Source organism: Aquidulcibacter sp. (genome assembly GCF_020253525.1).
Lineage (GTDB): Bacteria > Pseudomonadota > Alphaproteobacteria > Caulobacterales > Aquidulcibacteraceae > Aquidulcibacter.
The window spans coordinates 1-57,671 of record NZ_JADCBK010000038.1; the positions used below are offsets into that span (position 1 = coordinate 1).

General features: G+C 56.0%; 45 protein-coding genes and 1 tRNA gene (1 of these 46 running past the window's edge). 16 read left to right on the plus strand and 30 right to left on the minus strand.

Features of this window, described 5'->3' with window-relative positions; genetic code table 11:
- Positions 1 to 628: 628 nt before the first annotated feature.
- The 4 genes from IOB61_RS05225 to IOB61_RS05240 form a co-directional block, all read right to left on the minus strand.
- Entirely contained in the window at positions 629 to 4,261 is a 3,633-nt protein-coding gene (locus IOB61_RS05225) for a M1 family aminopeptidase (RefSeq protein WP_290813202.1), read from the minus strand.
- A 16-nt stretch (positions 4,262 to 4,277) separates the two neighbouring features.
- Positions 4,278 to 5,156, minus strand: a complete 879-nt coding sequence (locus IOB61_RS05230; protein ID WP_290813206.1) for an ABC transporter ATP-binding protein — start codon at positions 5,154 to 5,156, stop codon at positions 4,278 to 4,280.
- A gap of 215 nt (positions 5,157 to 5,371) precedes the next feature.
- On the minus strand, positions 5,372 to 6,196 hold the full coding sequence (locus IOB61_RS05235; protein ID WP_085340862.1) for a flagellin: 825 nt from the start codon (positions 6,194 to 6,196) through the stop codon (positions 5,372 to 5,374).
- A 446-nt stretch (positions 6,197 to 6,642) separates the two neighbouring features.
- A complete protein-coding gene (locus tag IOB61_RS05240) occupies positions 6,643 to 6,951 on the minus strand; it encodes an alkylphosphonate utilization protein (protein WP_367272805.1) in 309 nt (102 codons plus the stop codon).
- Positions 6,952 to 7,056: 105 nt separating this feature from the next.
- Here IOB61_RS05240 and IOB61_RS05245 point away from each other — a divergent pair, with 105 nt between their 5' ends.
- Together IOB61_RS05245 and IOB61_RS05250 are read left to right on the plus strand one after the other, a co-directional pair.
- Positions 7,057 to 7,305, plus strand: coding sequence for a helix-turn-helix domain-containing protein (locus IOB61_RS05245; protein ID WP_290813210.1), 249 nt, complete (start codon positions 7,057 to 7,059; stop codon positions 7,303 to 7,305).
- Positions 7,298 to 8,602 (plus strand): SulP family inorganic anion transporter, encoded by a 1,305-nt coding sequence (locus tag IOB61_RS05250; RefSeq protein ID WP_290813213.1) that lies wholly within the window; start codon positions 7,298 to 7,300, stop codon positions 8,600 to 8,602. Before IOB61_RS05245 ends, IOB61_RS05250 begins: the two co-directional genes overlap by 8 nt.
- Before the next feature lie 436 nt (positions 8,603 to 9,038).
- Here the strand turns inward: IOB61_RS05250 and IOB61_RS05255 are convergent, their stop codons facing one another.
- Entirely contained in the window at positions 9,039 to 9,515 is a 477-nt protein-coding gene (locus IOB61_RS05255; protein WP_290813216.1) for a helix-turn-helix domain-containing protein, read from the minus strand.
- A gap of 134 nt (positions 9,516 to 9,649) precedes the next feature.
- Here IOB61_RS05255 and IOB61_RS05260 point away from each other — a divergent pair, with 134 nt between their 5' ends.
- Positions 9,650 to 10,339, plus strand: a complete 690-nt coding sequence (locus IOB61_RS05260) for a hypothetical protein (protein WP_290813219.1) — start codon at positions 9,650 to 9,652, stop codon at positions 10,337 to 10,339.
- Positions 10,340 to 10,556: 217 nt separating this feature from the next.
- On the opposite strand, the gene IOB61_RS05265 is transcribed toward IOB61_RS05260, so the two are convergent.
- Positions 10,557 to 11,012, minus strand: coding sequence for a hypothetical protein (locus tag IOB61_RS05265; protein WP_290813222.1), 456 nt, complete (start codon positions 11,010 to 11,012; stop codon positions 10,557 to 10,559).
- A gap of 264 nt (positions 11,013 to 11,276) precedes the next feature.
- On the opposite strand from IOB61_RS05265, the gene IOB61_RS05270 reads away from it, so the two are divergent.
- From IOB61_RS05270 to IOB61_RS05280, 3 genes are all read left to right on the plus strand, one after another.
- Positions 11,277 to 12,293: a LacI family DNA-binding transcriptional regulator gene (locus IOB61_RS05270; RefSeq protein WP_367272806.1), complete on the plus strand. Its 1,017-nt coding sequence runs from the start codon at positions 11,277 to 11,279 to the stop codon at positions 12,291 to 12,293.
- Positions 12,294 to 12,444: 151 nt separating this feature from the next.
- Positions 12,445 to 13,761: an MFS transporter gene (locus tag IOB61_RS05275; protein ID WP_085340846.1), complete on the plus strand. Its 1,317-nt coding sequence runs from the start codon at positions 12,445 to 12,447 to the stop codon at positions 13,759 to 13,761.
- An 8-nt stretch (positions 13,762 to 13,769) separates the two neighbouring features.
- Complete coding sequence (locus IOB61_RS05280; protein WP_290813226.1) at positions 13,770 to 15,143, plus strand: putative 2OG-Fe(II) oxygenase; 1,374 nt, start codon at positions 13,770 to 13,772, stop codon at positions 15,141 to 15,143.
- On the opposite strand, the gene IOB61_RS05285 is transcribed toward IOB61_RS05280, so the two are convergent.
- The 8 genes from IOB61_RS05285 to IOB61_RS05320 form a co-directional block, all read right to left on the minus strand.
- The gene (locus IOB61_RS05285) at positions 15,140 to 16,330 is read right to left on the minus strand and encodes a glycoside hydrolase family 68 protein (RefSeq protein ID WP_290813229.1); all 1,191 of its coding nucleotides are present in this window, start codon (positions 16,328 to 16,330) and stop codon (positions 15,140 to 15,142) included. The two genes, IOB61_RS05280 and IOB61_RS05285, sit on opposite strands and share 4 nt — an antisense overlap.
- Before the next feature lie 62 nt (positions 16,331 to 16,392).
- Positions 16,393 to 17,913, minus strand: coding sequence for a tryptophan halogenase family protein (locus IOB61_RS05290; RefSeq protein ID WP_290813232.1), 1,521 nt, complete (start codon positions 17,911 to 17,913; stop codon positions 16,393 to 16,395).
- 182 nt (positions 17,914 to 18,095) lie between these two features.
- Positions 18,096 to 20,588 (minus strand): TonB-dependent receptor, encoded by a 2,493-nt coding sequence (locus tag IOB61_RS05295; protein ID WP_290813235.1) that lies wholly within the window; start codon positions 20,586 to 20,588, stop codon positions 18,096 to 18,098.
- A gap of 211 nt (positions 20,589 to 20,799) precedes the next feature.
- The gene (locus IOB61_RS05300; protein WP_290813244.1) at positions 20,800 to 21,687 is read right to left on the minus strand and encodes an ROK family protein; all 888 of its coding nucleotides are present in this window, start codon (positions 21,685 to 21,687) and stop codon (positions 20,800 to 20,802) included.
- Between the two features lie 96 nt (positions 21,688 to 21,783).
- Complete coding sequence (locus IOB61_RS05305) at positions 21,784 to 23,037, minus strand: MFS transporter (RefSeq protein WP_290813254.1); 1,254 nt, start codon at positions 23,035 to 23,037, stop codon at positions 21,784 to 21,786.
- A gap of 8 nt (positions 23,038 to 23,045) precedes the next feature.
- Positions 23,046 to 24,308 carry a trehalase family glycosidase gene (locus IOB61_RS05310; protein WP_290813266.1) on the minus strand — a complete coding sequence of 421 codons (1,263 nt, stop codon included), beginning with the start codon at positions 24,306 to 24,308 and terminating at the stop codon, positions 23,046 to 23,048.
- Complete coding sequence (locus IOB61_RS05315) at positions 24,305 to 25,543, minus strand: DUF4147 domain-containing protein (RefSeq protein ID WP_290813278.1); 1,239 nt, start codon at positions 25,541 to 25,543, stop codon at positions 24,305 to 24,307. Before IOB61_RS05315 ends, IOB61_RS05310 begins: the two co-directional genes overlap by 4 nt.
- Positions 25,544 to 25,657: 114 nt before the next feature.
- On the minus strand, positions 25,658 to 28,117 hold the full coding sequence (locus tag IOB61_RS05320; RefSeq protein WP_290813291.1) for a TonB-dependent receptor: 2,460 nt from the start codon (positions 28,115 to 28,117) through the stop codon (positions 25,658 to 25,660).
- A gap of 144 nt (positions 28,118 to 28,261) precedes the next feature.
- On the opposite strand from IOB61_RS05320, the gene IOB61_RS05325 reads away from it, so the two are divergent.
- The gene (locus IOB61_RS05325) at positions 28,262 to 29,404 is read left to right on the plus strand and encodes an ROK family transcriptional regulator (RefSeq protein WP_290813303.1); all 1,143 of its coding nucleotides are present in this window, start codon (positions 28,262 to 28,264) and stop codon (positions 29,402 to 29,404) included.
- Positions 29,405 to 29,415: 11 nt separating this feature from the next.
- Here the strand turns inward: IOB61_RS05325 and IOB61_RS05330 are convergent, their stop codons facing one another.
- Positions 29,416 to 29,895, minus strand: a complete 480-nt coding sequence (locus tag IOB61_RS05330; RefSeq protein WP_290813306.1) for a DUF3617 family protein — start codon at positions 29,893 to 29,895, stop codon at positions 29,416 to 29,418.
- Positions 29,896 to 30,069: 174 nt separating this feature from the next.
- On the opposite strand from IOB61_RS05330, the gene IOB61_RS05335 reads away from it, so the two are divergent.
- The 5 genes from IOB61_RS05335 to IOB61_RS05355 all read left to right on the plus strand — a co-directional run bounded on the left by IOB61_RS05335 (position 30,070) and on the right by IOB61_RS05355 (position 36,050).
- Positions 30,070 to 30,804, plus strand: a complete 735-nt coding sequence (locus tag IOB61_RS05335) for a response regulator (RefSeq protein ID WP_290813309.1) — start codon at positions 30,070 to 30,072, stop codon at positions 30,802 to 30,804.
- Positions 30,786 to 32,117 carry a HAMP domain-containing sensor histidine kinase gene (locus tag IOB61_RS05340; RefSeq protein WP_290813312.1) on the plus strand — a complete coding sequence of 444 codons (1,332 nt, stop codon included), beginning with the start codon at positions 30,786 to 30,788 and terminating at the stop codon, positions 32,115 to 32,117. The genes IOB61_RS05335 and IOB61_RS05340 overlap by 19 nt, the downstream gene beginning before the upstream one ends.
- Positions 32,118 to 32,235: 118 nt before the next feature.
- Complete coding sequence (locus IOB61_RS05345; RefSeq protein WP_290813315.1) at positions 32,236 to 34,614, plus strand: TonB-dependent receptor; 2,379 nt, start codon at positions 32,236 to 32,238, stop codon at positions 34,612 to 34,614.
- A 129-nt stretch (positions 34,615 to 34,743) separates the two neighbouring features.
- The gene (locus tag IOB61_RS05350) at positions 34,744 to 35,640 is read left to right on the plus strand and encodes a haloalkane dehalogenase (RefSeq protein ID WP_290813318.1); all 897 of its coding nucleotides are present in this window, start codon (positions 34,744 to 34,746) and stop codon (positions 35,638 to 35,640) included.
- Positions 35,637 to 36,050: a DUF1330 domain-containing protein gene (locus IOB61_RS05355; protein ID WP_290813320.1), complete on the plus strand. Its 414-nt coding sequence runs from the start codon at positions 35,637 to 35,639 to the stop codon at positions 36,048 to 36,050. The genes IOB61_RS05350 and IOB61_RS05355 overlap by 4 nt, the downstream gene beginning before the upstream one ends.
- A 66-nt stretch (positions 36,051 to 36,116) precedes the next feature.
- On the opposite strand, the gene IOB61_RS05360 is transcribed toward IOB61_RS05355, so the two are convergent.
- Positions 36,117 to 38,894, minus strand: a complete 2,778-nt coding sequence (locus IOB61_RS05360) for a TonB-dependent receptor (protein WP_290813322.1) — start codon at positions 38,892 to 38,894, stop codon at positions 36,117 to 36,119.
- Between the two features lie 226 nt (positions 38,895 to 39,120).
- On the opposite strand from IOB61_RS05360, the gene IOB61_RS05365 reads away from it, so the two are divergent.
- Positions 39,121 to 39,705: an AAA family ATPase gene (locus IOB61_RS05365; RefSeq protein ID WP_290813324.1), complete on the plus strand. Its 585-nt coding sequence runs from the start codon at positions 39,121 to 39,123 to the stop codon at positions 39,703 to 39,705.
- Here the strand turns inward: IOB61_RS05365 and IOB61_RS05370 are convergent.
- The 4 genes from IOB61_RS05370 to IOB61_RS05385 all read right to left on the minus strand — a co-directional run bounded on the left by IOB61_RS05370 (position 39,663) and on the right by IOB61_RS05385 (position 46,286).
- A complete protein-coding gene (locus tag IOB61_RS05370) occupies positions 39,663 to 40,880 on the minus strand; it encodes a serine hydrolase (RefSeq protein ID WP_290813327.1) in 1,218 nt (405 codons plus the stop codon). The two genes, IOB61_RS05365 and IOB61_RS05370, sit on opposite strands and share 43 nt — an antisense overlap.
- Before the next feature lie 124 nt (positions 40,881 to 41,004).
- A complete protein-coding gene (locus IOB61_RS05375; protein ID WP_290813329.1) occupies positions 41,005 to 43,929 on the minus strand; it encodes a TonB-dependent receptor in 2,925 nt (974 codons plus the stop codon).
- A gap of 300 nt (positions 43,930 to 44,229) precedes the next feature.
- Positions 44,230 to 44,856, minus strand: coding sequence for an N-acetyltransferase (locus IOB61_RS05380; protein WP_290813332.1), 627 nt, complete (start codon positions 44,854 to 44,856; stop codon positions 44,230 to 44,232).
- Positions 44,857 to 44,909: 53 nt separating this feature from the next.
- A complete protein-coding gene (locus tag IOB61_RS05385; RefSeq protein ID WP_290813335.1) occupies positions 44,910 to 46,286 on the minus strand; it encodes an L-serine ammonia-lyase in 1,377 nt (458 codons plus the stop codon).
- 185 nt (positions 46,287 to 46,471) lie between these two features.
- Between IOB61_RS05385 and IOB61_RS05390 the strand changes: the two genes are divergently transcribed.
- Positions 46,472 to 46,546: transfer RNA gene (locus IOB61_RS05390), tRNA-Val, on the plus strand.
- Positions 46,547 to 47,244: 698 nt separating this feature from the next.
- Here IOB61_RS05390 and IOB61_RS16800 read toward each other — a convergent pair.
- A complete protein-coding gene (locus tag IOB61_RS16800; protein WP_367272808.1) occupies positions 47,245 to 47,754 on the minus strand; it encodes a thermonuclease family protein in 510 nt (169 codons plus the stop codon).
- Positions 47,755 to 47,892: 138 nt separating this feature from the next.
- Between IOB61_RS16800 and IOB61_RS16805 the strand changes: the two genes are divergently transcribed.
- Positions 47,893 to 48,111 carry an excalibur calcium-binding domain-containing protein gene (locus tag IOB61_RS16805; RefSeq protein WP_367272810.1) on the plus strand — a complete coding sequence of 73 codons (219 nt, stop codon included), beginning with the start codon at positions 47,893 to 47,895 and terminating at the stop codon, positions 48,109 to 48,111.
- Between the two features lie 52 nt (positions 48,112 to 48,163).
- On the opposite strand, the gene IOB61_RS05395 is transcribed toward IOB61_RS16805, so the two are convergent.
- The 3 genes from IOB61_RS05395 to IOB61_RS05405 all read right to left on the minus strand — a co-directional run bounded on the left by IOB61_RS05395 (position 48,164) and on the right by IOB61_RS05405 (position 50,298).
- The gene (locus IOB61_RS05395; RefSeq protein ID WP_290813338.1) at positions 48,164 to 48,529 is read right to left on the minus strand and encodes a helix-turn-helix domain-containing protein; all 366 of its coding nucleotides are present in this window, start codon (positions 48,527 to 48,529) and stop codon (positions 48,164 to 48,166) included.
- A 213-nt stretch (positions 48,530 to 48,742) separates the two neighbouring features.
- Positions 48,743 to 49,195 (minus strand): HIRAN domain-containing protein, encoded by a 453-nt coding sequence (locus IOB61_RS05400; RefSeq protein ID WP_290813341.1) that lies wholly within the window; start codon positions 49,193 to 49,195, stop codon positions 48,743 to 48,745.
- A 482-nt stretch (positions 49,196 to 49,677) separates the two neighbouring features.
- Positions 49,678 to 50,298, minus strand: coding sequence for a hypothetical protein (locus IOB61_RS05405; protein ID WP_290813344.1), 621 nt, complete (start codon positions 50,296 to 50,298; stop codon positions 49,678 to 49,680).
- A 115-nt stretch (positions 50,299 to 50,413) separates the two neighbouring features.
- Between IOB61_RS05405 and IOB61_RS05410 the strand changes: the two genes are divergently transcribed.
- The gene (locus tag IOB61_RS05410) at positions 50,414 to 51,112 is read left to right on the plus strand and encodes a hypothetical protein (RefSeq protein WP_290813347.1); all 699 of its coding nucleotides are present in this window, start codon (positions 50,414 to 50,416) and stop codon (positions 51,110 to 51,112) included.
- A 5-nt stretch (positions 51,113 to 51,117) separates the two neighbouring features.
- Here IOB61_RS05410 and IOB61_RS05415 read toward each other — a convergent pair whose 3' ends face one another.
- From IOB61_RS05415 to IOB61_RS05440, 6 genes are all read right to left on the minus strand, one after another.
- On the minus strand, positions 51,118 to 51,417 hold the full coding sequence (locus tag IOB61_RS05415) for a hypothetical protein (RefSeq protein ID WP_290813350.1): 300 nt from the start codon (positions 51,415 to 51,417) through the stop codon (positions 51,118 to 51,120).
- Between the two features lie 223 nt (positions 51,418 to 51,640).
- A complete protein-coding gene (locus IOB61_RS05420; RefSeq protein ID WP_367272809.1) occupies positions 51,641 to 52,642 on the minus strand; it encodes an AAA family ATPase in 1,002 nt (333 codons plus the stop codon).
- A gap of 453 nt (positions 52,643 to 53,095) precedes the next feature.
- Positions 53,096 to 53,332 (minus strand): hypothetical protein, encoded by a 237-nt coding sequence (locus IOB61_RS05425; protein WP_290813352.1) that lies wholly within the window; start codon positions 53,330 to 53,332, stop codon positions 53,096 to 53,098.
- 113 nt (positions 53,333 to 53,445) lie between these two features.
- On the minus strand, positions 53,446 to 54,486 hold the full coding sequence (locus IOB61_RS05430; RefSeq protein WP_290813355.1) for a hypothetical protein: 1,041 nt from the start codon (positions 54,484 to 54,486) through the stop codon (positions 53,446 to 53,448).
- Positions 54,476 to 55,771 carry a site-specific integrase gene (locus IOB61_RS05435; RefSeq protein WP_290813358.1) on the minus strand — a complete coding sequence of 432 codons (1,296 nt, stop codon included), beginning with the start codon at positions 55,769 to 55,771 and terminating at the stop codon, positions 54,476 to 54,478. The genes IOB61_RS05430 and IOB61_RS05435 overlap by 11 nt, the downstream gene beginning before the upstream one ends.
- A gap of 422 nt (positions 55,772 to 56,193) precedes the next feature.
- Positions 56,194 to 57,671: the 3' portion of a TonB-dependent siderophore receptor gene (locus IOB61_RS05440; protein WP_290813361.1), read on the minus strand. The gene runs 1,153 nt beyond the window's last position; the window shows 1,478 of its 2,631 coding nt (coding positions 1,154–2,631); the start codon falls outside the window, past its right edge; the stop codon is at positions 56,194 to 56,196.

The following is a 57,671-nucleotide window of genomic DNA, read 5'->3' on the forward strand; positions in this document are numbered from 1 at the left end:
GAAACACAAGGTCGCCACTTCAACCCTGCTTAGTCCCGCTTACCAATCCCCAACCGGTGTTGCCGCTGCAGCAACAACGCCCTCTCATTGGAGATGGGGGTAGGATATCTGAGGTTTGGGGAGTGGGGGATAAGTTTTTATCTATGCGCTCCCCTCTCCCACAGGGAGAGGGGAAAGGGGTGAGGGCTTGTGGGGGGCAAAAGCTAATTGTGTTCTGAGGTTTAGAGCTGGCCATCATCGTTTCATTTTTGTGAGCGCAAGCCCTCACCCCCGACCCCTCTCCCAGCGGGAGAGGGGAGTTCCATCTAGACCCATTTTGGTGGAAACCTTGTTTCACCAAAATGGATCATGAAGCATGGCCGCGACATCCGGGTCGTCAAGTGCGCAGCTTCGCTGCGTCGCAAGCGATCCGTTTTCGAAGAAAACGGACACTTGACTACTCAGAGGTCGCAGAAACAATTTCGGTAGCGATTGGGTGACCAGAATGGGCACCAAAGCGCTTCCAGACAAAAAGAAATCCCAAAACCGTCATCCCCGCCGAAGCGCTGGGATCTTGTGGCACTTTGCGGCACAAGATCCCAGCTCGACGTTGCCGTCCAAGATGACAGCGTTCAGGCCTGAGGCCCCGCTACTTCCCGGCCGTGGCCGCCTCAACCGCGATGAGATTATCGTCGCTATTGCGGTCGATCCGTTTCACATAAGGGTCGATGCCGATAAAGCTGGGCTCAGAGGTCGCGGGCAAAGTGAAGACCACTTGTTGGCGGCCGCTGCGGATCGGGCGGCGTTCAAAGGCCAAGACATTGGCTTTGGTAAAGGCCTTATCTTCCGGCTTTAGGTTAAAGAGGCCTATTTCCCAAGCTTCAGACATGGGGGCCTCGGTCTCTTTGCCCTCGCCATCGGCATAGAGCTTTTTGGCCTCTATTGTTGCCGTCACCTGCCACCGTCCATCGGGGAGTAGGACCTTTGTCGCACTGGATACTTTGGCATCATAAAGCGTGATCTTTTCGAACAAATCGGTGATCAGCTGTTGTTTAACCGGGTCTGGCCCCACCTCTTCGCGCAGGAATGCGATGAATTGGGCGCTGGTCGGATAGGGCGCGGGCTTAAAGGCGAATTGGGCGATCATCTTGCGGATGGCGGCATTGACCGGAGCCTCGCCCACCTCATTGCGCAAGAAATACATCACCAAGGCCCCTTTATTATAATGGATATAACCTTGGTTCTCGACCCGATTGAGCGGCAATTCTTCGACCACTTCGCTGCCGCGGGCACCCAAATAGGAATCAAGTTCGTTCTTCAGGAATTGGCGGACATGTTCGGGACCCAACATGTCTTCCATCACCAATAGCGCGCCATATTGCGAGAAGCTCTCTGACAACATGGTCGAGCCTTGCTTGTCGCCGCCAACAAATTGGTGGGCAAACCATTGGTGCGCGATTTCATGCGCCGTCACAAAGGTGACGAGGTCGATTTTCTTAGGATCGCGATTGGCCTGCAGCCAGCCGATGTCCTCGCTGAAGGGCACCGTATTGGCAAAGGATTGGGCAAAGGTTTCATAGGCCGGAAATTCCAAGATGCGGAATTGACGGAATTGATAGGGCGAGAAACGCTCTGAGAAGAGAACGAGCGAGCGATGGGCCGCTTTCTCCATTCGGTCCAAATTCGCGGTATGTTTCGGGTGATGATAGAGCTCGACCGAGACAGGCTTGCCCGCCACTAAGACTTGCGACCGCTTCACGCCATAGCGCGCCGATTGGATCGAGAAGAAGTGATGAATGGGTGCCTCGGTCACAAAGCGACGGGTGATCCTTCCATCCTTCTTGGTCTCTGAAACCTGATAGCCCGGCGCGATGGGGATTTGATCATCGTCTGTGCTGACGGTGATATCGGCATTCACCCAATGGCTATCGGGCCGCAAATAATGATGCGCGTCGCCCTTGGGGTCTTCAAGCTTATACGGGCGGCGGTCAGGATCGAGGCCGTATTTTCGCCGCTTAGACCGATCGGTCAACCAATTGCCGCGCGAGACGCCCAAAATGGGCGTTAGCTCGAAATTATTGAGAAAAGTACCATTGGCGATCAGGCGGCTTTGACCTCTGTTATTGGTAAAGCCCTTGCGGCCATAGACGGTTTCAAAGGTCACCACACGCTTTTCGCCCGGTGCCATCGGCGTCTCAAATCGATAGAGGGTGGTGCCATAGTCTGGCCACGCCTTTTCAACCACGACGCCGGGGATTGTTAGGCTTGCCCGCTCCACCGTCGACTTTTCAGGTAGGACGGCGATCATGCGGGTCAGCGGGGCACCGGTTTGGTTTTCGATGACATAGCTGCCGGTGACATCGGCTTGGCGATCCTTTGGGCGCAGATTGACGGTGAGCTTTACGTCCGTAATCTTTGGGTCTGGCATCTCTTCATATTGGGCGAGCGCCTTTTCCGCATTAGCGAGGCTTTCTTCGCCAGCGACGCTGGATTGATAGATGTTGAGCACATTGGTGTTGTAGAAAATCCAGCCGCCCAGACCTGCGAAGGCTGCAATAGCCGAGGCAAGCACCAAGCCGGTCGCGCCCATCATGCGGCGGGGGAAACGGCGGATACGTGGCATCAGACGGGTTTCTGCGCCGCGTCGCCAGAGGCCATAGGCCAAGACCACCAAGACCACGCAGAAGGCACCCCAATAGAGGTCGAACCAGGTTTTGCCGATCCAGAAGTGTGCCATGCCGTTAAAGGCACTCAAAGGCGTGCCGGGGCTGCTGCCGAAATTATAGAGATTGTGCTGGAAGCCCATGCTGGCCAAGGTGATGGAGGCCACAAGATAGACAACCAGACACCCCCAGCCGACATATTTATTTGGTGAAAGGGCTTGGAAGAAGACAGCGAGAATGGCGAGTTGCAATGCGGAAATCGTGCCGGGCACAATCCACCACAAGAGATAGCCCATGGGCTCAAGGCCTGCATAACCTTTGAACAGCTGAACACCCATCCCCGCAAGCATGCCGACAATATTGGTCGCCAAAAGGACCAAGAAAATCGCCAAGACTTTTGGGAGCACAAAGGCCCAATCGCTGACCGGCGTGGAATCGACAATCTCTGCCATGCGCCGCTCGCGGTCACGCCACACCAGATCGCCCGCGTAAAAGCCTGCGATAATGATGGGGATGATCGAGAAGGAGCTTTGGAGAGCGACGACCATCAACCGTGTGACAGGCTCAATCGCGGTTCCGCGCACTTCATCCGCAAAGAGAAGCGCGCCCATGGCGTTAAAGAGGCCCAAAGCCAAGAGCACAAAAAAGGCTGGGCTGAAGAGGACAGCCCTCACATCAAATAGGGTGCGCGCCCAAAGTTGCGCGGTGCGGACTTGACCTGTCAGGACAGGGGCGATGACCGGGGCTGTGGCCACAATTGGCGCAGCAACCGCTTTACCTGCTTTGGCGGCTTTATCCGCTTTTGCGCCTTTGCCGCCCGGGCGATAGAGGAGGAAAGCCAAGCCCAAAAAGGCCAAGGCGACCGAAAGCCAGATCGCGCGATTCTGCAGGAAGGTGCCGACCAATTCTGGCAATCGCGTGTTGCGGTCGGCCGCGGTCCAATATTCGGTTTGCCGGAACAAGGCGCGGACACCTGTTGGGTCCGCCAGGCCCGCAACATCCTTCAACTCAGGCTTGTCGAACAAGACACCCGTGGTGACCCAGGCAATCAAGATACCGATAAGCGCCAGATAGGCCCCCATCATCGACCGTGTCGCGGTCGCAAAGGCAAACAACATGGCGCCAAACACAAACAGCATCGGCAAAGCGATGATGAAATAGGCAAAGGCATAATGGCTGAGGACCAAGGGGCCGACCTTTTCCTGATCCAGCCACGGCATGAAAGAGCCGATCAGGATTGCTAAAGGTACCGACAAATAGCCCACAGCCGCCGCCATCCAAGACCCGGCAAAGCGGCCGTACAGATAGGCCCCCTTGCCCAAGCGCGTCGCGCGCAGGATCGGGCCATAGCCGGTCTCATCATCGCGGGTGACGGCGTTGGCCACAAAGGCTGTAACGGCAAACAAGGCGAAAATGCCCATCACCATGACGGTTTGGTTGATGGCAAATGGCGAATTAATATTGGTATTGCCCGTGCCACCAATCTGGATTTCATCCACGGTGACAGCCCCGAAAGTCAGCAAGAAAAAGAGCGTAAAGCTGACCCAAAGGACCGGGTTACGGAGTTGATAGCCGAACTCAAAGCCGGCCACGGACAGGAATTGGCGCAAGGATTTCATGATGAAGGTCCCGATCTCAAGCGGCAGCGCGCATGGCAGCTAGGGTTGAGAAATAGACATCTTCCAATCCGCCTTCGACCGAGACAAAGCCAGCCTCGGGTTCTTGATCGGCCAAGACGTGAATGACGGTTTGCCCCCCAAAGAGGCGCGAGGAAATCACGTGCATCCGCGCTTGATAATCGGCTAAGGCCGCCCGCGCGATGGTCTTGCGCCAGACCCTGCCCGACAGGGCCTGGGTTAAGTCCTTTGGCGCCCCCTCAGCCACAATCCGACCCCCAGCCAAAATGGCCATAGCCGGACAAAGGTCGGCGACATCTTCCACAATGTGCGTGGACAGGATCACCACCACTTCATCGCCGATTGCGGCGAGCAGGTTCAAGAAGCGATTGCGCTCCTCTGGGTCGAGGCCCGCGGTCGGCTCATCCACGATGATGAGTTTTGGAGCCCCAATCAGGGCCTGAGCGATGCCAAAACGTTGACGCATCCCACCCGAAAACCCTGCGATGGCCTTGTTGCGAACCTGCCAGAGATTGACCTGATTTAAGAGCCCTTCAACGACTTCCTTGCGCTCCTTCGCGCCAGCAAAGCCCTTTAGAATGGCCATATGGTTCAGCATGTCCTTGGCGGTCACGCGCGGATAGACGCCAAAATCTTGCGGCAAATAGCCCAAAGTCTCGCGCAAAAGTTCTGGCTGCTGCAGCACGTCAATCTTGCCAAACTCAATCGCGCCCGATGTGGGGGTCTGCAAGGTCGCAATGGTGCGCATCAAGGTGGATTTGCCCGCACCATTAGGCCCCAAAAGGCCGTACATGCCCGGAGAAATGGTCAAATTGACATCATCAAGCGCTTTCACGCCATTGCTATACACATGCGTCAGGCCGGAAATCTTAAGCATAATAGTCCCCCGTTTTAACGAAGGGTAACGCGCCTATTTTCGGGCGGCAATGGCCCCAAACCATTAAATTATCGTCACAAACTTTTCGGAAGAAACCGAACTTTAGACAACGCCTCGTGAAGCGGCAGTCTCACCAAAGCCCTAAGCGGGCATCAAAAAGGGCCCAAGCCTTCCAGCTTGAGCCCAGTTTGAAGGAGATGTGTGTTATTGTTCGTTTAGCGGAACAGCGACAGGGCCGCCTGCGACGAGCTATTGGCAATCGACAGCGCCTGAATGCCCAGCTGAGACTTGGTTTGCAGAGCCTGCAGCTTGGCGCTTTCCTTGGCGAGGTCAGCGTCAGCAATCGCGCCAATCCCGTTGTTCAAAGCATCTTGCAGTTTGCCGATGAAGGTGCGGTGCACTTCCAAACGCTTTGCACCAGCACCCCAGGTTGCCAATTGGGTACCCAAGTTGGTGATCGAGGCGTTGACCAAGCCCAAAGCGGTGGCCGAGGTTGTGTTGTCCGTCAGAACGCTACCGGCTGCAACCGTCACGACCGTGCCGCCCAAAGCCAAGCTGGCGCCGTTGACGGTGATGGTGTTACCACCTGCGGCGTCACCCAAGGCGACGGCGTTGTTCGGGGTACCTGCAATCATGTTCGCCCCATCGAAGACGGCGTTTGCAATGACGCTGGTGATTTGGTCACGAAGCTGAGCAAAGTCTGCGGCCAACGCGGCTTGAGCCGAGGCCGAGTTACCGGCTTGGGTGCCGGCCAAAGCCTTGCCCTTCATCTCGTTGAGAAGTTCCATGATGCTCTCACCAGCAGCAATGCCGGTGTCGAGGATGGAGGCTGCACGGTCAGTCGATTCACGGACGCGGTCATAGGCACCAACGTCAGAGCGCATCTTGTTGGCAATCGCCCAGATTGCACCATTATCTTTTGCGGAAGCGACCTTCAAACCCGTCGAAATTGCGTTTTGGGTTCTGTCGAGGTCTGAATTGGTCTTATTCAAAGTTTGAAGCGCGACCATAGCGCCTTGATTCGTGTTTACGCTGAGCATTTCTAGCCCCTCATCCATACTGGTTTTCCCCCGCTACGAGCGAGGTGTATTCGTTTTGAATACCTGACCAGCCTAAGATCGAGTTCTGAATCCGACGTTGAGAAACGTGGTAAACAAAATGCTACCAATAGAGAAAATACCGTATTGTTAAGTAATGAACATGGTTGAGAAGTTGCTTGCTCCTTTGATTTAGCAGCATAGCAATGAGGATAATCCCATGACTCTCTTTGAGTATTTATAGTTTATTTGACTGCCCTCGAGGCTGGGCCAAGCCAAAAATAGGGCTTTGAAAAAAGACACGAAAAAAATTTCAGGTGCGGCTGCGATTTTGGCAGGTGACCCTGCATTTTCTTTCCTGCGGCGGCAAATCGGCTCTAAACGCCCGCTTGAAACGCGCCTGCGCCTTAACCTGTCAGATGGTTTGGCGAAAGGCTTTGGGATTGCCTTTAATGTTTGCGGACGAATTCTGCCCGCAGGACCAGACCGCGAATACCGTCGTGCTTGCAGTCAATCTCCTGCGCATCGCCCGTTAACCGAATGGAGCGGATGATCGTGCCGCGACGCAAGGTTTGGCCCGCGCCCTTTACGTCCAGATCCTTGACCAAAACCACGGCGTCGCCATCCTGCAGCACATTGCCAACCGCATCGCGCACCACCACAGCGCTTTCAGCTTGCGTGCGTGCCGCCAGTTCCGATGCCGGCATCCATTCGCCGCTGGCTTCATCATAAACATAGTCATCGTCGCTGGCGCTCATGGTGGGGTTCCTAGCTTATCGTCAGGGCCTGATTGACATAGTGCCATTCAGAAGACAAGCTTGAGCAGTAGGAACTGATGTTTCAAACATCAAAAAGGGAATACTATGCTGACTTCTGCCCAACTGAAAGCGGCCCGTGCCCTTTTAGGCCTCGACCAAGCGGATCTGGCACTCGCAGCTGGGGTATCCTTGCCCACCATCCAGCGGATGGAGGCCAGTGACGGCATTGTGCGGGCACAAGTCGATAGCTTGATGAAAGTATTAGACGCACTCGATCGTTTGGGGGTTGAGGTCATAGGTCCGGGGCAGGCAAGCAGCGCGGGTGGCCGGGGGGTGCGGCTGAAAGATGCCTGAGACCGCGCCAGACCCCGCCCGCAGCTTTAAGCCAAAGCTGATCAGTGTCCTGAAGGAAGGCTATGGCTTGCGGGCTTTCGGCAAGGATGCATTGGCGGGGGCAACTGTGGCGGTGGTTGCTTTACCCCTATCCATGGCGATTGCCATTGCGTGCGGCTTGCCGCCGGAGAAGGGGTTGATTACGGCCATTGTGGGCGGCCTGATTGTATCGGCAACTGGCGGCAGCCGCTATCAAATCGGTGGACCAGCGGGGGCCTTTATTGTGCCCGTGGCTGGAACCTTCCTGGCGTATGGAATTGCGGGCATGATCACAGCGACGTTTCTGGCGGGCATTTTCTTGATCCTTGCTGGCGTGCTCCGCTTGGGCCGATTTGTTCGCCTGATACCGAAATCAGTTGTGTTGGGCTTTTCCGCCGGGATCGCCATCATCATCGCCGCAAGCCAGTTACATGATTTCCTGGGGCTCACGATTGTCCATGAGCCGGCAGACCTCACCGGAAAAATCGGCACACTTTATGCTGCCCGGGGCAGTTTCAACCCAGCCGCCTGCGCGCTTGCGCTCCTAACCATGGCGATCATTTTATGGGCACGCCGCTGGCAACCCGCCTTCCCCGGCATGTTACTGGCCATTGTCCTTACAAGTTTTATGACCGCGCAGTTTCCCATACCGGTTGAGACCTTAGGCGATCGATTTGGGGCTTTGGCAGGCATTTGGCCGCCCCCCAGCCTGCCCCAGCTTGATCCCGCTTTCATCCTTAAACTCTTGCCTTCGGCGGCATCCTTTGCCTTGTTAGGGGCTATTGAATCGCTGCTTTCTGCCACGGTGGCCGATTCCATGGGCGGGCGGCAACATCGACCAGACGCCGAACTAATTGCCCAAGGCTTGGCCAATATGGGGGCCGCCCTATTTGGCGGCTTCTGCGTCACAGGCACCATCGCCCGCACGGCGACCAACATCCGCGCCGGGGCCCATGGCCCGATTGCAGGCATACTTCATGCTGGCTTTGTGCTGATTGCCTTCTTAGCCCTGATGCCGCTGGCAGCCCATATTCCCTTCGCCACCTTAGCCGGGGTCCTTATGGTGGTAGCTTGGGGGATGATTGAACGCCATGAGATTGCAAACGTCGCCAGATCCTCCTTCCACCATGCCGCAGCCATGCTTATCACTTTGCTTGTGGTCGCTTGGTTTGATTTAACCGCCGGCATTGCCGCGGGCTGCGCCCTGATCGCGGTTGGCACGTGGGTGAAACTAAGGGTCATCAAGACAGACCCAGATAGACGGCATCCACCTTCGTGACGGGGCGTAAGCCCAGCCCCAGACTTTGCGCCGGAAAGCGCGCTCTCCGCTTTGCTTTGGCGGGGATGGCTCTGTTTTGGATTTTTCTGGAAGCGGTTTGGTGCCCATTCTGGTCACCCAACCGCTTGTTCAATTGTTTCTGCGACCTCTGGGTAGTCAAGTGTCCGTTTTCTTCGAAAACGGCTCGCTTGCGACGCAGCAAAGCTGCGCACTTGACGGCCCAGATGTCGCGGCCATGCTTCATGATCCATTTTGGTGAAACAAGGTTTCCACCAAAATGGGTCCAGATGGAGAAATCTTAAAGCGTTGTCATCCCGGACGGCGCAGCCGATCCGGGACCTCCTAACGCAAACTCGCGGAGGTCCCCGCTCTCCACTTCGTTCCGGCGAGGATAGGAGCGGCGTAAACCAATCTCTTGGGCTTGGCGCTCAAGCGCTCACACGATTTGAAAATCGACCTGCTCGGCTGGAACCGCCTGACCATCGGGGGTCACCAAGGCAATTTGAAGTGTCTGGCCAGTCCGGCGATCGGTGAGTCGGACTGGGGACGGACCGGTTTGCAGGTGACGCTCGCCCCATTGCATCAGAGCGATCAGGGTTAAGGCGAGATCCTGGCCCATCGGGCTTAATTGATATGCATAGCGAACCCGGTCGCGCCCCTGTCGATAAGGCGCTTTCACCAGAAGGCCCGCACCGACTAGGGCCTTCAAGCGGGTACTTAAGATGCCACGCGGAATGGTGAGATCCGCGCGTAAATCATCAAAGCGCGACACCCCGTAAAAGGCCTCACGCAGGATCAAAAGGGTCCAGCGATCTCCCAAAAGCTCGGTCGCCAAAGCCATGCCACAGGCATCGCGCGCCACCGGAGCAGATCGGATCGGAGTTTCAGAGGGGTAAGTTTCCGGCGTTGACATCAGCGACTGAGTAGGACATTTTGATCTAAGTTCAAAATAAAGACTCAGTAGCCTTGAACGTGCGTGACCTTCCCTCGCTTCCCGATCCACATCGATTTGGCGGTCCTGGATGGCTAGAACGCTCAGGCGGGGTCATGAATTTGCCCGAATGCGCGCGCGGCCTTGCCATTGCCAGCCAGCAGCAGGTGGCCAACATTTGGCAACGCCTAACTCCCCGCTTGGCACGGGTGGGAGATGTGAGTGACTTGCCTCCCGTGCCTGATAGCCGACTGGTGCGACTGGCCGAGGAAGCCGCCCTCTCCCAGAGCCCAGAACTCTTGCACCATGGCTATCGCTCTGCCCTTTTCGGGCGCGCATTAGCCCATATCGACAAGGTGAAGGTTGATCCAGAATTGCTGCATCTGTGCGGGATATTGCACGATGTTGGGCTGATGGAGGACGTCGCGGGCGAGGATTTTACGCTGCGCAGCGCCCAAACGGCCCGCGCCTGTGCGCATGAGGCTGGCGAACCAGCAGCCACGGGCGACCATCTCCACGATGCGCTGATTGTCCATACCAGCGTCGGCATCAAGCCAGATCGCGATGGTGCTTTGGGGCGTTACACCCAATATGGCGCGATGGTTGACTTAACCGGATTGCGTTTGGCCCATTTGCCGCGCCCCTTCGTCAATGAGGTGCTGGCGCGGCATCCGCGCGGTGCGTTTAAGCGGGAAATCTTGCGACGTCTCGAACTGGAAGCGAAAGCTGTGAAGGGTGGCCGCTTTGATTTTGCGATCCAAGTTGGCTTCCCTTTGGCCGTCAGGGCCGCCCCTTTTTCCGGCTAAATGCAACACTATCGGCGCCGCGCGCTTTGCACGCCCCCATGAGGTTATCTTGCCGGACGGCGTCAGCCAATCGGGGACCTTGCGCCGTAAAGTCCCACAAGGTCCGCGCTCTCCGCTTTGCTTTGGCGGGGTTACATCGTGGGGGTGTGGGGTGCGCACCGACGGCTGTGAAGGCAACCGCACACCTAAATCAACAGGCCATCCATCCATCGACTTCTTAAGCACTTGGCGGCCACCAAAAATGCCAACACAAACGCCCACTCGTTGTCGTGGTATAGAGCACGAAGTCCCCTTCTCCACGTGCAAGTCTTTCAAGACAGGCAATCAAATCTGCACAGCTTGTTGCCCCAATCGTCAGTTGCAGATGATTGCCCTGCGCAACCAATTCAAGACCGGATACGTCAGGTGAATAGGCCACGCGAAGCTTATCAAACTGCTGATCACAGGCTTGATTGTATCCAACCCCATAAAGGAGAGGCTCTGAAACCACTTCCAGGGGCAAAGTACGGTAAGCGGCATCATCGCTGCGCAAGAAGTTGATCCATGTGATAAAGGCTTCAGCGCCGGCTCGATCAGCCGAGACATGCCAGCCCCGCCAGCCTTCCTTCGGCTGGCGATATTGCCAAATCCACAGCTTTCCCAAAAATGGCGGGGGCGATTTCCAAGTCTGCACTCAAACCTCCTATGTCTTTGGATGCCGTGGCAGCGTGCTTACCCTTTCCTGAACGCGGGCTACGGCTAGGTAAGGACATTTCTTTCCCGGTCAAGCATGGGGAAGCCCAGTCCCAGACCTTGTGCCGTAAAGCCCCACCTCTTTCCCAAAAAGTATATCCTTCATGTGGAAATCGGTTGCATAAATCTGTGTTCGCTTTCAAATCTGATTTCAGAAAGCGGTGACAAGCTGCGTAAGCCTTGCACACGCAAAAGGAGATGATTTGTGGCAGAAGATGGCCCCTTGAAGATGGCCGATGTGGCCCGCTTGGCAAAGGTGTCTATGTCGACGGTGTCGCGGGCGCTGGCAGATAATCCCTTGATCCCAGAAGACCGGCGGCGGGAAATTCAGCGTATCGCCGCCGAGGCTGGCTATGTCATCAATCAATCGGCTCGTTCGCTGCGGATGCGGAAAACCCAGACCATTGGCGTTGTTTTCCCCTTGGGCCATGACGTGGGGCAATTAATCTCTGACCCCTTCTTCATTGAGATGTTTGGCCGCTTGGCCGATGAAATCACGACCCGCGGCTATCAAGTCTTGCTATGCCGGGTGACCGATACGTCAGACGGGTGGCTCAACCGGATCATCCAATCGCATCGCCAAGATGGTTTGGTGATTGTCGGCCAATCGGACCAACATGAGGCCCTCAATCATGCAGCAGAATCCTATCACCCGCTGGTGGTATGGGGCGGGCATTTGAGTGGGCAAGTCTATTGTTCGGTGGGGACCGACAATATTGGCGGGGCGCGCCGGGCCGTGGATCATTTGTTGGGGCTGGGCCGCAAACGCATCGCCTTTTTGGGCATGTTGGAACTGCCCGAAATTAGTTTGCGCTATGAAGGCTATGTGCGGGCCTTGCGCGCGGCGGGGATTGAGCACGACCCTGCCCTGGTGATCCCCGCCCATTTCTCGTTTGAGACCGCCTATGAAGCGGCCCGCGAATTGATTGAAAGCGGCACGCCCTTTGACGCGATTTTCGCCACGTCTGACATTATCGCGCTGGCCGCCATCCAAGCCCTTGCCGCAGCGGGGATTGATGTGCCGGGGCAAGTCAGTGTCGTGGGCTTTGACGATATCGCCATCGCGGCCCAATCAACCCCACCCTTAACCAGTGTGCAACAAGACCTCGCCAAAGGGGCTAGAACCATCGTCGACCTCTTGTTTAAGCGCATGGCCGGCGAAGACGCACCATCGGCAACCCTTCTACCCAAACTGGTCGTGCGCAAGTCCTGCGGCGGCTAGAAAGACTGGGCTTTACGGCCGCCGATTTGCCGCTAACGCCTCGGTCTACAAATTGGGCTCGCTTTTCCACTTGCTTTTGCAATCGATTGCGTTAGCGTAAATCCCAGAGGACAGAGCGCATAAGCGCCGGTGCACTTTTGGGAGGAAGAACATGACTCAACCGGCGTTGAAGCCGCATTTGCCCTTGTGGCGCATTGCGGAAATGAATCTGGGCTTTCTCGGCTTGCAGTTCAGCTTTGGTCTGCAACAGGGCAATATGGGCCCGATTTATAGCTATTTGGGTGCTGATGAGGCCTCGCTCCCCCTGTTGCAACTAGCAGGGCCGCTGACTGGTCTATTGGTGCAACCCATCATTGGCGCGATGAGTGACCGGACGGCCAGCAAATGGGGCCGTCGTACCCCCTATTTTATCGTCGGGGCCATTATGTGTTCGCTTGGGCTGTTCTTCATGCCCTTAAGCTCGTCCATTCTGATGGCGGTCTCGCTTCTGTGGATTTTGGACGCGGGCAATAACATCACGATGGAACCCTACCGCGCCTATGTCAGCGACCGGCTGAACCCGAACCAACGTCAATTCGGCTTCCTATCGCAGAGCGCTTTTACGGGCCTTGCCCAGATGTTGGCCTTCCTGTCGCCTTCCATCATGATCAATCTTTTGGGCTTTGATGTGAATGCGGTTGATGCCCACAATATTCCCGAAACCACCAAAGTTGCCTTTACCATTGGCGCAGTCCTGTCGATCAGTACGATCCTGTGGTCGGTTTTCCGCGTACGCGAATTGCCACTGACTGAGGCCGAAATCGCCTATATCAAAAGCAAGCCTTTGACGGTGAAAGGCACGCTGCTTGAGATTTGGGACGCTATCCTCACCATGCCAAAGGCCATGCGCAAATTGGCACTCATGAGCTTGTTTCAATGGTATGGCATGGCCGCTTATTGGGGCTATATCATCTATTCCATCAGCCGGTCGGTTTATGGCACGTCGGAGGCGGTCTCTGAAGGCTTCCGAATGGCCGTGGTTACCAATGGCGAGATTGGTGGCTTTTATAATGGGATTGCCTTTATCGCCGCGTTCGCGATGGTGCCCTTTACGCGGCGCTTTGGGCCGGAAGTTGTTCATGCCTGCTGTCTGACTTTGGGCGGGATCGGCATGTTGTTTATGCCCCATATTGGCGAGAAGGCCCTCTTGTTCATCCCCGCCATCGGCATAGGCTTGGCGTGGGCCAGTATCATGGGCAATCCCTTTGTGATCCTGTCAGGGGCTGTGCCGCCAGAGCGGACCGGGGTCTATATGGGGATTTTCAACATGATGATCGTCATCCCGATGTTGTTGATCGCCGCAACTTTGCCCTTCTATTACGAGCCTTTGATGGGGGGTGATGCGCGCCATGTGATTACGATGGCTGGCATCATGTTGATGATTGCGGCAGTCTGCGTTCTGTGGGTGCGGGAGAAGCGCCCCGCTTAGGCAGGATTATGGCAGTCAATTGGCTTCAAACTGGCCTCGCCAAGCGCGACCTTCAGGATATGGAGGGCGCGCTTGACGCATTAGAGCGCGCGGTCGCTTTAAGCCCTACGAACCCGACCGCCGCTTTCGCCTATGCGCAGGTGCGGTTTGAAACCGGGCGCGATGCGGTTACAGCCTTTGAACGCGCCCTCGCGCTTGATCCCGCTAATCCGCATGTGATCCGCACCTATGCAGCGGCCTATGCCGCCGAAGGTGATGCGGCGCGCGCCCAAACCATCCTGCTCGATACCTTAACCCAACATCCCCAATGGCTCGACGGACATAAGAGCCTTGCGACCCTGCGGGTGGCCATTGGCCAGCGGCAAAGCTTTGACGAAAGCTATCGCCGCGCGATAGCCGCTTTGCCCGGTAGCCTCAGCCTGCGGCTGGCCCATCTACATTTGCTGCAAACCGCACAGGCATGGGAGGAAGCCCGCACCCATCTTGCCCAAGCCCACCAAGCTTTGGGCCCCAGTCGCGGGCTAGAAGTTGCCCGTGTCTCGATTGAGAGTGAAAGCGGCGGACCTTTAAGCCGCGATCCCCATTTGTTTGATGCCTTGAAAGATTGGGCCGATCCCGGCCTTGATCTGTGCCGGGTGCGCCATGCTTTGCGCCTTGGCCAGCCAGAAGCCGCCCTTGCCCGCGCGAAACCCTATGTGTCGACACCCCATGCCCGCTTGTTCTGGCCCTATGTGTCCTTATGCTGGCGGCTTCTGGGCGACCCAGCGGCTGATTGGCTGGACGGGGTAGCGTCAGAACATGTCCGTGCGATTGATCTTGGCCTAAATGGGGTTGAGCTGAGCGCGCTGGCAGATGACTTGCGTGCCTTACACACCGCCCAAGCCCCCTATCTGGAACAATCGGTGAAGGGTGGGACACAAACCGACCGGCAACTTTTCTTCCGCCCGATCCCAAGCATCCAACATGTCCGCGCCAAAATCCAAAGCGCGGTTGCCAATTATCTGGCAGGCCTTCCGCCTCCACGTGAGGGTCATCCCTTACTGGGCCCGCCAAGGGACAAGCCAATCCTGTTTGAGGGCAGCTGGTCAGTCCTGTTACAGGCGGGCGGCTTTCATCGCGTCCATACCCATCCGATGGGCTGGATCAGCTCAGCCTTACACATAGAGCTGCCGGATACGGCAGCGGCAGGGCCAGCGCCCGCCGGCTTCCTTAGTTTTGGGGAAGGCCCGCCCGAGCTGGAGCTTGGGCTTGGCCCGACCCATCACATTGCCCCTAAAGCTGGAACGCTCGTTCTCTTCCCATCCACCCATTGGCACCGGACCGTGCCGATTGCGGCAGGTGAACGCTTAAGCCTCGCCTTTGATATTCGCCAGCCGATCTAGCCGATGATCGTGCTGGTCTTCCCGTCCAGTTTCAAATAGCTCGACGGTGCGATAGAGCCTGCAAATTGGGCTTGCTTAAGCGCTGAATCTTTTAGGATATCCCCGCCCTTTAGCCCCCAGAAATCGACAAAGCTGACCACTTCGAGCGAGGGTAGGACCTGCCAGGCATAGGCTTGGCGTGGCTCTTCCGGCGGATTGGCGAGCACGAGGCCCGAGCCGTTCAAGGGCTCAAACGGTCCAAACAAAGAGGGGCCGACCATGCCATAAAGCCCGGTCGGGCCTTGGGCAAAACGGGTGTCGAAGATATGCGCTTGGGTCGACCAGAATAGATAATAAAGGCCATCGCGCACAAACATGTGCGGTCGTTCCATCTCACTGGCGAGGCCAAAGGCATCCAGAATGGGTGGCAAAAGCTCAAAGGCCTCTTGGCCGTCTGGGTCGTTCGCCTTGGCAAGGCCAATCACCCCGTCATAGGGACTGGCCGGCAAATGCGAGGCGCGCGAAGCGGTAAACAAGATATAGCCCACGCCATCAGCAGGGTCGCGGAACCAGTAAGGGTCGCGGAAGCCCTTGATTTGACCAGGCACGCCTTGGGTCATGGACAGGTCGGCATAAAGCTCACCGGTATTGACCACTGTTTGGGTGAGGCCACGCCAACTTGTCACGCGGGGCAATGTGCCCGTTAGGTCCAAAGTGCCGACCGCATGGAACAAACGTTGCTCAAAGTCTGGCTTGGCTTCGCCGCGGCGACCGGCAGCGGTAAACCATAAGGTGACTTCGCCAGTTTCAGGGTTCAGGCGGGTAGAACCCGACCACTCACGGCTGCCCGGCGAAAAGCCATCGGGCAGAAGATTGCCGCAATCGCGCCAACCCGCTTCAGACTTCAAGAGCAAGCGCATCCGCGCCATGTTGTGGCGTACATCTGGGTCTGGCAGGCGCGGCGCAGACAACATCACCCATAAGCTGCCCGCCTCAAGCGTAACCAGATCGCCATTGTCCAATTGAACGGGCCAAATGTCCCACAGGGTTAAAGTTGGATCGAGATGTTGAACATCGGCTGCGCCAAAGAGGCGTGGGCTCGGCAGGCGAGCGGCATCAAGCTGGGCCAAATGCGACGCACGCCAGAAATTGGGTCGCCACTGCGGGCTGACATCAGGAACAAGTTTTGGAGACGGGGTTAGAGGCACGCTGAATTTGTCCTGATTGGTCATCACACAGGTGATGGTAAATGGCGGCAGAGAAAGGTCACTTAAGCAACCGCCCCTTCTGCCGCGCAATGTTGATTGACGAAGGCTTGGTGGGTCGGCACGTTTTCAGCACTTGCCACCATGGCGGCCTTGAGCTTGCCCAAATAATCGCGGCCATCTGTCCCCCGGAAGTCAAACAAGGGGTCGACGTCTTGGGGGATATTGCCTTGACCAATATGGACCGCAAGCCAGCTTGGCTGACCAAACAAATCCATATCGCGGGCAATATGGCGCCCATAGCGCCGGAAGTGTTCAATTTTCAGCTTCAACGTGTCGGGGATGTCCATGCTGGCGCAATAGCGCCAAAGCGGGCTGTCATCCCGGGTCGTGAGCTTATAGTGCAGGACCAAGAAGTCGCGGATACGCTCAAACTCGGTAGCTGCAATATGGTTATATTCGTCCACGATGAGCGGATCAAAGTCGCGCTGCGGGAAGAGGGCAAGCAGCTTTGAAATGCCGGCTTGGATCAAATGGATCGAGGTGGATTCAAGGGGTTCCAAAAAGCCGCTGGACAGGCCAATGGCCACCACATTCTTTTCCCAAAACTTGTCACGCCGCCCGGTGGTAAAGCGCAACTTATTAGGCCCAGCCAAAGCTTCGCCGTCGAGATTGGCGCGCAGCGAGGCTTCGGCATCTTCGTCGGAGATAAATTTGCTACAATAGACATAGCCATTGCCCGTCCGGTGCTGCAGCGGAATGCGCCATTGCCAACCTGCTTCGCAGGCGGTGGAGCGTGTATAGGGCAGCATGTCGCCGACCTTGGCGCACGGCATGGCCACGGCGCGATCACACGGCAGCCAATGGGTCCAATCTTGATAGCCCACTTTGAGGGCCTCGCCGATCAAGAGGCCACGAAAGCCAGAGCAATCGATGAAGAGATCGCCTGTTAGTTCCAGTCCGCTCTCTAGCGTCACGCCTTCAACAAAGCCGGTCTCGCTATGTTGGCGAACGCTGACAACTTTGCCCTCATGACGGGTGACGCCCCGGGTCTCGGCATAATTGCGCAGCAAGCGCGCATATAGGCCTGCATCAAAATGATAGGCATAGTCAAAGGTCGACATGACTTGTCGGGGGTCGGGGCTTGGGCGGGTAAAGCGACCACGTTGGGCCAAGGCCCACGCCATGGAGAAGTCGTCAAACGAGGTTGTGTCCCCCGCTTCGCGGGCCTTCAGCCAGAAATGGTGCAGACCGACAATGTCAAAGGCCCTGCCATGTGGTCCAAAGGGGTGGAAATAGCGATTGCCCTGACTGCCCCAATTCACAAACTCAATGCCGAGCTTGAAAGAGCCCTTGGTCTTGGCAACAAATTCGCGCTCATCAATCCCCAACATGTCATTGAAGGTACGGATCGGTGGAATGGTGGCCTCGCCCACACCGACTGTCCCGATCAGTTCGGATTCAACAAGCTTGATGTCGCAATCCTGTTTCAGCGTATTGGCCAAAGCTGCGGCGGTCATCCAGCCAGCAGACCCACCGCCAACAATGACGATGGAGCGGATGCGTCGATCAGATGATGGGGTCATAACGCCTCCTTGATCCAGCGTTTCAGCTTAGTCGAACAAATGGGGCTGAAAGCAATTGCGTCCAGCCCCATCTATCAAACTCCCTGCCCTGAAGGGAGCCTCATCTTGTTCTTAGCATTGGCTTGAAACCAAGTCTGGTTTCAAGCCTCTGCCTCGGCAGCTTTCACCTTGAGAGCCAGGCTCTAGAAGGTGTAGCGGATCGCTGCCGTCAGGGTACGACCCAAAGCTGGGTTGCCACTGATGACGACGGGGTTCACAGCGGCGTTTGCCACGCCACCATTGCCGCGCAAGTCAAACTTGTCGAACAAATTGTAAGCCGAGAGGCTGAGTTCGATGTTTTCCTTGATGGCATATTTCGCCGTTGCGTTCACGATTGCACCACCTGGATATTCACGGCCAGCATCGTCGATCGACGAGGTTTGGCCCGTGGTGCTGACACCCAAGGTGACTTTGTCGCTGAAGTCATAATTGGCCGCGACCGTGAAGCTCAAATCAGGAATGCCAGGCGCGCGGGTAAATGGTCCCGAGACACCGCTGCTATTGGGACGCGAGATTTTCGCGTTCGAATAGGTGGCATTGCCGATCACCGAGAATGGGCCATTGCGATAGGTGGCATAGGCTTCAGCACCGCTCGACTCATATTTGGCGTCGATCACGCAGCCGCCCGAACCGCCGGGGCAACGGGTTGCCGACAATTCAAACGTGCTCTGCTTGAAATCGCCTTGCAGCAAGGTGAATTCCAGCGTGTAGCGGCCGCCAGCCAATTCGCCACGGTTCTTCACGCCCAATTCGTCTTGATTGACGAAGTCAACCGAAGCGGTACGCCCAGCTTGGGTGAGCGAACCATCGGCATTGATCTTGCCACTGACGGTTTGGCGGTCACCATTGAAGCGGCCACCCTTCGAGCGACGAACAAAGACGCTGGTGTCTTCATTGACTTTGTAGAGGGCACCAACCGACCAAGAGGTATAGTCGCGGGTATAGTTCAGCCGCTCACGTGCGCCATTGGCACGAATGGTGGTGATTTGAACGCCGCCAGAATTGACGAGGAATTCAGGACCGCCAGCAACCGTGGTGCCGCGTGCTTCAACCGATTCAAAGCGGACCGAGCCATCGAGTGCGAACTTATCTGCATCCAATTCCAACGCGATATAGGGCGCGGTGTTGGTGTAAGACAGGTCGTAATCGCGGGCGCAGCAATCGCCCCAATTGTTGTTATAGCCCGAAATACCTTCTTGGGTCAGTTTGTTGCCAGCCGCATCAAAGAGATCCAATTGCGAAGGATTATTGCCGCTCAACTCACGAAGCGATTTGTTGACATGCCAGTCCATGGCGATGTCTTGCTTCATGTAGAAATAGCCAACCCGTGCCGTAACCGCCCCAAAGCCGGTGTCATATTTGCCGGTCAGTTTGAAATCGTTAGCGGTGCTGCCAATGTCGCGAATATTGGTGCGGACATTCACGTTATTGTCGACATAGGTGTCGGTGAATACCTGACCGGCGCGGGGACCCGCGGCGTAACGGATGCTAGCAACCGTTGCATTTGGCAGACCTGGGCGGCTGATGACCGAACCAATGACGCTGGCGCGGGTGGCGACGTTCAAGAAGGGCGAGGCAAACCCACCGCTCATATCGGTCCAACGGAAGTTGTTATCAACGCTCCAATTGTCATTCACATTGTAGCGCAACTGACCGCCCAAGGAGGTCGCCTTGGTGGTGATCCCGTCCATTTTGACGCGCTCGAGCACGCCATCGCGGTTAAAGATCAAAAAGTCTTTGTTATAGACCGAATAGTTGGAGTCCTTGCGGCCATCAAAGCCGGGGAATGGCTTGATGTTGGAAACTTCCAAACCATTGATCGTGGCCAGAGCTGGCGAGCCGGTATAGTTTGGCTCTTGCGTATCGGCGATCTTCACCAAAACCCGCACAAAGCCTTTGTCGTCGGCAAAATCGTGGGTCAGATTGGCCTTGATTTGGTAGGAATTGCTGACGTCATAGCCAGCGTCCAAGGGGCCGCTGCCCTTTTTGTAGAAGCCACCAACATGGAAGCGGGTCGAGTCATTAATCGGGCCGCCATAGCGGAAGTCCAACTTGTTCTCATCAAAGCCGAGGCCGGTGTTCCACTGCACATAGCCGCCCTTTTGCAGACCCGTGTTGGAGATGTAGTTGATGACCGCACCGGGAGCTTGCGAGGCATAGGTGGAAGCCGAACCGCCGCGAACACCTTCGACATTGGCGACGGTGGCGTCAAAGCGGGTCCAGTAATCGTTGTTACCAAACTGGATGTCGCCGAACAGAACGGTTGGCAGGCCATCTTCTTGGATCTGCACGAAGGGCGAACCCCCGGTGGCAACAGGAAGACCGCGGACGGCGATGTTGGAGTTACCGCCTGGGCCAGCGGTACCCGCGACCTGAATACCTGGGATCATCCGAAGCAATTCGGATTCAGAACTTGGCTTGAAGTCTGCAATGACTTGCGCATTGACCGTGGTCACCGAGACCGAGCTGTTGATTTGGGTGCGATTACCGCCCGAAGCGGTCACGATAACGACTTCCAAGCCTTCAGGCTCTGCAGGCGCTGCTGCGGCCTGTTGGGCCATGGCAGGCGCACCGGCTGCGAGCGCGGTAACCAGCGCAATCGCCGAAACGCAATTAGAGAATTGGGCAACCTTCATGTCTTAACTCCCAGTGTCTGTTTATAGCTAAGGCTCTGATGGCCTGCCTGACCTTTTTGATACCACCTATGCAATGGATTGCAAGAACGATAATGCAATCCATTGCATAAAAAGCGTCACAAACTTTCTTAGTCTCTGACAGTGTTAGGTTTTTTGTATAGCTACCGGGCCAGTTTCGCCGAGTAAGGCCGCAAAAAGGGCGATTCTTGGACTAGGATTGTGCCTGTTCGGCCAACCAAAGAGCGCCCAGAAGACCTGAGTCTAGCCCCAATCCGGCACCCACAACATCAAAACCGCCTTCGCCGGGAGCAGCCGTCCCATAGGGGCCGATGAGGGCTTTTGCCTTGGTGGCGACCCGCTCTACCAGCCCGCCACGGGCCATCACGCCACCCCCAAAAATGACGCGCTTGACCGCGGTGGTCAGGACCAGATTGGCTGCCAAATGCGCCAAATAATGGGCTTCAATATCCCAAGCAGGATGATCATCTGGCAATTCAGACGCATCCATCCCCCAGCGCGCCAGCAAGGCCGGGGCAGAAGCTAGGCCTTCAATACAATCGCCATGGAAGGGGCAAACGCCCTTAAACTGCAGGTCGTCGGGATGTCGCGGGGCGCGCATATGCCCAGCCTCAGGGTGCATCGTGCCCCAGACCGCTTTGCCGCCCAAAATGATGCCCGCGCCAATGCCTGTGCCGACCGTGACATAGGCAAGATCATCAAGACCCTGACCCGCACCCCATGCCCGTTCGGCAAAGGCCGCTGCCGTCACATCGGTCTCCAAGGCGATCTGACACCCCGTCCCGGCTGCCATATGTCCTGCAACATCCGCACCCGACCAATGCGGCTTGGTGGTAGCTAAAATATGGCCCCAACGTGGGCTGGCAGGATTGACGGCCAAGGGGCCAAAGCAGGCCATGCCAATATGGCTGACGGCCAAGCCCTGGTCCTTATGGCCGTTAAAAAAGGCTATTGCGCGCGCCAACGTCTCGTCTGGCGTTGTGGTTGGAAAGGCCGTCCGCGACAGGATTTTGTCCTTGCCGTCGAAAATGGCACAGCGCCATGAGGTCCCTCCCGCATCAATACCGCCGAACTTGCTCACGAATCTGCCTTTCTTGGGATGGGGCGCTTGCGGCTTCCCCCTCTAGCGGGAAATGAGCCGCTGACAAGGGTCGCCTGCGAAACCGATTGCAGGGACTTATGCATGGACCGACCCATTGGCTTGCGCTGCAACCGCTTGCCGCAGCAGAGGACGGGCAAAGATGAGCGCAACAACGGCGATCGCATAAAGACCTGCCATCATCGCAAAGCCCGCGGCAAGGCCGGTATAGACCGCCATGGCCGGCAAAGCGAAACTGGTGATCCCTGCCCCAATAAAGCCCAGCATGGTCATCAGGCCAGCTGCCGTCGCACGGGCTTCCGGTGGCATCACATCATGCATGGCCGCATAGATACAGCCGTCAAACAGGCCCTTGCCAAAGCTGGTTGCGAACAACAAAAGCCCCACCGCCGTCGCGTTTGAAACCCAAGGGAATGGCACGAGAAAGAGGGCTGCAAATACCAACCCAATCGCCAAAACGGTGAAGCGGCCAATGGGGCTGCGCGCCGCAAATTTATCGGCCATAAAGCCACCAACCAGAACCGAGAAGAAGCCAGCTGTTGTAATCATCACTGGGCCTACCAAGGCACTATCGGCTAAGTTCAGGCCCAATTCGTCGTGCGCATAGGTGTTACACCAGTTCAAAACGCCCGATGAAGCCGAGGTGGCCAGAAAGAAGACAAAGCATAGTAAGAGAGCGGCAGGATTTTTAAAGATGATCCCAATCGGCTCTGCCTTCTTCTCGTCCTTAACGACGGGCTCGCCGGGTGCATCATCGCGCAAATATTTGAACAAAATCGCCATGACGACAAAGCCAAGCGCGGCAAATACGATGAAGGGTGCGGGCCAGCCGTGGTGGTCGGCAAGCTTACCAGCCACCCAACCCCCAATGCCACCACCAGCGAAAACGGCGGTTTGATGGATCGACAGCGCGCGGCTGCGCACACTGGGCTTATGCCACGAGCTGATGAGTGCGGTCGCGGTTGGATAATAGGTCGACTCCCCAATTGCGACCAAAGTCCGCATGCCGAGCAACATGGCAAAGCCCGTTGCCAATGGCATGATCCCGGTTGCCATGCTCCAGAAGACGAGGCCGAAAATAATCATATGGCGACGTCGGACGCTGTCGCCCATCCGGCCAAACACAAAGGCACAGACGGCATAGGTCCAGAAAAAGGTCGTATCGATAATTCCCAATTGCACATCTGTCAGGCCGAATGCGTCGCGCAATAAGGGTTTGACGGAATTGAGGATGGAGCGGTCGGCCGCATTGAGGAAGGACACCATCCAGAGGAGGGCGATCAGGATCCACGGATAATTGTCGGGCGCTGGCTTGAGTTGCTTTTCGGTCATTTTCTGCCTCACTTTCCACACCAAGCCAGCCACATGGCTGCTGTCCAAGAAAAGTCTGGTCCACCAGACCCCGCACCCGTCTCTGGGCTGAAGCTTTCATAAAAGCCTGAGAGCTCGATCAGCTTACGAGAATCGGTGCGAATGCGTTCGGCCCAATCGTCATGGCCTGCTTCGGCAAGACCTTGGGCGACCATATAGCTAACCACCAGCCAGATCGGCCCACGCCAATAACGCTTGTGATCATAGGCGCGGCTTCCAGCTTCCAAGCTGGGTACCAGATAGGTCGCGCTTTTGGTCATGCGCTCTAACGCGGCGATCAGGCGTTGCCTTTGTGCCTGCGTTCCCACCCCGGCATAAAAGGCGAGGAAACTGGCATTGGTCACAAGGCCAGAACTTTCACCCGTGACCACATCGCGCGAGCAATAGGCCCCAACGCCCTCATACCAAAGCCAGTCCATTCCCGCTTCTGATAGAGCGATACGGGCCTCCAGCTCTGCCACCACTTCGGTATCGTGTAGTGCGCGCGCCAAGACCAAAAGGTCGCGATTGGCGCGCAATAATTCCATCGACATACCCACATCCAGCATGCGGAAGGGGCCATGGTCGGCGATTTCGCGGTGGTTCCAGCCAGACGTGCGGCCAAACTGCAGGATGGCGACATAGCGGTCATACTCCACAGCGGTAGGCCGCATAGCCGCATCCACATGGCCCGTATCGCGGCGCTGATAGGTGCCGACGCCGGACGTATCGACACGTGCGAGCGCGTCATCCCATTCACTGCTATTGTCTCTGCCCGTCTCCCAATTATGGGTCACCATCACAAGGCCATTGCCCAAAGGATCGCGATAGGTGTGGAACCAGCGATGGCTTTTGACGCAGGCCTGATAGAGCGCGATCATGCGCGGATTGGTGGGGTCTGCGCCCTCATCTTCCCAGAGTTTGCGCACGATGGTCGCCAAAACAGGGGGTTGGGTAATGCCCGAGGTGGGCGGGGTTTTCCCGGTCGCCCACACAGAAGGCCCTGGAAAATAGCCCGGATCATCCTTGTGAAAGATGATATGGGGGATCATGCCATCTTCCCATTGGCCCGAGACCAAAGTCTCAATTTCTTGCCACGCGCGATCGCGATCAAACTCAGCAAAGCCTAAAGCCACGAATGCCGAGTCCCAATTCCATTGATAGGGATAAAGCCCATGGGTTGGCACGGTATAGCCGCCGCGATCATTGCGGCGCAGAATCTCTTGGGCGGTTTGAGACAGGTCTTGCGTCACGTGGAAGCTCCTTCAATGGCAATCAGGCGAATATCATTCACATTGGTTCGGGTCGGCCCAGTCATAATCAGCCCACCAAATCGCTCGACGAGGGGGTAGGTCCGGTTTGAGTCTAGGGCGTGGAGGGCTTCATCTTGGGGCACCCAAGAGGCGTGCAAATAGCCCCCGGCATTATCCTGCGTCCCATCAATGCCATCGGTGTCGCCAGCCAAAGCTTCAATCTTGGCCGTGCGCGGCAAGGCCGACATGAGGCCCACTAAATATTCAAGATTTGGCCCACCCTGCCCATCCTTGCGGGCTTTGGTGACCGTCAATTCCCCGCCTGAAATCATCAGGTGCCGACCGGGCGAGCGGGCAACTAATTGGGCGCGCAACGCATGGGCTTTGCCACAGCTTGCGGCATCACCCGTCAAGGCTTTGCCCGCGTCAATAATGTTCCAGCCATCGGCTCTGGCGCGGGCCTCAACGGCGGCCAAGGCGTCGCCATTGGTGGCGATGACTTTGACGGGATGGGTGGGAACTGGGCTCGGCTCATTGGCGAGGATGGCTGCACGAACAGCCTCTGGAACATCGACACTGGCTGCTCGCAAAACCGACAAAGCGCCGTCAGGATAAAACGTTGAGGCGATGCTGGGGCCAGATGCAACCAAGGCAGGATCATCGCCCGCCACATCGGAAATCACATAGGTGTAAAGCTCTGCCCCGCGGGCACCGGCAAGTGCGGCCAGGCGCCCACCCTTAACCCGGGACAAGTGACGGCGCACCAGATTAATGTCCTGAATGGGTGCACCCGAGCGCACCAAGGCATCGGTCATGGCCTGCTTTTCTGCCAAACTAATGCCGTCAGCGGGCGCACATAAAAGCGCCGAACCACCGCCCGAGGCCAGAAAGATCACGCGGTCATCAGGGCCAGCGGTCGCAGCCAAGTCCAGCATCTTGGTGCCAGCTTGCAGGCTGTAATCATCGGGAACAGGATGGCGGGCCTCGATCAGCTCAATGCCCGTCTGGCTGAGATCCACACCATGGCCATGCCGCGTGACAGCAAGCCCCGTGATCGGCCCGTCTAGGGTTTCGGCCGCAACCAAAGCCATCTCAGCGGCAGCTTTTCCATAGGCCAAAACATAGGTTTTGCCCTTGACCAACCCCTTAGGCAGGGCCGGCGGCAAGGCAAGACGAGGACTTGCGGCAGCAATCGCGGCAGCAAAATAGTCGGTCAGGACGGTGCGATAGGTCATGATGCGTGCTCCTCCCCAGCCAAAAGCCATAAGGCTTCCATCAAGGAAGCGGTTGGAAGGAAAACGTGCAAGGCCTGACTTGCGCCCTGCCCTGCACGTCTTGGATTGGCAGCTTTAGAAGCTGTAGGTTACGCGTGCCATGATGCGGCGCGGCAGAACCGGACGGCCGACGAAGAAAGCACCATTCGCCGCTTGGTTATTGTCCTGCCGGGGCGAGCCTTCAGTCACAGCATCCTCATCCAAGAGGTTATAGACATTGAGGCTGAAGCGCGCGCTTTGGTTGCCGATTGGCAGGGTATAGCCCATATCCAAATTCACGATGTTCCACTCATCCAACAAAATTGTGTTGCTGGAGGCGGTATAGTTGGACCCGGTGAAATTGGTGAAGAGTGAGGCGTCCCACTTGCCGTCATCATAATAGAGGCCAGCATTATACAAGAAGCCTGGCTGACGCTCGACATCCTTGCCAATCAGAGCCGTATTGGAATCAAACGCGCTATATTGGTTCGATTGCAAAGTCATGTTGCCGCTGAAGCGCAAGTTCGAGGTGATCTTGTAATCAATCGTGCCTTCGACAGCATAGGATTCAGTCCCGACCAGATTGACCCGCTCGATGAAACCACCCGCACCATCATTGACGAACAAGACTTGGCGGCGATTGTCCAAGCTGGTCGCAAGACCTGCGAGTGTCAAAGACACGCGCTTCATATTCATCTTCAGACCGATTTCGCCCTGATTGATGATTTCGGCTTTGAAAGACGAAGGCTGGAACAGAGAGTTGAACGACACCGAACGCAATTCTGGGAAGAAATAGCCGCGCGAGAAGTTCGCATAGAGGCTGACCCGGTCGGTTGCCTTATAGAGACCGCCAATAGCCCCTGCCCACTCGGTGGTGGAGACTTTGCCCTTGGTGAACGCACCATTGCCCCAGATGACATCGCGCAAAGCGGTCGACAAATTGGCTGTGGTGGAATCGGTCACTACGACAGAGGTCCGTTCGCGGCTGATATTGCCGGTAAGCTTCTCAACCCGGAAACCAATATCGAGGTTGAATTTCTCGCCAATCTTAATCTGGTCTGCAAAATAGCCGGCATAGCGCTCGGCTTCATGGCGGTTGTTCACATAACCAGCACCGGCGTTCAAAAGACCATTGCGCGATACGATGGTTTGGGTCGCGCCATTGGTAACGACCAAATTCACCAAGCGAGGGCGGTTGTTCAGCTCGGCCAGATACGTGGTGGTGACGTTATAATCATCCGCACTCGCATTGCCGTAGAACGCACCCAGCGTAATGCTGTGATCCAAAGCCCCAGTCACAAACCCTTTGGTCAGATTGATCTCAGCGGTGAAGTCTTCTGCTGGACGCACGCGATCGGTGAAGCGGTTGGCGAACAAAAGCGCGTTGGCCGCAACTGTTCCCCCACCAACATAGGTGAAGTTCGCATTGGCGGTGCTACCAAGGCCACGATTGGTCAAGAAGCTTTGCAGGGTTTCGGGCACGTTGATTACGCCGTCACCGTCAGAGAACAGACCGAATTTATGCTTGTAGTCGCTGTATTTAACTTTGCCATTGGCCGCCCAGCCAGAATCGCCAAAGCTTTTGTCAAAGGACAGAGCGATCAGGCCACCGGTGGTTGCCACACCATCGTTAATCTCAGAGACGAAATTCCCGGTCGGGGTCCTGAAACCGAGGCTAGGCCCGAAATCATTCTGAACCGAATTCACGATCTGACCGTCATTGCCAACCAAGCGCTCACGCGTGGCACCATTCAGAGGAATGGGCAGATAGAATTGCGCTTGATCGTCGATATATTGACCCGACAAGGTGACCGAACCGCTGCCATCGCCAAAGCGATAGTCGAGATTGCCACGAATCTGGCCACCGACCGTGTCCAAATTGGTGTCCAATGGCCCCTTATCGCTGCGATAGAAGCCAGAGACGGAATAGAACAGGTTCTCGCTGATTGGGCCGCTGACAGCAAAATCGCCCCGGACCCGGCCTTCTTCGGCCACTTCGACTTGGGCAACGCCCTGATAGGTGTCGCCACCCTTCTTGCTGATATAGTTGATCAGACCCGCAACCGAGCCTGGGCCAAACAGGTTGGACACACCACCGCGCACAAATTCCAGGCGCTGAACGCCCAAATCGTTGCGGTAATAGACGTCATAGGCAGACGAGTTCAGGCCAAAGCTCGAAAGGACGGTGATGCCGTCATACATGAGGGGCGTGAATTGGTATTGGCCGCCCGATGGCAGACCTTTGACGAAAATATTGGCCGCAACTTCACCACCGCCACCATCAGCTTTGATGGTTGGGACAGAGTTCAAGATATCGGCTTGGCCGCCCGAGGACAGACGCGACAGGCTTTGTGCGTTCAATTGGGTTACGGCCAAGGGCGTGTCTAAAGCCACACGGCTGCGGCTGGTACCCGTCACGATCACGACGTCAACTTCCTTCTCCGGCTCGGAGGCAGTCGACTGAGTCTGGGTTTGGTTTTGGGCCCAAGCCATCGGTGCAAAGGCGAAAAGCGACACGCTGCCCAAAGCGATCGCCAGTTTTGACGTTGATTTCATAGTTTCTCTCCCCGTCGTTGGGTTTCCGCAAAGACCCCAACTGTTCATGAATGTTTTAAGACTAGCAGGAATATAACTTATGACAAGTATTATTCAGCGGTTGGTGAGTTGCACTCCGAGAAACTTCGGGCCAAACTGTCGGGCATGATCTCAAAGTTCCTGCCTCGCGACCAATTTGAGCTGCCTTCGGACAGCGAAATGGCGATTTTGAGCCATATTTTGCGCAACAAGGGTGCGGCGCAGCCCGACATCGTGTCGGCAACGGATTTGTCACAGCAGACTGTTTCGCGCCTGGTCAATGGTCTGTTGGCGCGGGGTGCGGTTCAATTGGGCGGGCGCATCCCCAATGGCAAGCGCGGTCAGCCACGGCTAAAACTCGAGATCGCCCCAAGCTATGCCTATTCGCTGGGTGTCGCGCTGATGACCGATGCTATGTCCGTTCTATTGATGGATTTTGCCGGACAAGTCGTCGACTATCATTATGTCGAAATGCCCAAAATGAGCCGCAGCGCCGTGTTTGCTCAATTGGACGAAACCGTAAGCGGATTTTTGGACCGCCACCCCCGCGCGAAGGACCGCTTGTTTGGGGTGGGGATTGGGATATCGGGCTATAGTTTGGATGGACGGGCCCGCTACAACCCGCCAACCGCGCTCGACGATTGGGCGATGGTGGATATTGATCGGCTGTTTACTGAAGCCTTGGGTCTACCTGCTTGGGTGGAGAATGATGGCAATGCAGCAGCCATCGGGGAAAGCCTATTGGGCGTCGGTCGGCGCTATGCCAATTTCGTCTATGTGTTCATCGCCGCCGGTATCGGTGGCGGCGTGATCTCCAACCATCAGCTTTTGCGCGGCATGCATGGCAATGGGGGCGAGATCGGCTTGATCCTTCCGCGCAATATGTTTGAGCTGCCCACGCTCGAGACCCTTCTGGCGTCGATCCGCGACAAGGGGATCGACGTCTCCAGCATTTCAGAAATGCTGGCGCGCTTTGATGCAAGTTGGCCGGGCGTGGACGAGTGGATCGAGCGGTCACGCGACCCCTTATCCTTGATCGCCTCCTCAATTGCTGCCCTTTTGGACCCCGAGGCAATCGTCCTTGGGGGACGGCTTCCAGCTGAGCTTTCAGAAAAGATCATTCCGATGATCGAACTTTATGATGATGCGCGGCGGGAGGAGCCTCGGCCATTGCCCAAGCTCCTCCTGTCTGAAACCCAAGTCGATGCCTGCGCGATTGGCGCGGCGATGTTGCCGCTTGAGAAGCAATTCTTCGCCAGCATGGTGTGAGCGCGTTCTGGCTATTTTGGGCACGCGCCTAACCGTTTGCCACTCACTTTAGTCTCGATGATGCGCCGCAAGAATTGAGCGCGCCCAACAACCATAAAGTCCTCATCGGCAAAATTGCCCTGCCAGCTTGTCACCATCGTGCCAAAGGGCATGGCACAGCGGGTTTCAAAGCGGATCCAATCGCCTTCAATTACGACATTTTGGGTCTGGCATTTTACCGCCTCCCGCCCTGGCGGCGGCTCAGGCTTAAACGGGGCCATAGCGTCGGTCTGGAGGTTGGCGTCCGAATAGCAGGCGGTACGGGTTTGGATCTGATCGGCATCGGGGCCCATATTCATACTTTGGCTCACCTGCCATTGGCCTGCCATGAGATGCGGGACCATCTGGGTTGTTGGCGGGGGCGTCACAGGTGCAGCTGCCATTAGGAACAGGAGCGTTGGAATGGCCAAGCTCGCTTGAAGGCGCGGCTTGGAAAAAGAGAAAGCAAACATGGTTCAGGCCTTTCCTATAAAGACCTTCAAAGCTTAGCGCAGAGCCCAAAGCCTTGGGTGACAAGCTCTGGCGTCTGGGCCCAAGATTGTGACAATCTGTGACAAGGCAATTGAATCTGGGGGCAATCTGGGGTGAAGGGGGGAATATGACGTCACGACTTGGAACCCGCTGCCATGATCACCCCTGAGACCCCCCACATTTTGATTGTGGATGATCATCGCGAAATTCGAGACAGCCTCGGCGCCTTTTTGCGTCGCCATGGTCGGCGGGTTACCACCGCGGAGTCTGTCGCGGCTGCGCGCGAAGCCATGAAGGTCAATCGGTTTGATCTGATCGTACTCGACATCATGATGCCGGGCGAAGATGGCCTGTCCTTTTGTAAATCCCTCATTCCCAGCCAGTCGCCACCGGTCATTTTGATCTCGGCGCGCGGCGAAGATGTGGACCGCATTGTCGGGCTGGAAATTGGGGCCGATGACTATTTGCCCAAACCCTTTAACCCACGTGAGCTTCTGGCGCGGATTGATGCGGTTATCCGACGCGCCGTTCAGCCGCCGCGGGGCAGCGTCACGGGCAGTATGAAAAAGGCGCAGTTTGGCGATTGGTCTTTCAGTCCGACCCAATTTCGCCTGCAGCGTGAGGGAGAAGCCCATCTCCTTCTGTCTTCGACCGAGGCGCGCTTGTTGCAAGTCCTCGTGCAACGACCCGGCATTGCCTTCTCACGCGACCAATTGCTGGACCTCTCCAGCGTGCACGGGCTTGATATCAGCGAGCGGGCGATCGACACCCAAATCTCGCGCCTTCGAAAGAAGCTCGGCGACGATCCAAAAAACCCGCGCTTCATCCAAACCATCTGGGGCGGCGGTTATGTCTTCGCGGAGGCCGTAACATGGTCGGACGAAAACTAGTTGGCTCCACGCTGGCGATGCAGGTCGGGGGGCTCGCCATTCTGGCGGTCATCCTCTCCAATATTCTCACGGTGGTCTTCTTCTTTGGTGACCGCAATGAAATCATCCGCACCATCGTCGATGTTGAAACCACGGCCCGCTTAACCCCCATTGTTGCTGCTTTAGAGCGGGGTGAAGCCCTGCGCTTGGACGAAACCTTTAGCGTTCGCCCCGCAGATGGATGGCAAGCCAAGCCCGAGGTTTGGCAAGAAGCGCCTATGCTGGCCGATCAGATCAAGGCCTCGGCGGGGGCAAAAGATTTGCGTGTCTTTATTCCCCGGATTTCAACCTTCACATTCAGCGACTTGTTTCAGCAAGTGCAGCGTGGTGGGCCGGAAGTCGCCGCTATTGTCCGGCCGCAAGACCAAGCGCCGCTCCTCATCCTGGTTCGTATTCAACCGGATTTGCCGCCCCCCTTGGCGGCCCTGATTGCGACCCTCATCTCTGGCATATTGATCACCTTTGGGACCAGCTTTCTGATCGGGCGGATGACCCAGCCCTTAACAAAGCTTGCGGCAGCATCCGAACGTATCGGCCAGAGCGCGCAGATTGAGACGGTGCCGGTGCGCGGACCTTTAGAATTGCGTATTGCGGCAGGGGCCTTCAACCGTATGGCGCAGCGGATCGGCCAATTGCTGGACCGCCAACGAGCCACGCTCTGGGCCTTGGGTCATGATTTGCGCACGCCTGTGACTGCCATGCGCATCCGGCTGGAACTGGTCGAAGATGAGGAGTCGCGCAACCGCTTGCGGGAATCGGTGCGGGAGATTGAGCGCGTTGTCGAAGACGCGCTGTTTCTAGCGCGCAGTGAGTTGGCCGCCCCACCCACTCAGCTTGCAAGCCTTGATGAGCTTGTTGAAAAGGCGGTCGCAGGACTCAAGGAGGCTGATCCCAGCGCCGCAAGCCGGCTGACCGTGGTCGGGGATGGGCAGGCCAAAATCCTTGCAAGGCCAAATGATGTGGTGCGCGCAATCCGCAATCTGGTCCATAATGCCTTGCGCCATACCTCTGGCCCTGTCCACGTCAAAGTTTCGGCAGACCCGCGACCTGTCGTTGAGATTGGAGATTGGGGGCGAGGCCTCCCGCCAGAAGTCTTGCAATCCCCCGGCGAGCCTTTTGTGCGCGGAGACCAAGCGCGCAGCGCCGATGGCAGTACTGGCCTTGGCCTTGCCATCGTCCGCTCGATTGCCGAAGGCCACAAAGCCCAGTTCGTCGCGGAGAACCGCATGGGCGAAAGCGGCACCATCATGCGCCTCCTATTTGATCCGCGCTGAGGCCCAAAACAGCGGTGACACAGTTTGTCACACTTAAACAAAGCCTTGACGCACATCGCCCAAGGGCTTGATTTAAAGACAAGACCATTCCTCCCCCTAAGAAAAAAGAGATGGTCTGATGAAACTTGCAACCTCCCTCGCCTCAACGGCACTTTGCGTGTCGTTAGGCCTCCCAAACTTAAGCGCGGCACAATCAACGCCCGCGGTCCCACAGGCAGACCCTGCGATGGAAGTCGTGGTTGTGCGCGGATCGCGCCTGCCCGAAAGCGTGCCGGGCGATGTTAAGCCAGAGCTGGTGGTGGGCACATTTGAAATACGCACCACGGGTGCCACCACACTCCCCGAACTTTTGGTAACCCTCCTCCCCCAAACCCAAAGCGGCGTCCGCAGGGGCGATAACAAGCCGATCCTGTTGGTGAACGGCCGACGGGTAGCAGACTTTAGTGAAATCCGCGCCATCCCTGTCCGTGCGATCCGTCGGGTCGAAGTTTATCCTGAAGACGTCGCGCTGCGCTACGGCTTCCCGGCAGATCAGAAGGTCGTCAATCTGATCCTGTTCGGCAAGTTCTCAATTACCGGCATTACGGGAGGCATCGGCCAATCTGCAGACGCAGAACGCGAGACTTATGATGTGGTGCTCGACAGCACCAAGATCGATACAAATGGCCGGTCGGTCTATAGCTTTGATGCGCAAAAGGCCTCTGGCGTCAGCGAGGAGGATTTAGGGCTGTCCTTATCCCCCGGCGGAATACCCAGTATACGGAGTATCCTGCCTGAGACGGAGACCTATCGCTTTTCCGGTGCCATTGGTCGCACAGTTGGGCGTTTAGGCGAGCAAGGCTATGCGACCTTGGGCGTCGACGCTCAATCTGAAACAAGCCAATCCATCCTGTCGCGGGCGTCAACCGGTGCCCAATTGGCGCGCGATTACGAGGCGACCAAGGCAAAAGCTTCCGTAACCCTTGAAGGGATCGTCAAGGATCGCCGCTGGAATACGATTGTTTCGGCTTATTCGGAAGATGAAGCCACACGCACAGACCGGGCGGACGGCCGCGCGCGCGACCGCACAAATCAACAACTCAAAGGCGCGTCATTCGACGGCACCTTGGCAGGGCCCGTGCCCGGTCTACCGGCTGGAACCGGTGCCTTTAATGTGCGAACTCAGGCCTCCACCGAAAAGCTTGAGTCGGATTATCAACGCGGCTTGCAGGCTGGAGCTGAAGACATCGACCGCACGAAACTGGAGTTAAGTGGCAGTTTCACCATTCCCCTCGCCAGTCGCAAAACAGCTGGAAACCCGTTAGGAGATGTCTCCCTCACCCTCAATGGGGCACTTGCCAGCAGCAGCGACTTTGGGGGCTCGGGCGGATGGGGTACTGGTCTCAACTGGTCGCCTAATACGGAACTTCAGATCACCACACGCTATAGCACCAGCGAAAAGCTTCCCACGCTGGAGCAATTGGGCGGACCCCAAACCAACATTCCTTCTGCCTCGGTATATGATGCCCGAACGGGCCAGAGCGTGCGGCTGGACGAGACGCGCGGCGGCAATGGCACCCTTCTGCCAGAGCAGCAACGGGACTTTATCTTGGGCGCGACCTTCGCACCGCTTCAGATTGAAGGCCTCAACCTGTCTTTGACCTATGCGCGCAACAAGACCGAGGATTATATCGGCAGTATCGGGGTGAATACGCGCGCTGCGGAGACGGCCTTCTCCAGCCGCTATCAGCGCACTAGTGCCGGAACCTTAATTGGGCAGGACACACGCGCCCTCAATCTCGGGGACCGTGAGACCGAGACCCTCAGCTTTGGCCTGTCTTACAGCCGCAACTTTGGCCAAGCCCCGCAGTTCTTGCGGGACATTGTCGCGAAAGTTCAAAAAGCACAGGAGGAAAACCCAGACGCCACCACTTTGCCCGGCGGCCTGCCACCTGGCATTACGCCCCCGCCCGGGTTCAAACCACCGCCCGGGGGCACACCACCTGATTTCAACCAACTCATGCAGGCAGCCAAAATTCCCGGTGGGCGTTGGAATATCGGTCTCAACTATGCCTATACGCTCGATGACACCCTCATTTTAAAGAATAGTGGCGTGAAGCTTGATTTGCTGGAGGGCGACGCACTCGACACCGAGATGGGGCACAGGCATCAACTGACGCTCGATGGCGGGCTCAATTATCGTGGGATTGGTGGACGTCTCGCAGCCGTCTGGAAGGGCGAAAGCGAAATCGCAACCGGGTATGGTGCAGAACGTCTCTTTGTCGAGGATCAGGCGACCTTAGACCTCTCACTATTCGCCTCAACTGATCTGATGCCACAGCTCAATATGGCTGTCCCCTTCTTGAACGGGGCGCAAGTGCGGTTCGAAATCAACAATCTAACCGATAGTGCGCGGAAGGTCACCAATTCGGCAGGCCTCGTGCCAACGGCCTACCAAAGCGCACTCCTTGAACCAGAAGGCCGCAGCTTTAAGCTCAGCTTGAAGAAGCAGTTTTAGTCGGCGACCCGTGCCTCAGTGCCCGAACAGGGCACTGAGGTTGGCTGATCGACAAGCCAATTGACGCCATGGGAATATTATGGCACGATGCATGTCAATAATAATCCAGGTATCATTTGGAGAGTGGGCTTGAAGGTTTTACGCACGCCGGAAGCGGCATTTGAGGCCGTGAAGGATTTTGACTTCCAGCCCCGCTATGTGACCATCAAGGATCCAGAAACCCAAACACCGCTGCGCGTGCACTATGTCGATGAAGGCCCGCGTGAAGCCCCAATTGTGCTGATGATGCATGGCGAGCCGACTTGGAGCTATTTGTACCGCCATATGATTGGACCGGTTACGGCTCAAGGCTTGCGGGCAATCGCCCCGGACCTCATCGGCTTTGGCCGCTCGGATAAGCCGGTGTCCAAAAAAGACTATAGTTATGCCCGCCATGTCGCATGGATGCGCCTGTGGCTCGAGGCCCTCGACTTGAAGAATATCTACTTGGTTTGCCAAGATTGGGGATCGCTGATCGGCCTGCGCCTATTGGCTGAAATGCCAGAGCGCTTTGCTGGTGTCGTTCTGTCCAATGGCGGGCTTCCCGCTGGGCAAAATGGGCCGGCCGCCTTCAAGATCTGGCGGGCCTTCTCTCAATTCAGCCCCATCTTCCCGATTGGCAAGATTGTCCAAGCGGGGACAAAACGAACCTTATCGCCCGATGAGATCGCCGCCTATGACGCGCCCTTCCCAAACGCGCGTTACAAGGCAGGGGCGCGCATTTTCCCGTCCTTCGTGCCCATTGGCGACAATGTGGCCGTGCCCGACCAAGTGAAGGCTTGGAAGGTGCTTGAGACTTGGGAAAAGCCGTTCTTGTGCTGCTTCAGTGATGGCGATCCTGTCACACGGGGCGGACAGCGCCTGTTCATCGGCCGGGTCCCAGGCACGGCCAATCAACCCCACACCACCTTGCGCGGGGGTCACTTCATTCAGGAAGATGACCCACAAGGTTTTGTCGTCTCCATCCTGAAAGTGGTTTCCCCATGAATGTGATCCATGAAGTCTTCCCAAGTCCAGAGCGTGCTGCCGAGTTTTTTGGAGGCGTGGAGGATGGCCCCTTCTGCATGGTCAATTTGCTGAAGTTCAAAGACAAAGCGACTTATCCTGATGGCGCAGAGCCCGATCTTACGGGCCGGGAAGCCTATCTGCGCTATGGCATGGCGGTGGTGGCCTGTGTGGAAGCCGTCGGCGGCAAGACCCGCTTTTCCGGCATGGTCACCGATCTGATGCTCGGCCAAGTTGAAGAGCTTTGGGATATGGTCGCGATTGCCGAATATCCCTCGCGCGCGGCGATGTTGGCGATGGTGCAATCACCAGAGTATCAAGCCATCGAAGTGCACCGCATGGCAGGACTTGCCGGTCAGTTGAACATACGTACCAAGCCCATGGGCGGCTGAGATAGGTCTACCCATCCGCCAAAGCTGACCCGCCCTAAGCCAAACGCAAAGAGCGGGTCGTGTGCCCTAGTATTTGAAGCGAACGCCCAGCATATAGCGCGGCCCAAAGGTCTCATACTCAATCGGATAGAGTTCGCTATCTGCAAAGCGGCGGCCTGGGCTATCGGCCAGATTGATGCCATCAAAGGTCAATTCGAGATGGTCGTTCAGCTGATAGCGGGCCGAGACCGACAGGCTTTCAGAATCGTTCCAATAAATGTCACCATTGCCATCTGGCACGAGGACCCCATTGACGGTGGCATAGCCACCCACCGATTGCAGCCATTTGGTGCGGTATTGATAGGCGATGCGGGCAGAAATGCCATATTTCTCATAGGTCAGACCGACATTGGTAACGAGATCTGAGGCACCTGGAAGATCAACAACCCGCAAAGGTGCGGTTCCAACGGCGGGAACATTGATCTCGCTATCATTGAAATTGGCTGACAAGCGAATACCAAAGCCTTCGAGCCAATCAGGCCCGTTCATCGACCCAACCCATTCCTCAATCGTGTGATTGAAGGCGACTTCAACGCCCATGAGCTTGCCATCGCCGCCATTACGCACCGTCGTGAAATTATAGCCAGAACGGTCGCGGTCCGGTGTGTTGAGGATTGTGCTGCCAAATGTGCCGCTTTGCGTAAACAACGCGTCCTTGATGTCCTTGTAATAGAAGCCGATTTGGAAATAGCCCTGAGACTTCATGTACCATTCAAAATAGGCATCAAAGCCGATGGACTTTTCAGGCTTAGCATCTGGATTGCCGCCAGTGATGGTGCCTGGGGCATCATCGATCGAGAAGTTGGCCGCCAAATCATCAAAATCGGGACGTGCAGCCCCGCTATTGAGGCTGAGGCGGACCTTCATTTCCTCATTCAGATCATAATTCACATGGACGCTGGGATAAAAAAGCGTGTCGTCGCTTTTGAGCTGTGTCAGGACGCGCCGACCGCCAATGAGGGGGAGCGCCTTTGACGTATTCTCCGTGCGCTCTAGTCGGCCACCAAAAACAACACTGCCCCAATCCTGCTTCACTGTCGCCATCGCATAGGCTGCGGCAATATCCTCGGTCACTTCGAAATATTCACCAGACCCGTCTTGGTAAGAGCCGATGCGGCGATCCTTCAAGCTTTGGATGAGATCGCCAACCTTATCGCCAGAATAATAGCGGAATGTATAGCCAAGGGCATATTTGCCCTTAAAGGGCGTATCGATGGCAATGTCGTTATAGGTGGGCAAAGCAAGACCGGCGGCGGTAAAGTCGGCAGCCCGGGCGCGATATTGGGTTAGTCGCCGCTTCTTGTCGCGCGTGGTATAGAGGCCACCGACCTTGAGAACCGCTTCGGCACCAAACAAAGTGATATCGCGGCTGGCGTCAAATTTGCCCGTCCAAGCCGCCGTCAGGTCGCCGCCCTCTGCATCAATAATGTCCGTGAACAGCATGGGGAATGCTTCAACACTGCTGACGGCACTGCCCTTAGAGCGTGTCGTGCCGGTCAAGACTGTATTGAACAGACGGACCGTGTTGTTCCGCACATCGGTGAAATCATAGTCAACCGTAGGCCGCGAGGTGACGGTGGTAGGGCTTTGGAAGGAAGGCGTTCCGGTCAAATCCTGACCGTCTTCTGTCTCTGTAAAGTTCAAACGCCAGTCCAGATTCCAGCCAAAGCGGTCGTGCTTGCCGCCGATCGTATTGGTGAAGATATATTCCTTGATATCGCCCGTCCGGAAGTTCCAGTTCATCTGGACGCCATAGACGGTGCCTTTATTTGGCAGATTGCCGGTGCAGATATCATTGGCTGCACTGGTGGTGATGGGTGCCGCCACCGTTGGACAGGCGGTTGTTGGGGTGTTGGTTGCGCCATTGTCGAGGCGGAAGATGTAATTATTCCGCAGCTCAATATCGGTGAATTGGCTGTATACGGATTGTGCGAAGAAGCTGTCTTGTTCGTTGGGACGGAAGTCGGCGCGAATAGAGCCAGAGATATTGCCGCGGGTCAAACGATAGGGCTTATTCTCATGCTCGCGAGCCCAACGGCGGGTCTCTGAGCCCGGACGGCGGTCGATTCCAGAGGTGGCACTGCCAGGACGCAGATAAGGGTCGGTTTCCCAATTGTCGGTCACCATCTCGCGCTCATAGAAGGAAACTTGCCCCAACAGGCCAAGCTTGCCATCAAAGAAGCGGTCTGCAACCACAAGCGACGCATCAATCTCGCGCCCGCCACCCAATTCGACTTGGCCGAGCGACAAACCGCCGGTGATCCGGCGCCCACGATAATCAAAAGCCGAACGCGTGCGGATATTGATATTGCCGGCAACTGTGTCGCCAGACATGTCCGGCGTAATGGCTTTATTGACCGAGACTTGGCTCGCAATCGCGGTTGGAATATTGTCAAAACGGGTGTCGCGCCCCTCTGGGGAGACTACGCTCATGCCGTCGATTGAATAAGTGACCCAACGACGGGGTTGACCGCGCAGGTTCACATAGCGGCTCTGCCCCTGATCCTTCTCGACTGCGACCCCTGGCAATCGGCTAACGGCATCGGCAATGTTCTGGTCTGCCAGTCGGCCCGCTTCGTCGGCAGACAAGACGCTCACAAGAGCTGGGGCATTGCGCTGAACTTGCAGGGCAGCTCGGTCAGACTCAAAGATCGGGCGGCTGCCGCGAACCACAATTGTCTCCGCTGCTTGTGGTGCGGCCTCATTATTTGCCGCCACGGACTGCGCCGACGCGCCACCAGCGGTCAACAAAGCAATAGAACCAACAGCGCCCATCAAGGCGGCACGCGTCACATAAACTGTCATCGGAATCCCCTCCGCAGGCGCACAGCACCTGTTTCCGGGGCGGCGAATAAAGCTGGGGCGTGACAAGCTGACGTCGTTCCAGCGTCAGTTTTGTGAAAAGCTTATCACAGAAACGTGATCCTTATCATGGATCGCCCAAAGGGTGTGACCTTAAAGCGTGCGTGTGGCCTGCGTTTAGGCTAAAGCCCTCCCCCCTTTTGATCGCGCCTTTGAAAGCCAGCCAATCATGCCCGCACCCACATCAACCCGTACAGGCCCACGCGTTCTTGTGATCGGAACAAGTGGTTCCGGCAAATCGACATTTGCCGAAAGACTGGCCAAGGCGGCCGGCATTGCGCATCTGGAGCTGGACCAGATGAATTGGCGGCCTGGCTGGTATGATCGTTCGAATGAAGAGCCCGAGGCATTTTTGGCTGATGTACGGGCTGCGACCTCGCAAGATGCCTGGGTTCTCGCGGGCAATTATGCCATTACCCGCCCTATCGTGCTGCCGCGGATCACGCATGTGGTTTGGCTGGATCTGCCTTTATGGCTTGTGATGGCCCAAGTGATACGCCGGTCTGTGCAGCGCGCCAGTTCCCATGCGGATGTCTTTCCCGGCTGCCGCGAGGATTGGCCGCGCCTTTTGGAAGCCGAACATCCCATTCGTTGGGCATGGGCAACCCACCAAGCGCGCCGCCCGCGCTATGTGGAGATTGGCCGACAAATCCGAGCCCAAGGCGGGGAAGTCCTGCGCTGCACGACCCGCTATGAGATTGATCAAGCCCATCAGTCTTTGGTGGCTTTGGCTACTTCGCGTTCTGCTGCTTGAGCGGCTAGGATCAAAGTCGATAGTGGGCTTACGCCGTCGCCCGAACTGGGGAATGCGTTGGTCTGGCCGGTTGAACGAGCCACCGTGACATCGAGTCTCGGACAGTGAAAGGCCGATGTGCCCCAAAATCCTCCATGACCCCAACATGTTTCGCCATGCAGCATCACGGGCTGTAGACCATGGGCATAGCCACCCGCCGATCCATCTGGACCCGGTATGTGCATGAGGCTGCGGGTTGCGACTGGATTGGCAAAAACGTCACCACGCACGACTGCCCGGGTCGCACGGCCGAGATCATCCATACTCATCACCAAACCGCCGCCGCCATATTGGTCAAAGGAGACATCAAGGTCTGAATCTTTGATTGCCCCACGATATTGCACGATACGGCGAGTCCCTGCTGGTTCTGGCTCCATTGCTTCCCAATAGGTCTCGTCAGCCCCCAATTTCTTCCAATTCAACATTTTCCGCGCCGCAGCCCCAATTGTAGGGGCACCGGTAGCCTGCTTTATCATATCAGCCACAATCAGATAATTTGTATCAGAATATCGAAAAGACTCCCCGACTTGGCCCTTCTGGCCAAAAGTAAGCGCGAACCAGATTTCAGTCTCCGCTGTCCAATGTGGCGACAGCCCATAGGCAGTGGGCCCCAACGCCAGAGCTCGGAAAACCGGAACCGACATATAGTCAGGCACACCGGATGTGTGGTTCAGAAGTTGGCTTAAAGTAAGGGTATCGGTCTGATAGCCATTCTGCAGCATCATGGATTTGACCTTTGGCGAGAGACCAAGGTCAATAGGTCCGTACAACTCGAGCTTGCCAGCCTCAACCAATTGCAACGCCATGGCCGCCACAAACGGCTTCGTATTGGAGGCCACGCGCACATCATCATCGGTACGCAGATCAGGGCCTGACGCGAAAGTTCGATCTAAACCGAGACTGGGGACATGGACATACAGCAATTGGCCGGGAATATTTGGATTGGCCTTAGTTTCGCGATCAAGGTCTGCCTGTAAGACGCGGGCAGCTTGTGCAGGTGACCCTAAACTTTGCCATCTGATTTCCTTCCAACCGGCGCGCAAACTGCCCAGCCAGAATGACACCATGATGGCCACACCCAGACCAAGGGCCATGGCCAAAGCCCCAACAAAAACGGGTCGCGCTTTGCTCGTCAAATCATCCCCCTCATGGTGCGCTCGAAGCCAGACTGCACCTTGTCAACTTGGTCAGGCTCTACCCGTATAGCATAACGGCCCGCCACATGGGCGGGCCGCTTTCCTGTGCATCGGTAAGTACCGATTACATTTTCCAGACCAAATTGATCGCATAGCGGCGACCAATGATGTCATACTGGTTTGGAAGCGTGTTCGCGTCTTGTTGAGCCGAGCCCAAGATCGGGGGCTCTTTGTCAAACACATTGCTGATCGTACCGCCAATGCGCAAATTGTCATTGATGCGATACGAGAAGCCCAAGTCGAAATAGTCCCAAGCGTCAATATGTTGAACATTATTGAGGTTTGGAGCCACGTTGCGCCACTGGGGTTCAGGAACCCGCTTGATCAGCGCATCGACTTCGCCTTGGTAGCGCCACGCACCACGGATGGTCAGCGGGCCATCAATCCATGCCACCGCGAGGTTAGAGCGGAAAGCTGGGATTGCGCGGATACCGGTACCTGCATCCGAACAGGCGCCACCGCCAAAGTCACCGGCGCAATCAAACAGATTGTCAGCTGGGAACAGCAGGCGGACGAAGCTGTCCACCGTACCGCCTTGGAAGCTGATATTGATCCGGTCGCCCGGCAATGCTTCTGGCAGTTTCGCATTATAATAGATGGAGAAGTCGATCCCCGAGGTCTTGAGCAAGGTCAAGTTGGTATCGCGTTGGTCGAACCGGATAACCCGACCATTGGCATCGCGGGTGATCTTCTTACACAGCGCGCTATTGGGGTCTTGCAGCACCAAATAGCAGCTATCCATCAATTGGATTGGCGTGATCGAGCCGATCGCGTCATCAATCTGGATATTGTAATAATCGACTACAACCGAGAGGCCCGGGACGAATTGTGGGGTAAAGACGAAGCCATAGGTATAGGTCTCACCCGACTCTGGCTTGATTGCTTCACCACCGCCTTGGACAGCCACCGCATTGTCGATCAAGGGCAGGCCCGTACCGACTACAGGGATATAGCCTGGTGTGGATGGTGCCCCAAGCGCCGTACACAGAGCAGTTGGCACATTGAAGCGCGCTGGGTCTGAGCAATAATCGGTTGGGCGACCTGTGCCGGTGATTGGGGCTTCCACGGCGGCACCGAAGAATTCACCAATGTTCGGACCACGTACGACCGTTTGCTTAGAACCACGCAAACGGAAGGTGTCGTTCACCGCCCAGTTCACGCCAAGCTTCCAGGTGTCATAATCGCCGGAACGAGAATGGTCGCTCCACCGACCTGCAGCTTCCACGTCGAATTGCTTGAAATAGGGCTTGTCGGCCAGGACAGGCAGACGCAATTCGCCGTAATATTCAGTCAATTCAAAGTCTGCCACCAGATTGGCGCGTGCGCCTTGGGTGTGCAAGGTGTCGCGGGTGAAGGCGCGTGGCCCGAAGACGGAGTTACCAAATTCTTCGCGACGCTCGGCCCCCACGGCCCAGCCGACAGGACCGCCGGGCAAGGAGAAGAAGCCGGTGGTGTCACCGGAAATGTTCAAGGACAAAATGTCCTGATGGCGGTTGCGCTTGTTGAACAATTCGCTGGTATCGCCATTGATCCAAGCCACAGCCGCCGCGCTGGCAGCCGATGGTCCGAACAGATTGAAGGGCACGCAGCCATTGGCTGGGTTGACGCAAGCTGCTTGGCCACCAACGCTCGTGACATTGGTTGCTTGCTGGAAACGGCTCCACGAGCCCCAGCCAATACGCTGAACTTCTTCAATGCTTTTGCCTGTCACATAGGACAGGTCGTACTTGATGTTGTCGGTCAATTCACCGCGCACACCCACCACGACTTGATGGCTGGTCCGCTCCGTCTCGTCGATGATCGGGCCCAATTCAAGCAAGGTCTTGGAGACGCGGAAGCGGGCAGCGTCCGTGCCTGGGCCGGTGCCATCTGCGTTCAGATTGAACAGTGACGTGCCGCCAACTGGGTTCAAAATTGCGAGGATTTGCGGGGTCAGGAACGGATTGGTGCGCTGGATCAACACATCGCCTTGGGTGACGATGTTGGCACCGCCGGCAACCGCCGGGGCAATAGCAGCTGTGTTGCCGTTGGAGCGAACGGGAACCTGTTGGCTAGTGTTATTGATCAGCGAATAGGTGCCGCGACCATAGAATTCAGCCCATTTGGCCAGCTTGAACGTACCAAAAATGGCGGCATTGGTGCGGTCATTCGGGTTTTGGAAGGCTTCAAACTGCGAGAAGGCTTGCGTGCCTGCCGTGGTGCCCAAGGTGCCGTCTGGACCATAGGCAAAGGTCGGGGCAGCCGTACCTGCAGGTGGGGTGGTGGCATTGGTCCAACGGGTGAACGCGCCGCCTGCTGTTGGGAAGGTCTGGATGAACTGGCCAGCGTCATTGACTTCTGGCAGTGCCCACGAACGGTCCTCGCGTTTCAGGTCGCCACGATCGGCATAGCTGGCGTGCAGGACGATATTGGCGCGATCTTCAAAGAAGTTCATGCCGCCAGTGATGCCAATGCTATAGCTTTCGGCGTCGCCCTGCTCAGAAATGCCGCCATTCACGGCAACTTCAAGGCCTTCATAATTGTCGCGCAGGATATAATTGGTCACGCCCGCAACGGCGTCTGCACCATAAACGGCCGCAGCACCACCGGTTAGGGTTTCAATGCGCGAGATCAACGCCGAAGGAATTGAGTTCACGTCTGCCGAGTTGCGGAAGCCGTTTGGCGTCACGCGCTGGCCATTGACCAAGACCAAGGTACGGTTCTGGCCCAAGCCACGCATGTCGAGCGTCGAAGCACCGTGGGATTCCAACAAAGTTGGGTTGGTGGTCGCGCCGTTGGATGGCAGGAATTGGTTCTGCTGCTTCAGCACTTCGTCAATATCGATCAAACCAGTTGCACGGATCGCTTCTGAATCAATGACGCGAACGGGCGAAATGGCGCGATTGGTCGCGGTTTGAATGCGCGAGCCTGTCACGATAATGGTTTCAACCTGGGGGGTTTCCGCCGCTGCTGGGGCCGTTTGGGCCAAGGCCAGGGTGGGAGCGCCCATTACCAACGCGATGGTGCTTGCCGTTACGGCAAGAGCCAATTTGTGATTATTTTTTAGCATTTACTCAAAATTCCCCCGTTTCTCACGAAAAAAGCCCCAAGGGGGGGCCGTGCAAAGACGCCCAATGCAGGGCATGCTACCGCTGAGCAGCCCCTGACGCCGTTAGGTTGCTTTTGACAGAAATCCCGTGGGTTTCAAATTAAAATGGTATATCTTGCTGAAGGTTTTGATCACAAATACGTTAGAGCCATACAGTGGTCAGCGATGGATTTCACCTAAAGGATAATGCCACCGGTTTCCTTAGTTGGATGGCGTGCGTGGCTCCCGCCACATTTTTTGCAGAAGCGGTGCCGTCTGTCCGTCGCGATCCTTGCCACAGGGAAAATATCCTTGCGACTCAAATCCATGAGATCGATAAAAGCCCTCATTGGCCGGATTTGAATTTTCGAGATAGACCGGTGTCCCGGTGCGATCGCAAGCGGCCAAAACGGGCGCAAACAAAGCTTTGCCAAGGCCTTTGCCCCGATTAGCCAGCCGTGTACCCAAGGTGAACAGATAAAGATGCGGCTCATGGGGGTGGTTGGCCTGCATACGGGCACCCGCATCCATCGCGCGCGAAATGGCATCAGCCGATCCAGTCGACACCAATGCCCAAGCGATCTGAACCGTCGCCGACAGCGACACCTCGCTTGGTGCCCCCCACGGCAACCACATGGCAGCGCCGCCATCTCCGATCATATGGCAAAAGCCATGCTTGAGATAATGCGTCCGGGCCAAGAGAGGGAAAACGGCATCTAAAGTCTTGGGTTTGCCAAATATCCAGCGATTGACCGGATCCTCATAAAAGGCCTCTGCGGTGATCGAGCCTAATTGCCGCCAATCTTCAGCAACGGCTTTCTTTATCCCCTCCGGCAATTGGATATCCATGGTGCTTTCCTAACATTACCTTTTCTGCGCGCTGGCTTGGGCCAAAGCTTGCATCAACATTCCACCACATTCACGGCCAAGCCACCTAGGCTGGTTTCTTTATATTTAGATGACATATCAAGCCCTGTTTGCCGCATGGTTTCAATTACTTGGTCTAATGTCACGCGCGCAGGCTGCTCGGTTTGCAGGGCAAGGCGGGCCGCATTGGCCGCCTTTACAGCCGCCAAGGCATTGCGCTCAATACAGGGGATCTGCACCAACCCGCCTACCGGATCACAGGTCAGGCCCAGATTATGCTCCATCCCGATTTCTGCCGCATTGGCCACTTGCGTTGGACTACCACCCCAAACAGCGGCCAGACCACCGGCCGCCATGGAGCACGCAACCCCTACCTCTCCCTGACAGCCCATCTCTGCCCCCGAAATGGAAGCCCGTTGCTTATAGAGAATGCCGATGGCCGCAGCGGTCAGCAGGTAGGTATGAACGGCCGAAGGCGGCACTTTCGCGTCCAACAAGTAAAAGCGCAAAATGGCCGGGATAATCCCGGCTGCACCATTGGTCGGGGCCGTCACGACGCGGCCGCCCGCAGCATTTTCCTCGTTCACCGCCATGGCATAGACATTGAGCCAGTCGAATAAGGCCTCCCGCTCATTAGATTGGGGAGAGCTCATCAGCTTCTCATAAAGATCAGGTGCCCGGCGGCGCACTTGCAGCCCACCGGGCAAAATGCCCTTTTGAACTAGCCCACGCGCGATACAGGCCGCCATAGCTTGGGCAATCGTATCCAGGGCGGCCAACGTCTCGCCACGGTCGCGCTTGCGATCTTCACAAGCCAGAAGAACGTCTGCGATGGTTAGGCCGTGATCTTGGCATAGGGCCAATAAGTCTGCGGCTGAGGTGAAGGCAAAGGGGCCTTCTGGACCACCACCCACCAGATCATTGGCCAAGGGCGTTTCCAATTGTCGTTGGCTGGCGATAAAGCCCCCGCCCGTCGAATAAAAAGTCTGATCGGCAAGCACGTCACCCGCAGCATCGAAAGCACGCAAGGCCATGCCATTGGGATGGAGTTTGGGTGGGGTCTCAAAATCAAAGATCAAATCCGCCTTTGGATCAAACTTGATGGTTTGCCCGGAAGCGAGGCGTAAGTGCTTCGTCTCAAAAAGCGCCTGAAGGGCGCGTTCGGCCTCTTCGGGGTCTGTTGTCTCGGGCTTAAAACCAAGAAGACCCAAATAGACCGCTTCTGGGGTACGGTGACCTGCGCCTGTATAGGCGAGCGAGCCTTGTAGAGATACAGATAGACGCGCCACCGAACTCAAAAGACCAAGCCGCTCCAAATCGGCCAGGAACCGCACCGCGATCCGCATGGGTCCCACCGTATGGGAACTTGATGGGCCAATGCCGATACGAAAAATGTCCAGCGCAGAAATCATCCCTTGGCCCCTTTGTCACAACCTCGTCTGCCGCCTCGACTTATGGACCGAACCGCACGCCTGTGCCAAGCAGGCTGGCCCCTGCAACGCGCCTGCCGCTGCCCCTTGCAGCGCCGCCACCCGTCCGCTATGAACCCGCCTTCCTGACGGACCGCTGCACACAGCAGTCTGAACGCCGTAACGGCGGGCGCGTAGCTCAGCGGGAGAGCACTACGTTGACATCGTAGGGGTCACAGGTTCAATCCCTGTCGCGCCCACCATTAAATCAAAGACTTAGATGATCGAAATGGCGGGGACTAAAGTTTGGTCCCCATATGGTCCCCAGTTGGCTTAGTTTGGGTTCTCAATTAAAATCCATAAAGTCCCAGCCCCAGACCTGACAAAAGGGTCATAAGTGGCGACGCTTGCCCATCCATTCTCACGCGCGCATATTTCGCAGGAACTAAGGTAAGGCCGAATATGGCAACAAATGGCAACAGCTACCGGCCCATGAGTGCCCGCAGGCGCGCGTATTGCTTACGAAATAGCTAACACCCCAAGCGGATTGGCAGGCGTTACCCTACCATGTATCGCGCGCGCGAACTGATCTGAAACCCGTTAGTGGATTGGTGGAATTGGCAAACCTAGCCACGCCATACGTCACGCGCGCACTTGACCTCATTTTCACCGCCGCTAGCTAGTCCCGCTATAGCCCCATCCTAGTCTGATGTGTGGGGTGAATAGATTGACATTTGTTGACATCCATAAGCGCCCAAAAGCGAAGTAGATGCAGGCCCTAGAGGTTAGGAATTGGTAGCATTTGGCAGCGCCATAAAGCGATTTGGTTTCATGTCCCGAATGCTTGCAAATGTTTGCAATTGGGAGAACTGCAAGCCACGCTGGGAAGGCGGAATATGCGGTCATTTGTTGCTAGTAGCAGTCCTCCGAAACCTCTGTAGTTTCCTCGTGACATACAATGCTATCTTTTGGGCCGTCGCCGCCATTCCCAAGGCAACATAAATGAGCCTGCCCACATCCCTAAACTTCGGCCCTTGGCGATCTCCTCCGCCTGAACATAATCTCGGGAGTATCGGACAAAGGCGACCGCTAGGCCATTGGATACCATCCATTCTTGAAGGTCTGTGTCGGAGACCTTGCAAATCGCTATTATGCGTCTCCACCGATCAAGTCCGGTTGGCTGGCAAGTTACCGTCCGTGACCCAATCCTGTCCGACAACGCAATGGCCGATTTCTGGCCGCATCTGTAGTCGTCCCCTTTAGCATCTTGGCACAATTGGGAAGTTTCTGGGGCGTCAATTCCAAACAGTCGAATTCGTTCACCGCGAATTTCTATTGTGTCACCGTCGATTACCGATGCCCGCCCTACAATGGTCGACAGCGGAGCTTTTGCTGTTGCGTTCAAAGGCGGGAAGCTCAGAACTCCCAACAAGAATAGCATTTTGACAAAGTTCTGCTTTAGTGATGACATTGAGACCTCGGGATTTTAGAGCCTTGCAATCGTTCAATTGAAATAGGATGGCTCCACTCTTTGAAACTGAAATTTTGGGAGGGTAATTTGATAAACAAAAGAACACTGGTGCTGGGAGCCCTCGTTGCGTTCATAACCGTGCCAGCCATAGCGCAGGAAAGCAAATCAACAGTCGAGAAGAAGGCTAAGAAAAAGAAAAGGACCGCCAAAAAATCTCAGACTGGAGCTGGTTCAGAACGGAAGTTTCGAAGCTGCAAACAGGCTAAGGCGGCTGGAGCCGCGCCACTTCGAAGAGGGCAGCCCGGATATTCGAAGTCGCTTGACCGAGACGGCGATGGGATAGCTTGTGAGAACTAACCAACGCAGCTGACCATTCAGATTATCTACTATTCAAGCAATTCCCGAGGACCTACCACCGCACACCCAGCCCACGCCGCACGACATGAGGCGCATAGGAAATAATCGCAAGATAGGCGCGTGTGGCCCTGCTGGGGACGGTCCCGCGCTCCCATGATCTAACGCTGTCAACAGAGAGGCCATAGATTGACGCGAAGTCCTCACGCGACAGGCCTTCACGCTCCCGAAGCGCCTTGACGTCGATCACATCGGGGACTTGTGCCGATCCTAGAGCCTCGAGAATTGGCGTGCGGTTTTCAGCCTTCCAAGGCAGGCGACGCAACAGGCGGTGGTCATTTATCCGGTAAAGCCGCCGCCCGTGGGCATGGCCGTTACGGACAGGTGAAACGTGACCGGATTGGACTTGGTTTTGCGACATCATAAGGCCCCATGAATTAGGTCAACTTCTAGACCCATTTCGGGCAAGTGTCACCTATTCATAGAAGCGCAGGGTTGCGCGCGATGGCCGAAATTTGGGCAGACATTGCCAGCCGATAGAGGCGCACGCACGTCGCGCGATGGCTTGCAAAACTAGCTTCGCAACTAACCGATAGAGGACAAGTGCAACGTTGAATTGGTTGGTTTACAAGCCTCAGGATTGTTCATTCAGTTCAAGCAATTTCTTGTAGCTGTATCCTTTGGGTGCCAACGCAATCATTTTAACATCCAAGAATTTTTCATCCGACAGATAAATCCGATACAGTTCAGCCGCAATCTTCTGGCCATGTGCGAGCACATGAGCGCAAAGCAGCTCTGCTTCTTCAGCGGGAACATAACCAATGTGCCTACGAGTCGTTTTTTGTCCAAACAGCGAAGGCACGCGCGCAACACCAATAACCTTGATTGCATTGGAATCATGAGGATTAGAAGCCTCTCGCTCGACTTCAAGGCCATAGTGGAGTTTTGCAGCCTCCGACTTCTTGACGTCATTTGCGAAAGCTAATGCATCAGCCTTTCGAAAGCTGATGCCCGCAACCGAAACCGCAGCACTAGCTTGAACCCAAACACCGTCAGGCCTGTGACGATCTTTTCCAAATTGAGCCATCAATTATAAACCTCAGAATTCTAATCGTCCCTCGTTTCCTTGCACAAATCGAGATCATCAGCACCATCATATGGCTTACACTTGTAGCCACACTCATAACTCGCTGCCGATTGGTTAGTTTTGAGCGAAGCAATCACTTCTTTGGCGGCGTCGCGGCAAGCAGCATGGGAAACAAAGCCTCGCAGGATAACCGCCCTTTGAGTAATGCCATTTGGATAAACGTATGCATTCCAGTTATTTGGCCGAGTATCGCAACTGGCCAAATTGAAAGCCAAGAATAAAACTATTATCCGATCCACCTTTTCGCTCCAATTAGTCGTGGGGCGACCTTACGGTGACGCCACGAATTGGCAAGATAGATTTGGCTTAGAGCGCCACTCCATACCCACACGCCCCCGAGAAAACTGTGTTAGCGATTGTGTTGTATGAACCCACCGCTCTTGGGATCAAAGCCCGCTAAGATTGGCATGCCCCCTCCCTGTTCACACCCACTCCGCAAGGCCCGCTTGCGCGAGGCGCGCATTCAATCGCCCAGCATAGACCTCGAACACTTGCTGCCACCGCCACTCAGCCGCCCATAATTCGCGCCTGACGCGGTCCCTAGTCGATTGACGGGCATATTTGCTTAAACGCTTTTGTTTGGCCTCAGCGCGGTCTATCGCCGAGCGGCAACGGCCTAGATAATCTTCACACTCTGAATAATAGCGGAAGCCACTGGCGGGAACAGAAACCCAGCCGCCATGACGACCGCTCAGGACCAACTTGAGACAACGCCGCCCAGTCACCGGGCAAACCGCAAACCACCTCTTGCCACCTTTTGTGCCGGGAATGGAAACCAGTCTAATAGTTTGAGAAAATGGCTTGTCGCGATAGGTGCCATACAACTCAATCCTGTCTGGTTCGTCATCCCGGTCGCACCAAGACCGAAAGCCAATTGAGCCCGTTTGCGATTGGTCGCGCGAACTTGTCCAAATCAAGGACGTTTGCCAGCCTTGGCCCTGCCGAATATGCCCATCGCGAAATAGCTTCGCCACATTGAGTGGCGACGCCTGCTCGACCTTTGGCTTGCCCGACCATGGCCGCCCCGAACCAAAACCGCCCATGCTGTTTTCCCTCTGTTAGCAGTGCGCGAGCGCGTGGATATTTCCCAAATCTATTGGCTAAAACCTGAAGTGTCTGCATACTGGCCAATGAAGTTTTGCCGATAGGATGCATCCATTGAAACACGCCCTTAGACTTCTCTTATCATTTTTCGCTCTGATTTGTTTGGCGAATTGCTCTGAAAATGAAATCCGCACACCAAGGGAGATTCCGAAGGGAACTGTCATCGAGGGATATGTTTACAATGGCGGAGCGGTTTCAAACTTAAAGAGCTGGGAGGGAACCGAAGAACTTTGGGCAGAACTCAAAAAGGATGGAAACAAGGTTGGCGTTACTTGGGTCAGCCCAATAACTGGAGAAAAATCTGTATCGGTTGGCAGCGGTTGGCGGCGTCTAGAAAATGAAGGTTCTTTAGCGTCCGCATCACAACGGGGGAGCATTTTATTGGTCCTCGACTCAACCGTTAAAGCTGCTCGCGACATGGCAGAGCTAGAAGTGATTGAAGGAAACCCTCTGACACGAAATGCATTTGCAGACCGGGCCAAGTATGTGGAACTCATTCAAGACTATCAGTCTGGGATTAGTGCAATTCACGCTAGTGGAAACGTCAATCAAAAGGCTTCCAACTCTATCATTGAGTCCACCATTCCCAGCTTTCTGGATTCGTCAGCGAAAATTCAGAAGAAAGCGGATAAGCGACATAGGCTTTTGAATGCTGCTGCTGTCGCCGTGGGGAGGCAACCGCCATTTGTAAGGCCGAGCTTCATAGAAAAAATCGAAGAGGAAGCGAAGTCGCAAAGCAGGAAGTCACTCTAGCTTGCCTAATGATTCCAAATAGTCCGCGAGGCACCGCGCATGGTCTGATATCGGATCGACCTTGAACCCACATCTGCAACCAAACCGCCCTCCGCTAAAGCCTCAGCAACAAACCAGCCGACGCCGCGCTCATCTAGCCTTTGCCAATGTTCCCCCACCGCAAATAGCTTTTCAGCATCCCAGCCAAGGCGCTCTAGGTCACAAGCGTGTTTGTCCGCAAATATCAGGATTGCGTCTAGACGCTCTCGCCATCGCTCCCGCGTTAGGCCTTCCGGTGGGCGGTCTGGGTGAAGTCGTGAAAACACCCTTGCCCATGATGCAGGCAAGCCCCCACCGAAGCGCATAGTCCCTTCGCGTTCTGGGTCCGGGATAGCGACAGGCTCAAGAGGTTTCACTGTTTCAGGCATTGTTTCAGGCGTTGAAACAACCGGAACAGGGATGGCTCCTATCTGTTTCACTGTTTCACCCTCTAGGGGCTGAAACAATGAAACAGGAATTGGCCTGCCCGCTAAAAGGGCTCTTGCGCGTTCAAGGCTTGAGACCATAGCCCGGACCCTCCTCAGCTTTCTTGATAATCCGATTGACCTTGGAGAGCGAAAGCCCAACCTCTTGAGCAATCTCACGCTGTTTCAAGCCCTCGGCTTTCAGCTTTAGAACTTGGATTTCCTTTTCATCACTTAGGCTTTTGACGATCCAAACACCTTCAACCAAAGCGGCCTCAAAGGACTCTGCGCTGTCGCCAGAAAAGCCTCGCGACTTTTCAAAGTGGACCTCGAACCGCGCACCTTCTGTCGCTTCATAGTCTGAAGGCCGCTTCAAGTTTACGACTGTATCTAAGACGTCCTCTCGCTTGGAAGTGCCACGCTGTTGCCCGCCTTTCCCAGCGTGATGGATCATTAGGATTGCCCGTCCTTGGCGACGCTTGGCCAATAGCCAGCCTTGAAACACGCCCCAGCTCTCAGACTCGTTCTCACGCCCAGAACGCAGCAGAGTGGACAGGTTGTCGAGGATAATCACATCGGCGTCGCCTAAGGCTTTATCGAGAGCCGCTTGGCCGTCCGGTGTCGCTAAGTCCGGTATGCCGAACTCCTCCAAATCGTTCGCGATTATTTTAACCGCGTCTTGGCTTGGCGGTATCCTGCCATGTGCCTCTATCACGCCAGCCAGTCGCTGCTGAAGGACGTTAGCAGGCATTTCCCCGTCAACGATTAAGACCTTGCGCGGTTTGGTTGCCTGCCATTTCAAGAACGATCCACCTGTGGCGATTGCCCAAGCGATGTTAAGCCCCACCCAGGTTTTGCCTACACCCCGATTAGCGTAGAGCATCGCCAGCCCCTTTTCAGGAAGCCATGGGCTAAGAATTAGCTCGCGAGGGGGAAATTCCGTCGCCATGAAATCCTGAAGTGAGACTGGCTTTAGATCAGGAATTGAAGGTTGCTCCTTTGTTGTTTGCCGTCCTTTGGCGGTGGTTGTCTTTGGAGGTGGCTTCACCTCCTCCACAAACCCGAATCCATCTTCATCCATGATCATAATGCGGCCCTCCTCTCATTCAGGACAGGCGGAAAAAATCTCTCCTTTTGCGCGCCTTCCACCGGGGAAAATTGAGCGCAGAAGTCAGTTTCGAGCGTGACAGCAAAGCCAGACCCCAGCGCGTTGTTGATGTTTATTGGCGCAAGTCGGTGGCATTCCCCAATCTCTACGCCGTCCACGTTTGCCCGCGTGCGCCACCATCGGCACCAAAGGCATGAGGATTCGATTTGAGGCATCATCATAGCCGCGCCTCCGGTCCCAGATGGACTTGAGCCCAAATCAGCGCGACTAGGTCTGCAAACTCAGGACGGATTAAACCCGCTTGCAAAGCGGCTTTTGCTTGAGTGAGGCTTGGATTTTTGGTAGAAAGTAGAGCCGCATCAATAATTGGCACATCTCTCTCAACCCGGTGAGCGCCTGCCAGCGCCGCCGGGTTAACTATGCGGCCCATTGTTATGCCGCCACGGTCTGGGAAGTGTTAGCCCGGCGAACTAGCCAGCTTTCAATGTCCGCCCGATTGTAGAGGACCTTTGCGCCTGCCTTGGTAAAGACTGGCCCACCGCCCCGACAGCGCCACGTTGCCAAAGTTGCAACTGGGATATGGAATTCTTGAAAGACCCCTTCAGGCGTTAGATATTTGCGATAGTCGGAAATCTTACCCGACATCGGCTCAACTTGGTTGCTTTGCATGACTTAAAAGCCTCGCAGCCCGCCTCAGCACAATGCTTCAGCCCGGCGCAACCCTCCTAATAAACACACAAATTCGATCTTAAATTGGGTCCGCTAGCAGAACCTAACCATATCTACATTGGTGATTTCCGAACGTCGCTTTTTGGGAGGCGATTGCCTTTTATCAATTCGCGAATGTCGTTTCGAATTGTATTTTCGCTAACATTTGCATCAAGCCGACTATGAATTTTAGCCGCAAGACTTTCATCAGACATCCTTGGATTACTTCCTCTGAAACTTACGGCCAACGACAGGACCTTATCCCGCCTTCCGTTTATGGCCCGTTGGTCGCTCTTTTGCTTTTCGCGATTTCCCTTCTTTGTGCGAAGTCCGCTGTTAATGCCCGAAGTAGCCCTTTGATTTTTGGTCTTTCCGTCCCCTGCTAGTGGCACTGTGTCAGCCTCTAACCTTGAAAACGAATAGCCCAAGTTCCACCAAGCGGCGGCTAAAAGGCCTTCATCGCCCGTATGCATAAATGTTTCGACTTGCCGGGCGACCTCCAAAACCTTGCAAGCCGCTGAGAGATCGAGTTCGGGTGCCACATATTTCCACAGGTCTTCCGCGAAAATCCTAAGCTCAAACGGTCCTTCAGACAGATTTTCGTCAACCCAAGCGTCGCCCAACTTTCCCAAACTAACAGCCGCATAAGGAAAGCCGTAATCGGCGATTCGCTGGTAAGCAGCAGCCTTCATTCTTATCAAAATTTCTTCTTGAATATTGTCCGGCTTTCGCACCCTTGAAGTGAAGTGTGCCAGTTTCAATTCGCACGTTTTTGGCCCACTCGGCACCAAATTCATGTTTCCACCTGCCACGCCCCCCTGTAACATGCGCCAAGCACGGACCACTCGAATGAGCTCGCCCTGAAAAACAAAAGTCGCTGTGTGCTCTACATAATTGCGCGGTTGGCCAGTCCTTGCAGAAATAGCATCCGCCTCCATCAGCGCCTCCGCCTCAGAGTCAAGCAAGTCTAAATCCCTAGAGAAGTGGATAAGCTGCTCGATTGCCGTATGAATGTCGTCAGATAGATGTTTTGGGCTTTCATCGGGCTGGCTTGGTTGTCGTGACGAAATCCTGTTCGCCCTCCTGCCCTCGCTAGGTTTTCGTTTACGCAGCATCTTCGCTCACTTCTTTAGCCTGCCGCGTTGCGTGAGAGAGATACCGCCCTGCAACCGCTTCTAGCGCCTCCACACCAGCACTAGCCGCAAAGTGGGCATAGCGTGCCGTTGTTTGTGGCCGTGAGTGGCCAAGGACCTTGCCGACTACCGCAAGGCTTTGCCCATCAGCTACCGCCCAACTTGCGACTGTATGGCGGAACGTATGAGGCGACACACCGCTAACCCCAGCCGCTTTAACTACCTTTGCCCAAGCCCGCTTTGGAGGCTCCATTGGTCCATCAAGGCGAGAATTGGGAAACACCCAATCAGAACGCCGGGGGATTCCCGCAAGGATCGAAACCGCAGGCGTAGGCATGGGGATGGCTTTTGGTCTGGCCTGCCCGCCTGTCTTGTGACGCAATGGCGGAAGCAACAGCAGCCCGCGCTTCAAATCGACTTCAGGCCACCGCAGGCCAACAATCTCCCCACGCCTTGCGCCTGTCAGCGCCAAGAGCCTGAAGCAATCCGCCGCCGCCTTTGATATAGCGCCCTCACCTTGTAGCGCCTCGATTGCTTCCCAGATCGCCGCGCCCTCGTCTTCAGACAGGTAACGCTCTTTTCCGTTGGACTGATACCGCTTCACGCGCTTGCATGGATTGGCCTCAACTAGACCCCGAGCGACTGCCCACTCCATCATAGCGCTCATGCATTGCATCGCCCTAGAGGCCGCGCCACGCCCGCCTGTGACCTTGGCAACGCCACGCGCCTTTGTCTTTTCAGTTAAGGCTGTCTTTCCATCCGCAACCGCCGCCTGCCAATTGGCCAAGACTTGAGGCGTCAACTCAGAGAGGAACTTCTTTCCTAGAACTGGCAAAGCATGGCGCTGGAGGTTTATCCGATCCACATCCCAGCTAGAGGCCCGCTTGTCTGGCTTGTCCGTGGGACCTTCGCGCAAATATTCAGCGATAATCTCTTTGACGGTCCGAGCCGCGTTGACGGTCTCACGCTCACCCAGTTTTTCGCCCTGAGGATCACCGCCGCTCGCGACTTGCCCGGCTAACCTTGTAGCCTCCTTCAAGGCCTCATCCGCCGTTTTCTCGCCAAGGTCGCCTATGACATAAAGGCGCTGACGACCGGGAACCCTATAGCGGAATTCAAAGGTCTTACGGCCCGAAGGCCTAATACGAACCCGAAAGCCTTTAACTTCGGTATCCATGACGATGATATCTTTGTCAGCGTCCGGCTGGATGGCGTCCACCGTTCTCTTATTCAGTCTTGCCCTTCGGCTTGGTTCACGCTTCGCCATTTCCGGCCTCAAAAAAGCTGGTCCCCATATGGTCCCCAGTGGTTCTCAATCCCCTACAATATCTCGCAAAGCGTTGCAAGGATGGTTCTCAAGCTTGTATATTGAATTTAATAATTTTATCAAATGTCCTCAACGTGTCACAAAGCGTCCCAATGTCACGTCACCGCCGTTGACATCGTAGGGGTCACAGGTTCAATCCCTGTCGCGCCCACCATTAAATCAAAGACTTAAATCAGGTGAACTGGGCTGAACCAAAATCGGGTTGGCCCCGATGCGGGCAGCATTTCAGCCCTGTTGTTTCTGCTGTGGACGGGGTGGCCACACCAAGCGGCTTTTGTTTCGTGTGCCAAGGCACCCCATAAACAAAAAAGCGGGAAAGCCAGAGGCTTCCCCGCTCTTGATGCAAAAATCGTGGACTGAAGTTAGAAGTTGGCCTTCAAGCTGATATAGCCAAAGCCGCCATTCATCCCAAATGGACCACCGCTGCGTGGGTAGACCTGACCATCGGCCAGACCGCCACTGATCGGGAACACATTGATGGTGGAGGATTGGGCAATCCGGTCTGGGTATTCGCTGAGCAGGTTCTGTGCACCGATCGTGACCGTATACTTCTCAGCAAATGTATAGCTGACATCGAGGTCGATGGTGGTTTTGGCACCAAAGACTTGGCCTGGATAGTCTTGCTCATTGCGCCACTTACCGAAGTAATTGGCCCGAGCATTGACGGACCATTCGCCCCACGACCAGTTGCTGGAAAGGTTCAGACGATCCTTTGGCGCAACATTTTCGATCGTGATGATCTGAGCCGTGCTGATGACGGTAGACTTCGACTTCGTCACTTTGTTTTCATTGCGGTTATACGCCAAAGTGAAGTTCACACGCGCACCAAAAAGCTGGGTTGCGTGCGTGCCCACGATGTCGATACCTTTGGTCGAGGTATCGAGGCCATTGGTGAAGTAGCGGATGTTCGCCCCAGCACCAACCAGCGAAAGGCTGGGTTGAACCAGCAGATCCGCCGCTGTCACAAGGAATGGCCGGGTAATGAAAATCCGGTTCTCCACGTCGATTTGATAGGCGTCAACCGTCAAAGAGGTGCCCGCCATTGGCCGCAGAATAAAGCCGACGCCATAATTGGTCGCATCTGCAGGCTTCAGAGGAACCGCGCCATAATAACGCGCGACACCGCTGGCGACTGGGAAAATCCCCTCTTGCACTTGGTTGCCGGCCACGAAGTTGGTGGTGACGTTTTGCAAGTTAGACTGGCCAGGCGATGGGGCTTGGAAGCCCGTACCCACAGAGCCACGCAGCGACAAAATATCGGTCGCTTTGTACAGGGCGCTGATCTTGCCGACCGTTGCCGTGCCAAATGTATCATAGTCTTCGAAGCGGGCTGCGATACCGCCGCTCAAGCGGTCGGTCAGATCGGCTTCAAGGTCGATATAGATGGCATAATTGCTCTGATCCCAAGTTCCAGCGCTCGATGGCGGTGCACCAGCATAGCCGCTCGAAGCGGGCGGCACGGCGATATTGGTTACGCCAGCTGGCAAAGTCGTCACAGGTGCGAAGACGCCTGGAGCCGTTTGGGTGAACAAGCGCTGGACCGTTGCATAGGGACCAGCGGCATAGGATTGAAGCTCGCCAGTGGGAACGGTGTAGGATTCTTTGCGCCACTCAAAACCACCTGCCAAGGTCAGAGGGCCAGCAAGGCCAACATCCATTGGGTAGGTCAGGTCGACGTTAAAGTTTTCCAGCTTCTGCTTGAAGGCCCCGTACTCAAAGCTGGTCTTCGACAAGGGGCCGAAAGATGCGTTCAACGAGTCATACATCGACAAGTCGAGCGAATTTTCCGAAATCGTGGCCGACACATCATAAGTCAGGCCAGAAGTGGCCTCGCCTTTGA

What these genes read in the sequence shown, in the direction of transcription:
- IOB61_RS05225 (WP_290813202.1), bottom strand. Translation starts at nt 4,261, where the DNA reads ATGAAATCCTTGCGCCAATTCCTGTCCGTGGCCGGCTTTGAGTTCGGC.
- IOB61_RS05230 (WP_290813206.1), bottom strand. Translation starts at nt 5,156, where the DNA reads ATGCTTAAGATTTCCGGCCTGACGCATGTGTATAGCAATGGCGTGAAA.
- IOB61_RS05235 (WP_085340862.1), bottom strand. Translation starts at nt 6,196, where the DNA reads ATGCTCAGCGTAAACACGAATCAAGGCGCTATGGTCGCGCTTCAAACT.
- IOB61_RS05240 (WP_367272805.1), bottom strand. Translation starts at nt 6,951, where the DNA reads ATGAGCGCCAGCGACGATGACTATGTTTATGATGAAGCCAGCGGCGAA.
- IOB61_RS05245 (WP_290813210.1), top strand. Translation starts at nt 7,057, where the DNA reads ATGCTGACTTCTGCCCAACTGAAAGCGGCCCGTGCCCTTTTAGGCCTC.
- IOB61_RS05250 (WP_290813213.1), top strand. Translation starts at nt 7,298, where the DNA reads ATGCCTGAGACCGCGCCAGACCCCGCCCGCAGCTTTAAGCCAAAGCTG.
- IOB61_RS05255 (WP_290813216.1), bottom strand. Translation starts at nt 9,515, where the DNA reads ATGTCAACGCCGGAAACTTACCCCTCTGAAACTCCGATCCGATCTGCT.
- IOB61_RS05260 (WP_290813219.1), top strand. Translation starts at nt 9,650, where the DNA reads ATGAATTTGCCCGAATGCGCGCGCGGCCTTGCCATTGCCAGCCAGCAG.
- IOB61_RS05275 (WP_085340846.1), top strand. Translation starts at nt 12,445, where the DNA reads ATGACTCAACCGGCGTTGAAGCCGCATTTGCCCTTGTGGCGCATTGCG.
- IOB61_RS05280 (WP_290813226.1), top strand. Translation starts at nt 13,770, where the DNA reads ATGGCAGTCAATTGGCTTCAAACTGGCCTCGCCAAGCGCGACCTTCAG.
- IOB61_RS05290 (WP_290813232.1), bottom strand. Translation starts at nt 17,913, where the DNA reads ATGACCCCATCATCTGATCGACGCATCCGCTCCATCGTCATTGTTGGC.
- IOB61_RS05295 (WP_290813235.1), bottom strand. Translation starts at nt 20,588, where the DNA reads ATGAAGGTTGCCCAATTCTCTAATTGCGTTTCGGCGATTGCGCTGGTT.
- IOB61_RS05305 (WP_290813254.1), bottom strand. Translation starts at nt 23,037, where the DNA reads ATGACCGAAAAGCAACTCAAGCCAGCGCCCGACAATTATCCGTGGATC.
- IOB61_RS05315 (WP_290813278.1), bottom strand. Translation starts at nt 25,543, where the DNA reads ATGACCTATCGCACCGTCCTGACCGACTATTTTGCTGCCGCGATTGCT.
- IOB61_RS05320 (WP_290813291.1), bottom strand. Translation starts at nt 28,117, where the DNA reads ATGAAATCAACGTCAAAACTGGCGATCGCTTTGGGCAGCGTGTCGCTT.
- IOB61_RS05325 (WP_290813303.1), top strand. Translation starts at nt 28,262, where the DNA reads ATGATCTCAAAGTTCCTGCCTCGCGACCAATTTGAGCTGCCTTCGGAC.
- IOB61_RS05330 (WP_290813306.1), bottom strand. Translation starts at nt 29,895, where the DNA reads ATGTTTGCTTTCTCTTTTTCCAAGCCGCGCCTTCAAGCGAGCTTGGCC.
- IOB61_RS05335 (WP_290813309.1), top strand. Translation starts at nt 30,070, where the DNA reads ATGATCACCCCTGAGACCCCCCACATTTTGATTGTGGATGATCATCGC.
- IOB61_RS05340 (WP_290813312.1), top strand. Translation starts at nt 30,786, where the DNA reads ATGGTCGGACGAAAACTAGTTGGCTCCACGCTGGCGATGCAGGTCGGG.
- IOB61_RS05345 (WP_290813315.1), top strand. Translation starts at nt 32,236, where the DNA reads ATGAAACTTGCAACCTCCCTCGCCTCAACGGCACTTTGCGTGTCGTTA.
- IOB61_RS05355 (WP_290813320.1), top strand. Translation starts at nt 35,637, where the DNA reads ATGAATGTGATCCATGAAGTCTTCCCAAGTCCAGAGCGTGCTGCCGAG.
- IOB61_RS05360 (WP_290813322.1), bottom strand. Translation starts at nt 38,894, where the DNA reads ATGACAGTTTATGTGACGCGTGCCGCCTTGATGGGCGCTGTTGGTTCT.
- IOB61_RS05365 (WP_290813324.1), top strand. Translation starts at nt 39,121, where the DNA reads ATGCCCGCACCCACATCAACCCGTACAGGCCCACGCGTTCTTGTGATC.
- IOB61_RS05375 (WP_290813329.1), bottom strand. Translation starts at nt 43,929, where the DNA reads ATGGGCGCTCCCACCCTGGCCTTGGCCCAAACGGCCCCAGCAGCGGCG.
- IOB61_RS05380 (WP_290813332.1), bottom strand. Translation starts at nt 44,856, where the DNA reads ATGGATATCCAATTGCCGGAGGGGATAAAGAAAGCCGTTGCTGAAGAT.
- IOB61_RS05385 (WP_290813335.1), bottom strand. Translation starts at nt 46,286, where the DNA reads ATGATTTCTGCGCTGGACATTTTTCGTATCGGCATTGGCCCATCAAGT.
- IOB61_RS16800 (WP_367272808.1), bottom strand. Translation starts at nt 47,754, where the DNA reads ATGTCATCACTAAAGCAGAACTTTGTCAAAATGCTATTCTTGTTGGGA.
- IOB61_RS05395 (WP_290813338.1), bottom strand. Translation starts at nt 48,529, where the DNA reads ATGTCGCAAAACCAAGTCCAATCCGGTCACGTTTCACCTGTCCGTAAC.
- IOB61_RS05400 (WP_290813341.1), bottom strand. Translation starts at nt 49,195, where the DNA reads ATGGCTCAATTTGGAAAAGATCGTCACAGGCCTGACGGTGTTTGGGTT.
- IOB61_RS05405 (WP_290813344.1), bottom strand. Translation starts at nt 50,298, where the DNA reads ATGGGCGGTTTTGGTTCGGGGCGGCCATGGTCGGGCAAGCCAAAGGTC.
- IOB61_RS05420 (WP_367272809.1), bottom strand. Translation starts at nt 52,642, where the DNA reads ATGATCATGGATGAAGATGGATTCGGGTTTGTGGAGGAGGTGAAGCCA.
- IOB61_RS05425 (WP_290813352.1), bottom strand. Translation starts at nt 53,332, where the DNA reads ATGCAAAGCAACCAAGTTGAGCCGATGTCGGGTAAGATTTCCGACTAT.
- IOB61_RS05430 (WP_290813355.1), bottom strand. Translation starts at nt 54,486, where the DNA reads ATGCTGCGTAAACGAAAACCTAGCGAGGGCAGGAGGGCGAACAGGATT.
- IOB61_RS05435 (WP_290813358.1), bottom strand. Translation starts at nt 55,771, where the DNA reads ATGGCGAAGCGTGAACCAAGCCGAAGGGCAAGACTGAATAAGAGAACG.